The sequence below is a fragment of the Ralstonia sp. 1138 genome (assembly GCF_040544795.1).
GTDB classification, from domain to species: domain Bacteria; phylum Pseudomonadota; class Gammaproteobacteria; order Burkholderiales; family Burkholderiaceae; genus Ralstonia; species Ralstonia flatus.
Window position 1 is genome coordinate 282,456 of the sequence record NZ_JBEPKQ010000005.1, and the last position, 55,793, is coordinate 338,248.

The 55,793-nt window shown below is 63.2% G+C and carries 54 protein-coding genes and 2 tRNA genes (1 of these 56 only partly in view); 16 read left to right on the forward strand and 40 right to left on the reverse strand.

The genetic code is table 11. The annotated features are described in order from the left end of the window. The first annotated feature begins 300 nt into the window (after positions 1-300). Both ABIC76_RS21900 and ABIC76_RS21905 read left to right on the forward strand, forming a co-directional pair. Positions 301-882 carry a phasin family protein gene (locus ABIC76_RS21900; protein WP_024975535.1) on the forward strand — a complete coding sequence of 194 codons (582 nt, stop codon included), beginning with the start codon at positions 301-303 and terminating at the stop codon, positions 880-882. A 342-nt stretch (positions 883-1,224) separates the two neighbouring features. After that, positions 1,225-1,785 carry a hypothetical protein gene (locus ABIC76_RS21905; protein WP_354535287.1) on the forward strand — a complete coding sequence of 187 codons (561 nt, stop codon included), beginning with the start codon at positions 1,225-1,227 and terminating at the stop codon, positions 1,783-1,785. A gap of 114 nt (positions 1,786-1,899) precedes the next feature. Here ABIC76_RS21905 and lpdA read toward each other — a convergent pair whose 3' ends face one another. The 4 genes from lpdA to aceE form a co-directional block, all read right to left on the reverse strand. Then, on the reverse strand, positions 1,900-3,681 hold the full coding sequence (lpdA, locus tag ABIC76_RS21910) for a dihydrolipoyl dehydrogenase (protein WP_027681273.1): 1,782 nt from the start codon (positions 3,679-3,681) through the stop codon (positions 1,900-1,902). A 58-nt stretch (positions 3,682-3,739) separates the two neighbouring features. Beyond that, positions 3,740-4,312 (reverse strand): Ntn hydrolase family protein, encoded by a 573-nt coding sequence (locus ABIC76_RS21915; protein ID WP_004635945.1) that lies wholly within the window; start codon positions 4,310-4,312, stop codon positions 3,740-3,742. Positions 4,313-4,417: 105 nt separating this feature from the next. Continuing rightward, on the reverse strand, positions 4,418-6,091 hold the full coding sequence (aceF, locus tag ABIC76_RS21920; RefSeq protein WP_354535221.1) for a dihydrolipoyllysine-residue acetyltransferase: 1,674 nt from the start codon (positions 6,089-6,091) through the stop codon (positions 4,418-4,420). Between the two features lie 153 nt (positions 6,092-6,244). Continuing rightward, entirely contained in the window at positions 6,245-8,935 is a 2,691-nt protein-coding gene (gene aceE / locus ABIC76_RS21925; RefSeq protein ID WP_102067347.1) for a pyruvate dehydrogenase (acetyl-transferring), homodimeric type, read from the reverse strand. Positions 8,936-9,247: 312 nt separating this feature from the next. Here aceE and ABIC76_RS21930 point away from each other — a divergent pair, with 312 nt between their 5' ends. The 6 genes from ABIC76_RS21930 to hpaR all read left to right on the forward strand — a co-directional run bounded on the left by ABIC76_RS21930 (position 9,248) and on the right by hpaR (position 17,111). Continuing rightward, a complete protein-coding gene (locus ABIC76_RS21930; protein ID WP_374220550.1) occupies positions 9,248-11,824 on the forward strand; it encodes a PAS domain-containing sensor histidine kinase in 2,577 nt (858 codons plus the stop codon). A 40-nt stretch (positions 11,825-11,864) separates the two neighbouring features. Beyond that, entirely contained in the window at positions 11,865-12,500 is a 636-nt protein-coding gene (locus tag ABIC76_RS21935; RefSeq protein ID WP_024975528.1) for a response regulator transcription factor, read from the forward strand. 95 nt (positions 12,501-12,595) lie between these two features. Beyond that, on the forward strand, positions 12,596-13,465 hold the full coding sequence (gene folD / locus ABIC76_RS21940) for a bifunctional methylenetetrahydrofolate dehydrogenase/methenyltetrahydrofolate cyclohydrolase FolD (RefSeq protein WP_009240794.1): 870 nt from the start codon (positions 12,596-12,598) through the stop codon (positions 13,463-13,465). Positions 13,466-13,559: 94 nt separating this feature from the next. Then, positions 13,560-15,674, forward strand: a complete 2,115-nt coding sequence (locus ABIC76_RS21945) for a M3 family metallopeptidase (protein ID WP_354535222.1) — start codon at positions 13,560-13,562, stop codon at positions 15,672-15,674. A gap of 151 nt (positions 15,675-15,825) precedes the next feature. Further along, positions 15,826-16,635 (forward strand): exodeoxyribonuclease III, encoded by an 810-nt coding sequence (xth, locus tag ABIC76_RS21950; protein WP_027681266.1) that lies wholly within the window; start codon positions 15,826-15,828, stop codon positions 16,633-16,635. Between the two features lie 11 nt (positions 16,636-16,646). After that, positions 16,647-17,111, forward strand: a complete 465-nt coding sequence (gene hpaR, locus ABIC76_RS21955; RefSeq protein ID WP_027681265.1) for a homoprotocatechuate degradation operon regulator HpaR — start codon at positions 16,647-16,649, stop codon at positions 17,109-17,111. A gap of 6 nt (positions 17,112-17,117) precedes the next feature. Here hpaR and hpaI read toward each other — a convergent pair whose 3' ends face one another. The 12 genes from hpaI to ABIC76_RS22015 all read right to left on the reverse strand — a co-directional run bounded on the left by hpaI (position 17,118) and on the right by ABIC76_RS22015 (position 27,572). After that, the gene (gene hpaI, locus ABIC76_RS21960; RefSeq protein WP_354535223.1) at positions 17,118-17,924 is read right to left on the reverse strand and encodes a 4-hydroxy-2-oxoheptanedioate aldolase; all 807 of its coding nucleotides are present in this window, start codon (positions 17,922-17,924) and stop codon (positions 17,118-17,120) included. Between the two features lie 45 nt (positions 17,925-17,969). Beyond that, positions 17,970-18,773 (reverse strand): 2-oxo-hept-4-ene-1,7-dioate hydratase, encoded by an 804-nt coding sequence (hpaH, locus tag ABIC76_RS21965; RefSeq protein WP_354535224.1) that lies wholly within the window; start codon positions 18,771-18,773, stop codon positions 17,970-17,972. 3 nt (positions 18,774-18,776) lie between these two features. Then, entirely contained in the window at positions 18,777-19,166 is a 390-nt protein-coding gene (locus ABIC76_RS21970; protein WP_343547535.1) for a 5-carboxymethyl-2-hydroxymuconate Delta-isomerase, read from the reverse strand. A 10-nt stretch (positions 19,167-19,176) separates the two neighbouring features. After that, the gene (gene hpaD / locus ABIC76_RS21975; RefSeq protein ID WP_354535225.1) at positions 19,177-20,046 is read right to left on the reverse strand and encodes a 3,4-dihydroxyphenylacetate 2,3-dioxygenase; all 870 of its coding nucleotides are present in this window, start codon (positions 20,044-20,046) and stop codon (positions 19,177-19,179) included. Between the two features lie 42 nt (positions 20,047-20,088). Continuing rightward, on the reverse strand, positions 20,089-21,570 hold the full coding sequence (gene hpaE, locus ABIC76_RS21980) for a 5-carboxymethyl-2-hydroxymuconate semialdehyde dehydrogenase (protein ID WP_354535226.1): 1,482 nt from the start codon (positions 21,568-21,570) through the stop codon (positions 20,089-20,091). Continuing rightward, complete coding sequence (locus tag ABIC76_RS21985; protein ID WP_354535227.1) at positions 21,567-22,337, reverse strand: fumarylacetoacetate hydrolase family protein; 771 nt, start codon at positions 22,335-22,337, stop codon at positions 21,567-21,569. Before ABIC76_RS21985 ends, hpaE begins: the two co-directional genes overlap by 4 nt. Continuing rightward, positions 22,334-23,086 carry a fumarylacetoacetate hydrolase family protein gene (locus ABIC76_RS21990; protein WP_354535228.1) on the reverse strand — a complete coding sequence of 251 codons (753 nt, stop codon included), beginning with the start codon at positions 23,084-23,086 and terminating at the stop codon, positions 22,334-22,336. The genes ABIC76_RS21985 and ABIC76_RS21990 overlap by 4 nt, the downstream gene beginning before the upstream one ends. Before the next feature lie 190 nt (positions 23,087-23,276). Further along, positions 23,277-23,567, reverse strand: a complete 291-nt coding sequence (locus ABIC76_RS21995; protein ID WP_027681257.1) for a DUF1488 family protein — start codon at positions 23,565-23,567, stop codon at positions 23,277-23,279. Between the two features lie 528 nt (positions 23,568-24,095). Then, the gene (gene bcaP, locus ABIC76_RS22000) at positions 24,096-25,526 is read right to left on the reverse strand and encodes a branched-chain amino acid transporter BcaP (protein ID WP_354535229.1); all 1,431 of its coding nucleotides are present in this window, start codon (positions 25,524-25,526) and stop codon (positions 24,096-24,098) included. A gap of 186 nt (positions 25,527-25,712) precedes the next feature. Then, a complete protein-coding gene (dinB, locus tag ABIC76_RS22005) occupies positions 25,713-26,783 on the reverse strand; it encodes a DNA polymerase IV (RefSeq protein WP_102067356.1) in 1,071 nt (356 codons plus the stop codon). Between the two features lie 170 nt (positions 26,784-26,953). Beyond that, positions 26,954-27,331 carry a hypothetical protein gene (locus ABIC76_RS22010; RefSeq protein WP_354535230.1) on the reverse strand — a complete coding sequence of 126 codons (378 nt, stop codon included), beginning with the start codon at positions 27,329-27,331 and terminating at the stop codon, positions 26,954-26,956. A gap of 103 nt (positions 27,332-27,434) precedes the next feature. Further along, positions 27,435-27,572, reverse strand: a complete 138-nt coding sequence (locus ABIC76_RS22015; RefSeq protein WP_354535231.1) for a hypothetical protein — start codon at positions 27,570-27,572, stop codon at positions 27,435-27,437. 73 nt (positions 27,573-27,645) lie between these two features. On the opposite strand from ABIC76_RS22015, the gene ABIC76_RS22020 reads away from it, so the two are divergent. Then, positions 27,646-28,584: an aldose epimerase family protein gene (locus ABIC76_RS22020; RefSeq protein ID WP_354535232.1), complete on the forward strand. Its 939-nt coding sequence runs from the start codon at positions 27,646-27,648 to the stop codon at positions 28,582-28,584. A 9-nt stretch (positions 28,585-28,593) separates the two neighbouring features. On the opposite strand, the gene ABIC76_RS22025 is transcribed toward ABIC76_RS22020, so the two are convergent. After that, positions 28,594-28,929 carry a carboxymuconolactone decarboxylase family protein gene (locus tag ABIC76_RS22025; RefSeq protein WP_027681252.1) on the reverse strand — a complete coding sequence of 112 codons (336 nt, stop codon included), beginning with the start codon at positions 28,927-28,929 and terminating at the stop codon, positions 28,594-28,596. A 115-nt stretch (positions 28,930-29,044) separates the two neighbouring features. Here ABIC76_RS22025 and ABIC76_RS22030 point away from each other — a divergent pair, with 115 nt between their 5' ends. Then, positions 29,045-29,959, forward strand: a complete 915-nt coding sequence (locus tag ABIC76_RS22030) for a cupin domain-containing protein (protein ID WP_354535233.1) — start codon at positions 29,045-29,047, stop codon at positions 29,957-29,959. Between the two features lie 13 nt (positions 29,960-29,972). On the opposite strand, the gene ABIC76_RS22035 is transcribed toward ABIC76_RS22030, so the two are convergent. Together ABIC76_RS22035 and ABIC76_RS22040 are read right to left on the reverse strand one after the other, a co-directional pair. Continuing rightward, a complete protein-coding gene (locus tag ABIC76_RS22035; protein ID WP_354535234.1) occupies positions 29,973-30,428 on the reverse strand; it encodes a MerR family transcriptional regulator in 456 nt (151 codons plus the stop codon). Further along, positions 30,421-30,846, reverse strand: a complete 426-nt coding sequence (locus ABIC76_RS22040) for a nuclear transport factor 2 family protein (protein ID WP_354535235.1) — start codon at positions 30,844-30,846, stop codon at positions 30,421-30,423. Before ABIC76_RS22040 ends, ABIC76_RS22035 begins: the two co-directional genes overlap by 8 nt. Positions 30,847-31,013: 167 nt before the next feature. On the opposite strand from ABIC76_RS22040, the gene ABIC76_RS22045 reads away from it, so the two are divergent. Next, positions 31,014-31,090, forward strand: a tRNA-Pro gene (locus tag ABIC76_RS22045). Positions 31,091-31,169: 79 nt separating this feature from the next. Here the strand turns inward: ABIC76_RS22045 and ABIC76_RS22050 are convergent. The 15 genes from ABIC76_RS22050 to ABIC76_RS22120 form a co-directional block, all read right to left on the reverse strand. Continuing rightward, entirely contained in the window at positions 31,170-31,601 is a 432-nt protein-coding gene (locus ABIC76_RS22050; RefSeq protein WP_354535236.1) for a MerR family transcriptional regulator, read from the reverse strand. A gap of 71 nt (positions 31,602-31,672) precedes the next feature. Beyond that, complete coding sequence (locus ABIC76_RS22055) at positions 31,673-32,089, reverse strand: integration host factor subunit alpha (RefSeq protein WP_102067362.1); 417 nt, start codon at positions 32,087-32,089, stop codon at positions 31,673-31,675. Between the two features lie 78 nt (positions 32,090-32,167). Further along, entirely contained in the window at positions 32,168-34,597 is a 2,430-nt protein-coding gene (gene pheT / locus ABIC76_RS22060; RefSeq protein WP_354535237.1) for a phenylalanine--tRNA ligase subunit beta, read from the reverse strand. A gap of 63 nt (positions 34,598-34,660) precedes the next feature. Continuing rightward, a complete protein-coding gene (gene pheS / locus ABIC76_RS22065) occupies positions 34,661-35,695 on the reverse strand; it encodes a phenylalanine--tRNA ligase subunit alpha (protein ID WP_027681227.1) in 1,035 nt (344 codons plus the stop codon). A 141-nt stretch (positions 35,696-35,836) separates the two neighbouring features. Then, complete coding sequence (gene rplT, locus ABIC76_RS22070) at positions 35,837-36,193, reverse strand: 50S ribosomal protein L20 (protein ID WP_012762124.1); 357 nt, start codon at positions 36,191-36,193, stop codon at positions 35,837-35,839. 28 nt (positions 36,194-36,221) lie between these two features. Beyond that, entirely contained in the window at positions 36,222-36,419 is a 198-nt protein-coding gene (gene rpmI, locus ABIC76_RS22075; protein ID WP_004636003.1) for a 50S ribosomal protein L35, read from the reverse strand. 167 nt (positions 36,420-36,586) lie between these two features. Then, positions 36,587-37,108 (reverse strand): translation initiation factor IF-3, encoded by a 522-nt coding sequence (gene infC / locus ABIC76_RS22080; RefSeq protein WP_180815287.1) that lies wholly within the window; start codon positions 37,106-37,108, stop codon positions 36,587-36,589. A 42-nt stretch (positions 37,109-37,150) separates the two neighbouring features. Beyond that, positions 37,151-39,058 (reverse strand): threonine--tRNA ligase, encoded by a 1,908-nt coding sequence (thrS, locus tag ABIC76_RS22085; RefSeq protein WP_354535238.1) that lies wholly within the window; start codon positions 39,056-39,058, stop codon positions 37,151-37,153. A 382-nt stretch (positions 39,059-39,440) separates the two neighbouring features. Beyond that, a tRNA-Val gene (locus ABIC76_RS22090) sits at positions 39,441-39,517 on the reverse strand. Positions 39,518-39,539: 22 nt separating this feature from the next. Continuing rightward, positions 39,540-41,765, reverse strand: a complete 2,226-nt coding sequence (locus ABIC76_RS22095; RefSeq protein WP_102067365.1) for a RelA/SpoT family protein — start codon at positions 41,763-41,765, stop codon at positions 39,540-39,542. Positions 41,766-41,804: 39 nt separating this feature from the next. Next, positions 41,805-42,173 (reverse strand): RidA family protein, encoded by a 369-nt coding sequence (locus ABIC76_RS22100; protein ID WP_004636012.1) that lies wholly within the window; start codon positions 42,171-42,173, stop codon positions 41,805-41,807. Positions 42,174-42,203: 30 nt separating this feature from the next. Further along, positions 42,204-43,073, reverse strand: a complete 870-nt coding sequence (gene phaZc / locus ABIC76_RS22105) for a 3-hydroxybutyrate-oligomer hydrolase PhaZc (protein WP_354535239.1) — start codon at positions 43,071-43,073, stop codon at positions 42,204-42,206. Positions 43,074-43,218: 145 nt separating this feature from the next. Then, positions 43,219-43,998: a 3-hydroxybutyrate dehydrogenase gene (locus tag ABIC76_RS22110; RefSeq protein ID WP_102067368.1), complete on the reverse strand. Its 780-nt coding sequence runs from the start codon at positions 43,996-43,998 to the stop codon at positions 43,219-43,221. A gap of 22 nt (positions 43,999-44,020) precedes the next feature. Then, positions 44,021-44,656: a CoA transferase subunit B gene (locus tag ABIC76_RS22115; protein ID WP_027681221.1), complete on the reverse strand. Its 636-nt coding sequence runs from the start codon at positions 44,654-44,656 to the stop codon at positions 44,021-44,023. A 10-nt stretch (positions 44,657-44,666) separates the two neighbouring features. Beyond that, positions 44,667-45,368: a CoA transferase subunit A gene (locus ABIC76_RS22120; RefSeq protein ID WP_009240847.1), complete on the reverse strand. Its 702-nt coding sequence runs from the start codon at positions 45,366-45,368 to the stop codon at positions 44,667-44,669. A gap of 153 nt (positions 45,369-45,521) precedes the next feature. Between ABIC76_RS22120 and ABIC76_RS22125 the strand changes: the two genes are divergently transcribed. Further along, positions 45,522-46,067, forward strand: coding sequence for a LuxR C-terminal-related transcriptional regulator (locus ABIC76_RS22125; protein ID WP_004636022.1), 546 nt, complete (start codon positions 45,522-45,524; stop codon positions 46,065-46,067). 13 nt (positions 46,068-46,080) lie between these two features. Here ABIC76_RS22125 and ABIC76_RS22130 read toward each other — a convergent pair whose 3' ends face one another. Continuing rightward, the gene (locus ABIC76_RS22130; protein WP_027681220.1) at positions 46,081-46,866 is read right to left on the reverse strand and encodes an SDR family oxidoreductase; all 786 of its coding nucleotides are present in this window, start codon (positions 46,864-46,866) and stop codon (positions 46,081-46,083) included. 223 nt (positions 46,867-47,089) lie between these two features. Here ABIC76_RS22130 and ABIC76_RS22135 point away from each other — a divergent pair, with 223 nt between their 5' ends. After that, positions 47,090-48,775, forward strand: a complete 1,686-nt coding sequence (locus ABIC76_RS22135) for an electron transfer flavoprotein-ubiquinone oxidoreductase (RefSeq protein ID WP_102067370.1) — start codon at positions 47,090-47,092, stop codon at positions 48,773-48,775. Positions 48,776-48,843: 68 nt separating this feature from the next. Here ABIC76_RS22135 and aroC read toward each other — a convergent pair whose 3' ends face one another. The 4 genes from aroC to ABIC76_RS22155 form a co-directional block, all read right to left on the reverse strand. Then, entirely contained in the window at positions 48,844-49,944 is a 1,101-nt protein-coding gene (gene aroC / locus ABIC76_RS22140; RefSeq protein WP_027681218.1) for a chorismate synthase, read from the reverse strand. 85 nt (positions 49,945-50,029) lie between these two features. Further along, entirely contained in the window at positions 50,030-50,443 is a 414-nt protein-coding gene (locus ABIC76_RS22145; protein WP_354535240.1) for an FKBP-type peptidyl-prolyl cis-trans isomerase, read from the reverse strand. A 94-nt stretch (positions 50,444-50,537) separates the two neighbouring features. Beyond that, the gene (locus tag ABIC76_RS22150) at positions 50,538-52,445 is read right to left on the reverse strand and encodes an MFS transporter (RefSeq protein WP_102067371.1); all 1,908 of its coding nucleotides are present in this window, start codon (positions 52,443-52,445) and stop codon (positions 50,538-50,540) included. A gap of 82 nt (positions 52,446-52,527) precedes the next feature. Then, the gene (locus ABIC76_RS22155; protein WP_009240853.1) at positions 52,528-52,983 is read right to left on the reverse strand and encodes a CBS domain-containing protein; all 456 of its coding nucleotides are present in this window, start codon (positions 52,981-52,983) and stop codon (positions 52,528-52,530) included. A 240-nt stretch (positions 52,984-53,223) separates the two neighbouring features. Between ABIC76_RS22155 and ABIC76_RS22160 the strand changes: the two genes are divergently transcribed. From ABIC76_RS22160 to ABIC76_RS22170, 3 genes are read left to right on the forward strand one after another with little or no spacing between them, the layout of a single operon-like run. Next, complete coding sequence (locus tag ABIC76_RS22160; RefSeq protein WP_354535241.1) at positions 53,224-54,555, forward strand: O-acetylhomoserine aminocarboxypropyltransferase; 1,332 nt, start codon at positions 53,224-53,226, stop codon at positions 54,553-54,555. Further along, positions 54,555-55,379, forward strand: a complete 825-nt coding sequence (locus tag ABIC76_RS22165) for an alpha/beta fold hydrolase (RefSeq protein WP_354535242.1) — start codon at positions 54,555-54,557, stop codon at positions 55,377-55,379. Before ABIC76_RS22160 ends, ABIC76_RS22165 begins: the two co-directional genes overlap by 1 nt. Positions 55,380-55,400: 21 nt before the next feature. Continuing rightward, complete coding sequence (locus ABIC76_RS22170) at positions 55,401-55,718, forward strand: Mpo1-like protein (protein ID WP_354535243.1); 318 nt, start codon at positions 55,401-55,403, stop codon at positions 55,716-55,718. A gap of 16 nt (positions 55,719-55,734) precedes the next feature. On the opposite strand, the gene ABIC76_RS22175 is transcribed toward ABIC76_RS22170, so the two are convergent. Further along, positions 55,735-55,793, reverse strand: partial view of a YihY family inner membrane protein gene (locus ABIC76_RS22175; protein ID WP_354535244.1) — the final stretch only. It continues 1,267 nt past the right edge of the window; only the last 59 of its 1,326 coding nucleotides appear in the window; its start codon lies off the right edge, out of view; it ends in the stop codon at positions 55,735-55,737.

Below are 55,793 nucleotides of genomic sequence, written 5' to 3' on the forward strand. Positions count from 1 at the left end.
CAACAGCACCGCACGTGCACCATGAGCGCGCATTTTTCTGCCACAAAAAATCACGCCAAACGGTTGGTCGCGCAATTCCTGTGCACGAAAAATCAACGAATTCTGATTTTTGTGCGATGCACAAAGAACGCTTGACACTGATTTGCCATTCAACAACAATGAAATTGTTGCGATGCACCATCCCGAATTCATCGCGATGTCGCCTGGAAGGCCCGACGCTGACCGTCATGCTTTGTACATCTGGGCGATCTAAATTTTTATTTTGATTCCCCGACCCACCTTTGTATTTGGAGAGACAACATGCTGACTCAGGAACAGATCGCTGCGGCGCACAAGGCCAACCTGGAAACCTTCTTCGGCCTGACCAACAAGGCTTTTGAAGGCGTCGAAAAGCTGGTCGAACTGAACCTGCAAGTCGTCAAGGCCACTCTGGCCGAGAACGTCGAACACGCCAAGAAGGCACTGACCGCCAAGGACGCCCAAGAGCTGCTGTCGGTGCAAACCGCCGCTGTCCAGCCGCTGGCTGAAAAGGTTCTGGCTTACAGCCGCCACCTGTACGAAATCGCTTCGGACACGCAAACCGAATTCAGCAAGGCTGCTGAAGTGCAAATCGCTGAAAACAGCCGCAAGCTGCAAGCGCTGGTCGACAACGTGTCGAAGAACGCTCCGGCCGGTTCGGAATCGGCGGTTGCCCTGGTGAAGTCGGCTCTGTCGGCTGCCAACAATGCCTACGACTCGGTGCAGAAGGCCACCAAGCAAGCTGTGGAACTGGCTGAAAGCAACTTCCACGCTGCGGCCAACGCTGCCAGCAAGGCAACCGCTCAGGCTTCGGCTCAAGCGCGCGCTGCCACCGGCAAGAAGTCGGCAACGACCGCTGCCTAAGCGCTAAGCCGCTTTAGTCGTTCTGGTTGTTGAAGCGGGCCTCCTTCGGGAGGCCCGTTTTGTTTTGGCGGCCGAACCCATCCTCCAAACACGTCGTTTGCGCGCATTTGCGCGGAACCGAAACGCACGCGCGGCGGTCCATTCCACCGTGTTCGTTAGATTGTCTCCTCGGTCCCGCTACCGAAACCTGTCCTCAGTGGTGATCAGTGGGTACCTTTAGCCCGGCTCCGGCCGGGTTTTTTGTGTGCGCTGGAAACGTCTCGCCCCCTTCAAATTGCGAACTTTTGCAGGCAGCAGACGCTCCATTCTGTATTGCGGTCCCCCGCCCCCTCTTCACTCCCAATGTCTCGCGAATCCCTGGTCAAGCGCAGTCTGATCGTCACGGCGGCGCTCATCCTGTTGCTGGAAGAATGGATCTGGAACGTCATGCAGCGGGCCACTGCCCGCCTGGCAGCGCATCCGTGGGTCCAGGCCGCGGAGCGGAAGTTGGCGCAGCTCGAGCCGATCGAAGCCCTCTGCGCGTTTGCTTTGCCGATGTTGGCGTTGCTGCCGTTCAAGCTGGCCGCCGTCTATGTGCTGGCGCGAGGCCATGTCATTGCAGGGACGTTTGTTTTGATTGCAGCGAAAATTGTCAGCACGGGGCTGGGCGTGCGTATCTATTCCGCCGTCCGACCGCAGTTGCATACGATCGCCTGGTATGCCCGCTGGGAATCTGCGTTCCTGGCTTGGAAGCGACGCATGGTGGCTGCCCTGCAGGCAACTCCGGCTTGGCAAGCCCTTCAGGTACGAATTGCCGTCTGGCGCGCCCGCCGGCATGGCTTGATGCAGCAAATGTGGCGCCGTCTCACTGCGGCGCTACGCCTGCTCCGCCGACACCGACGCCCGGCCGGGCCTCGGCATTGACCTGCCTCGGCACTCAGCGCCGCCACAAAGGAAAAGGGCCGCCCAATCGAGCGGCCCTTCTTCTTGCCGGCCGGACTTCGGAGTTGCCTCCAAATTCTGGCGGTTAATTGCGATTCAGCGCTTGCGAGCCGGCGGCACATCCGTGCAAACGCCTTCGTAGATTTCCGCAGCCATCCCTACCGACTCACCCAGCGTGGGGTGCGGGTGAATGGTCTTGCCAATATCTACGGCGTCCGCGCCCATCTCGATGGCCAGGCAAACCTCGCCGATGAGGTCACCCGCATGCGTGCCAACGATGCCACCACCGATGATGCGGTGGGTTTCCTCGTCGAAGATCAGCTTGGTGAAACCCTCGTCGCGGCCGTTAGCAATGGCCCGGCCCGACGCCGCCCAAGGGAACACGCCCTTGCCGTACTTGATGCCCTGCGCCTTGCACTGCTCTTCCGTCAGCCCCGCCCAAGCCACTTCCGGATCGGTATAGGCCACCGACGGAATCTGCTTGGCATCGAAATACGCCTTCTCGCCGTGTGCGGCTTCGGCTGCCACGTGGCCCTCATGCACGGCCTTGTGTGCCAGCATCGGCTGCCCGACGATGTCGCCGATCGCGAAGATGTGTGGCACATTCGTGCGCTGCTGCTTGTCCACGTCGATGAAGCCACGGTCGGTCACGGCCACGCCGGCCTTTTCCGCGCCGATGCGCTTGCCGTTCGGCGCGCGGCCCACGGCGACCAGCACCATGTCATAGCGTTGCGGCTCGGCCGGTGCGGCTTCGCCCTCGAACTTGACGTAGATGCCGTCCGGCTTGGCTTCGACGCCAACCGTCTTTGTCTTGAGCATGACCTTGTCGAAGCGGCTCTTGTTCATCTTGTCCCACACCTTGACAAGGTCGCGGTCAGCGCCCTGCATCAGGCCGTCGAGCATTTCCACCACGTCGATGCGGGCGCCAAGCGTGCTGTAGACCGTCGCCATTTCCAGGCCGATGATGCCGCCGCCGATGACCAGCATCTTGGCCGGCACTTCGCGCAGCTCCAGCGCGCCGGTCGAATCGACGATGCGCGGATCTTCCGGAATGAACGGCAGCTTCACGGCCTCGCTGCCTGCAGCGATGATCGCCTTGGCAAAGCGGATGACCTTCTTCTCGCCCGTCGTTGCCTTGCCGTCGCCGTCCGTCAGTTGCACTTCGAGGTGGTTCGGGTCCAGGAACGCACCGACGCCGCGCACAACCTGCACCTTGCGTGCCTTGGCCATGCCGGCCAGCCCGCCGGTCAGCTTGCCGATGACGGATTCCTTGTGCTTGCGCAGCTGGTTGATATCAACCGTGGGCTCGCTGTAGACAATGCCATGTGCGGCCATCGCCTTCACTTCATCCATGACGGCCGCCGTGTGCAGCAGCGCCTTCGACGGGATACAACCCACGTTCAGGCAGACGCCGCCCAGCGTGGAGAAACGCTCGACCAGCACAGTGTTCATACCGAGATCGGCGCTGCGGAAGGCGGCCGAATAGCCGCCGGGGCCCGAGCCGAGGACGAGCATTTCGCATTCGATGTCGGCGCCGCCGGCATGCTTGGCCGCTTGCGGAGCGGGGGCCGATGCGGCCGGTGCTGCAGCGGGCGTGGCGGCCGGAGCCGGTGCCTGAGCAGGCGCCGGAGCTGCCGCCGCACCGGCTTCCGCCGTGGCGATCACCGTGCCTTGGCTGACCTTGTCGCCCACCTTGATCTTGACTTCGACAATCTTGCCGGCCACATCCGACGGCACGTCCATGGTGGCCTTGTCGGTTTCCAGCGTGATCAGCGCCTGATCGACGGTGACGGCATCGCCCGCCTTCACCATCACTTCAATGACGTCCACGTCCTTGTAGTCGCCGATGTCCGGCACCTTGATTTCCACCACGCTCATTCCTGACTCCTTGTTCTTGTCGTCGGCACCCGGCATCGCCCGGGCCCGCTGACGCTTTTCAATCCTGCAGACGGACTGTGTGCACTTCGATCGGACCGCCGGAACTCTTGTCGAACTCCACGCCTGCCGACACGCCCACCTGCGCCACATCCGCCGCCGACTTGCCCGGCATATCGAATACCGCCGACATGGCACCGAGAGCGAAGTTGCGCCCCGAGCCAATGCCCCAGAAACGGTCGAACGAAAACACTTCGCGGTACGAATAGACGCCGTAGATACCGGTTGCGTTGGCGATCAGGCAGGTGATCTGCGACGACTCGTAGGGGTCGTCGTCGTCTTCCTTGGTGTTGACGAAATACTCGTCCTTGAGCTTTTCATGCACCTTGAGGAAGGTCCGGAAGACGTCGTCGCGCGTACCGAGGCGGCACTCATCGGCCAGCCCGGCCAGCAGACTGCGCATGACCGGAAAGTGGGCCGTTGTGCCCGCCAGGGCGATCAGCGAATCGCCCACCTGGAAGATCTTCTGGTTCTGCTCGTAACCGCGCGCCAGGCGCGTATCACCGAATGTCACCAGCGAATCGGCCGCAATCGCTACTTCGCCGTCTTTCTTGACCACCACGCACGTCGTCATGTCGTCCTCGCCATCAGTCCACTGACCAGTCCGCCGACCGCTGCAAACCCAACCGGGCCGGCACGCACAGGCCCGAAGCCAGATGCGTGCCGCGCCCGCGTGGGCTTACAGGCTGACGCGGCGGAAGTCCGCCAGCACGCTGGCCAGATACGCGTTGAAGCGCGCAGCCTCCGCGCCGTCGATCACGCGGTGATCGTACGACAGCGACAGCGGCAGCGTCAGGCGCGGCACGAACTGCTTGCCGTCCCAAACAGGCTTTTGATAGCCGCGCGACAGGCCCAGGATGGCCACTTCCGGCGCATTGATGATCGGCGTGAAATGCGTGCCGCCAATGCCGCCCAGCGACGAGATCGAGAAGCAGCCGCCCTGCATCTGGTCCGGCTTGAGCTTGCCTTCGCGGGCTGCCTTCGACAGGTCGGCCATTTCCTTCGCGATGTCGATCAGGCCCTTCTTGTCCGCATCGCGGATCACCGGCACCACCAGCCCATTCGGCGTATCGGCCGCAAAGCCGATGTGGAAGTACTGCTTGAAGACCAGGTTATCGCCGTCCAGGCTCGCGTTGAACGTCGGGAATTTCTTGAGCGCGCCCACGACCGCCTTGATCACGAACGCCAGCATGGTGAACTTCACGCCGGCCTTTTCGTGGTCCTTGTTCATCTGCACGCGGAAGGCTTCCAGCTCGGTGATGTCCGCTTCGTCGTTGTTGGTGACGTGCGGGATCATGACCCAGTTGCGGTGCAGGTTCGCACCGGAAATCTTCTTGATGCGCGACAGCGGCTTCGGATCGACCGGGCCGAACTTGGTGAAGTCGACCTTCGGCCATGGCAGCAGATTCAGTTCGCCGCCGCCAGCCGGTGCGCCAGCCGCAGCCTTGCCCGGCGCAGCAGCTTGGCCGCTCATCACACCCTTAACGTAGCGCTGCACGTCTTCCTGCGTGATGCGGTTCTTCGGGCCCGTGCCGCCAACGAGGTTCACGTTGACGCCCAGCTCACGCGCGTATTTGCGCACGGACGGGCTGGCGTGGGCAGCCTTGCCCACCGTACCCACGGTGTCGGCAGTGTACGTAGCAGGCGCTGCGGCCGGAGCCGCCGCGGGGGCGGCCGCAGGGGCCGGGCTCGGTGCAGCGGCCGCCGGTGCAGGTACCGGGGCTTGCGCAGGTGCCGGCGCAGCGGCGGCACCGCCCGCACCCTCCAGCACGACGATCAGCGTGCCTTGCGACACGGCATCGCCCACCTTCACGCGGATGTCCTTGACGGTACCGGCGGCCGGCGACGGCACATCCATCGTGGCCTTGTCCGACTCGAGCGTGATCAGCGACTGCTCGGCTTCCACCTTGTCGCCCACCTTCACGCTGATCTCGATGACCGGCACATCGGTGTAGTCGCCGATGTCCGGCACCTTCACTTCGATCGTGCCGCCACCCGCGGCAGCCGGCGCCGGGGCCGGCGCTTGCGCGGCCGGTGCGGGTGCCGGTGCAGCAGCGGTCGGAGCCGGTGCGGGCGCAGCTTGAGGTGCCGGGGCCGGTGCGGCGGCAGCGCCCTGCTCTTCGAGCAGCAGCACCAGCGAGCCTTCCGACACGGTGTCACCCACCTTGATCTTCACTTCCTTGACGATGCCGCTCTTGGGCGAGGGCACGTCCATGGTCGCCTTGTCCGATTCCAGCGTAACCAGCGAATCCTCGGCGTTGACGGTATCGCCCGCCTTGACCAGCACTTCGATCACCGGGACGTCTTTGTAGTCGCCGATGTCCGGCACCTTGATTTCTACGACTTGACTCATTCTTCTGTCTCCAGAGGGTCTGGCGGCGAGAGCATCCGGCGGCGGACACGCGTTGCCCCGCAGGCTACCGCATCGTGCAGGCAAATGCACGTTGCGGGAAGTCTGTCGGGGCGGTGCCCGGCCGGGACGCAACCCACGCGCCCGGCGGCTCCGTTATACGGTCATCGGGTTGGGCTTGTTCGGATCGAGGTTGTACTTCTTCAGTGCCTCGGCCACCTTTTCGCGCGGCAGCACGCCTTCGTCGGCGAGTGCCTTGAGCGACGCGACCGTCACCCAGTAGCGATCCACCTCGAAGAAGTGGCGCAGCTTCTCGCGGGTATCCGAACGGCCGAAGCCGTCGGTGCCCAGCACCACGTAGCGACGCGGCACGAAGGCGCGGATCTGCTCGGCGAACGTACGAACGTAGTCAGTCGATGCAATGACCGGGCCGCGTGCGTTCTTGAGCAGCTTCTCGACGTGCGACTCGCGTTGCGGCTCGGTCGGGTTGAGCAGGTTCCAGCGCGCGATGGCGTTGCCTTCGCGGGCCAGCTCGGTAAAGCTCGGGCAGCCCCACAGGTCCGACTCCACGCCCCAGTCCTTCTTCAGCAGATCAGCCGCGGCGATCACTTCACGGAAGATCGTGCCCGAGCCCAGCAGTTGCACGCGCGGCGCGTTGCTGTTTTCGACGCCCTTCTTGAACTGGTACATCCCCTTGATGATGTCAGCCTCGACACCCGCCGGCATTTCGGGGTGCTCGTAGTTCTCGTTCATCACCGTCAGGTAGTAATAGACGTCTTCCTGCTCGACATACATGCGGCGCAGGCCGTCTTGCATCACCACCGCCAGTTCGTACTGGAAGGTCGGGTCATACGAGATGCAGTTCGGGATGGCGGCGTGGTACACGTGCGAGTGGCCGTCTTCGTGCTGCAGGCCTTCGCCGTTCAGCGTGGTGCGGCCAGCGGTGCCGCCCAGCAGGAAGCCGCGCGAGCGCATGTCGCCGGCGGCCCAGCAGAGGTCGCCGATACGCTGGATGCCGAACATCGAGTAGTAGATGTAGAACGGGATCATCGCCACGCCATGCGTCGAATACGACGTCGCGGCGGCGATCCAGTCGCACATGGCGCCGGCTTCGTTGATGCCTTCCTGCAGCACCTGACCCGTCTGCGATTCCTTGTAGAACATCAGCTGGTCGTGATCCTGCGGCACGTACTTCTGGCCTTCCTGGTTCCAGATACCGACCTGGCGGAACAGACCTTCCATGCCGAACGTACGCGACTCATCGGGCACGATGGGCACAACGTGCTTACCGATGTTCTTGTCTTTCAGCAGGATGTTCAGAATGCGCACGAAGGCCATCGTCGTGGACACTTCGCGGCCTTCACCGGTGGCCTTGAGCAACGCGTCGAACGCAGACAGCGCCGGAACTTGCAGCGCGTCGGCCTTCTGGCGACGGGCCGGCAGGTAGCCGCCGAGGTCCATGCGCGCCTTGCGCATGTATTCGAGTTCCTTCGAACCCTCTTCGAACTTGACGTACGGAACGTGCTCGAGCTGGTCGTCGGCGACTGGAATGTTGAAACGATCACGCAGCTTGCGGATGGCATCCACCGGCATCTTCTTCTGCTGGTGCGCGATGTTCATCGCCTCGCCGGCTTCGCCCATGCCATAGCCCTTGATGGTCTTGGCGAGAATGACGGTCGGCTGGCCCTTGTGGTTGGTCGCCGACTGGAATGCCGCGTAGATCTTGTGCGGATCATGGCCGCCGCGGTTCAGCGCCCAGATGTCGTCGTCGGACCAGTCGGCCACCATGGCCTTGAGTTCCGGCGTGTTGAAGAAGTGCTCGCGCACATAGGCGCCGCTCTTCGACTTGAAGGTCTGGTACTCGCCGTCGACGCATTCCATCATGCGGCTCATCAGCAGGCCCTTGGTGTCGCGGGCAAGCAGCTGATCCCAACGGCTGCCCCAGATGACCTTGATGACGTTCCAGCCGGCGCCGCGGAATTCCGATTCCAGCTCCTGGATGATCTTGCCGTTGCCCCGCACCGGGCCGTCCAGACGCTGCAGGTTGCAGTTGATCACGAAGACGAGGTTGTCCAGCTTTTCACGGCCGGCCATGCCGATCGCGCCCAGCGATTCCGGCTCGTCGGTTTCACCGTCGCCCAGGAACGCCCAGACCTTGCGGTTTTCCCAGTTCTGGATCAGGCCGCGGCTGGCCAGGTACTTGGTGAAGCGCGCCTGGTAGATCGCCATGATCGGGCCCAGGCCCATCGACACGGTCGGGAACTGCCAGAAATCCGGCATCAGCCACGGGTGCGGATACGACGAGATGCCCTTGCCGTCGACTTCCTGGCGGAAGTTGTCGAGTTGCTCTTCGGTCAGGCGGCCCAGCAGGAAGGCACGCGAATACACGCCCGGCGCCGAGTGGCCCTGCACGAAGACCATGTCGCCGCCGTGCTTGTCCGACGGGGCGTGCCAGAAGTGGTTGTAGCCGACGTCATACAGCGTGGCCGCCGAAGCGAACGACGAGATATGCCCGCCGACGTTCGTGTCCTTGTTCGCGCGCAGCACCATCGCCATGGCGTTCCAGCGCGTATACGAACGGATGCGGTGCTCGATTTCCTGGTTGCCAGGAATGCGGTCTTGGTTTTCGACCGGGATCGTATTGATGTAGGGGGTTTCTGCGTGCAGCGGAGACGTCACGCCGTTGATGCGTGCGTACTCGATCTGCTTATCAAGGAGGAATGCCGCGCGCTGCGGGCCTTCCGCGCCGATGACGCCTTGCAGCGCCTCCAGCCATTCCTTGGTTTCCTGGGGATCAGCGTCGCTGGCGCTCGTGGCACCCAGGACTTGTTCTGGTACGGCCGACATGGCGGTCTCCTTGGTAGCAGTAACGGTAGTTGCGTCTCTTGTGGGGCGTCTTTCGCACGCACGTTTGCACGCGCGCAAGGACCACCCCGACTTTTGCGCTGATTCTATGGGCACCCGCAAATGCAGCACAAGCGGAATTTTCAAATTGCGATATGGTTTTTTATAATGTGGAATATTGCGGCGATGCAAAACAAATCACTTTTGACATTGCACTGCAGCATTTATTGAGCGCTCAGAACACCTCACCAAGCGGTTTCCCCAAGCGACCCGCAAGTTGATTGCCGTTACACTTAGTTTTGCGCAGTTGCACAGATGTCCACTCCCTTACCTCCGCAGAATTCCGGCGTTCGTCCGCCCATCATGCTTGCCCCCTCCCACGCTTCGCAGGACCCGGCCGCCAAGTCTGAGCCGTCAACGCCTGCCGCGCCTGCGCCCATTTCCGTGAACGCGCCGGAATTGCCCTCCGACGAAGCCGTGCGCCCGAACGTGCCGCGCCGCCTGTGGCTGACGCGCCTGGGCCGCCTGTGGACGACCAACTGGTTCATGTTCATCCCGCTGGTGGCGATCGTCCTGTTTGCCGGCGCGATGATTTTCATCCTGTATCAGTTGCACGCCACCGAGGTGCAGCAGCAGCGCGACGCCCTCTACCGCGATGCCGCCTGGGCCGAGCAGAAGGTGCGCCTGTCCCTGCAAAGCAACCAGGATCAAGTGGCCGCCCTGGCGCGCGACATTGGTGCCGCGCAGCTCGACCCGAGCGCCTATCGCGATGCCGCCCGCCAGCTTCTGCGTGAGAACCCGGAACTCGTCTTCATCAATTGGCTGGATGCCACGCGCCGCCCGCGCTGGGCGTTCCCATCCAATTCCGAATTCACCGCACGCGTGCGCGAAACGCGCGACCATCCGCTCGAACCCGAAATCCAATCTGCCTACGACGCTGCCCGGGAGACGCAGCGCGCCGTCTACTCCCGCCCCATCCAGAACGAGCGCGGCGAGAGCTTCATGCTGATGGAAGTCCCGATCGTGCGCGACAACGAATTCCTCGGCACGGTGGGCGCCATGTATTCGGTCACGGGCATCCTCACGCAGCTGCTGCCGGGCGAGCTGACCGACCGTTATCGCTTCTCGCTGGTCGATAAGAACAACGTGGTCCGCGCGAGCACCTCGTTGCGACCGGTGCCCAAGGCCGCCGCGTCGTATGAAGTGCTGCTGGATCCGCCAGGCCACTCGCTGTCGTTGCGTGCCGAGGCATATCCGGCCCCGTCCAACCTGCCCAACAACATGCTGATGTGGCTGGTGGCGGGCCTGTCTTGCTTCGTGATCTGGAGCCTCTGGAGCGTGTGGCGCCACACCAGCCGCCGTTCGGAAGCCCAACGCGCGCTCCTGGCAGAGACCTCGTTCCGCCGCGCCATGGAAAACTCCATGGTGATCGGCATGCGTTCGCTCGACCTCAACGGCCGCATCACCTACGTGAACCCGGCCTTCTGCCGCATGATCGGCTGGACGGAGGCCGAATTGGTCGGCCGCATGCCGCCGTTCCCGTATTGGCCGCCCAACGAGATCGGCGAGATGCAGAAGCACATCGAGCTGACCCTGCGCGGCAAGGCGCCCGCCAACGGCATGGAGTTGCGCATGATGCGCCGTGACGGCACGAGTTTCTATGCGCGGATGTACGTCTCGCCGCTGATCGACGCACGCGGCCGGCACACGGGGTGGATGAGTTCCATCACGGACATCACCGAGCCCAAGCGCGCCCGCGAAGACCTGGCCGCCGCGCACGACCGCTTCACCACGGTGCTCGAGAGCCTGGACGCGGCCGTGTCGGTGCTCTCGACCGACAAGGCCGAACTGTTGTTCGCCAACCGCTACTACCGCCAGCTTTTTGGCTGGGAGGCGTTTGGCCATCTGCAGCTCTCCGGCAACGACGTCAACACCGAAGACGTGTCCAGCGATGCGCTCGACCTGGTCGACGCCTACGCCGGCCTGCCGGCCTCCGAACTGACGCCGCACGCGGCGGACGCACGGGAAATCTACGTGCCGTCGATGCAGAAATGGTTTGAAGTGCGGCGCCGCTACATCCAGTGGGTCGACGGCCACCTCGCGCAGATGCAGATCGCCACCGACATCACCGTGCGCAAGGCCGCTGAAGAGATGACGCGCCAGCACGAAGAGCGCCTGCAGTTCACCAGCCGCCTGACGACGATGGGTGAGATGGCGTCGTCGCTGGCGCACGAACTGAACCAGCCGCTGGCGGCCATCAACAACTACTGCATGGGTGCAGTCGGCCGCCTGAAGTCCGGGCGGAGCACGCCGGAAGAGCTGATCCCGGTGCTGGAAAAGACCTCCGCCCAGGCCGTGCGTGCCGGCACCATCATCCAGCGCATTCGCGGTTTCGTGAAACGCAGCCAGCCGCAGCGGCGCGAATCCGACCTGCGCGACATCGTCGCCGACGCCGTCGGCCTTGCCGAGTTGGAGGCCACGCGGCGCGGCATTACCATCCTGACGCGCCTGCCGGGCGACCTGCCGCATCTGTATGTCGATCCGGTGCTGATCGAGCAGGTGCTCGTCAATCTGCTCAAGAACGCCGCCGAAGCCATGGCCGCCCACCCGCGCCTGCGCGCCGCCAGCGTCCTGCGCCTGCACGCCAACCTGATCAACGACCCGGAAAATTCCGTGCTGATCGAGGTGATCGACCAGGGCCCGGGCGTAGACGACAGCACCAAGGAGCGGCTGTTCGAGCCGTTCTTCAGTACCAAATCCGACGGCATGGGCATGGGGCTGAATATCTGCCGCTCCATCATAGAATCCCACCTCGGCAGACTCTGGGTAGAAAACAACGCCGATGGCATCGGCTGTACGTTTAAAATCATCCTGCCGCTGAATCCGCTGTAAATCGTTTTTAAAACATAGAACGTAGACCGAGGACTCCTCCATGAGCACAACGCCCGCCGCAGTTGCGCCGCGCAACGAAACCGTGTTCGTCGTCGATGACGATGAAGCCATGCGTGACTCGTTGACGTGGCTGCTCGAAGGCAACGGCTACACCGTTCGCACGTACCGCAGCGCCGAAGAATTCCTGGTCGACGACAAGCGTGGCGAAGGCGTCGGCTGCCTGATCCTCGATGTGCGCATGCAAGGCATGAGCGGCCCCGAGCTGCAAGACCGCCTGCTGGCCGAAAACAGCCGCATGCCGATCGTTTTCGTCACGGGCCACGGCGACGTGCCGATGGCGGTCTCGACCATGAAGAAAGGCGCGGTCGACTTCATCGAAAAGCCCTTCGACGAATCCGAACTGCGCGAGCTGGTTGAACGCATGCTCAGCAAGGCCCGCAGCGAAGACTCGGTCGCCCGCGAGCAAAAGGCCGCCAAGGACCTGCTCGGCCGCCTGACCACGCGCGAGCAGCAAGTCCTGGAGCGCATCGTGGCCGGCCGCCTGAACAAGCAGATCGCCGACGATCTGGGCATTTCCATCAAGACGGTGGAAGCGCACCGCGCCAACATCATGGAAAAGCTCAACGTGAACACCGTGGCAGACCTGCTGCGCCTGGCCCTGTCGCGCAACGCCTGATTCGGCTGCAGGAAAACCCAAGCGATCATCCGGGCGGCCGGAAGGGAGGCGGCGATTTATAATCGCGGTTTGCCCTCTCCCTCCTCCGCCCAGCCATGACCGCCCAACTCATTGACGGCAACGCGCTTGCCAAACAACTCCGCGCCGAGGCCGCACAACGCGCCGCCGCCCTGACCGCGCGCGGCCACCAGCCCGGCCTCGCCGTCATCCTCGTCGGCGAAGACCCGGCCAGCCAGGTCTACGTGCGCAACAAGATCAAGGCGTGCGAAGACAACGGCTTCCTGTCCAGCTTCGACCGCTACCCCGCTGACCTGTCCGAAGCCGACCTGCTCGGCCGCATCGACGCGCTGAACCGCGACCCGCGCATCCACGGCATCCTGGTCCAGTTGCCGCTACCCAAGCACATCGACAGCCACAAGGTGCTCGAAGCCATCGCGCCGGAAAAGGACGTCGACGGTTTCCACGTGGCCAACGCCGGCGCCTTGATGACCGGCGCCCCGCTGTTCCGCCCGTGCACGCCGTATGGCTGCATGAAGATGCTGGAATCGATCAACTACCCCGTGCGCGGCGCCAATGCGGTGGTGGTCGGCGCTTCGAACATCGTCGGCAAGCCCATGGCGATGCTGCTGCTGCAAGCCGGCGCCACCATCACCATCTGCAACAGCAAGACGCGCGATCTGGCCGCGCACACGCGAGAGGCCGACATCATCGTTGCCGCCGTGGGCCGCCGCAACATCATCACCGCCGACATGGTCAAGCCGGGCGCAGTCGTCATCGACGTGGGCATGAACCGCGACGATGCCGGCAAGCTGTGCGGCGACGTCGACTTTGCCGGCGTCAAGGAAGTTGCCGGCTATATCACGCCGGTGCCGGGTGGCGTCGGCCCGATGACGATCACCATGCTGCTGATCAACACCCTGGAAGCCGCCGAGCGCGCTGCTGAAGGAGCCGCCCTGGCGGCGTAAGCTTCACCCTGATCCAGTTGGAAACGGAAAAAGCGTCCCCACCTGTTGGATCGGACGCTTTTTTTGTCCCCCGAATTTCTCTACCGAGCCCGCCATGACCGACATTTCGCCCAAGGTTGCCACCCCGGCCAACAATCCGCTGCTCGATTTTTCTGGTCTGCCGCGCTTTGCGGACATCCGCCCCGAACACATCACGCCGGCCGTCGACGTGCTGCTCGAGCACGCCGCATCGGCGGTGGCGCAGGTCAAAGACCCGGCCACGCCCGTCAGCTGGAACACCGTCGTCACCGCACTCGAAGACGCCACCGAACCGCTGGGCCGCGCCTGGGGCATCGTCAGCCACCTGAGCGCCGTCGCCGACACGCCGGAGCTGCGCGAAGCGCATGCCGCCAATCTGCCGCGCGTGACCGAATTCTGGTCGGGCCTGGGTCAGGATCTGGAACTGTTCGAAAAGTACAAGGCGATTGCCGACAGCGCCGAATACGCCACGCTGTCGCCCGCGCGCAAGAAGCTGCTTGAGAACGAACTGCGCGGGTTCCGCCTGGGCGGCGCAGAGCTGCCCGAAGACCAGAAGCCGCGCTTTGCGGCGATTCAGGAACAGCAGGCACAGTTGACCAAGGCCTTCAGCGACCACGTTTTGGACGCGACCAACGCCTACGCGCTGGTCATCGACGACGAAGCGCGCCTGGCCGGCCTGCCCGAAGACGCCAAGCAGGCCGCCCAGGAAGCTGCGCGCCGCGATAACCCCGAGGCGACCGGCTGGAAGTTCTCGCTGCACTTCCCGTCGTATTTCCCGGTGCTGCAATACGCGGACGACCGCGCGCTGCGCCGCACGCTGTACGAAGCCAACGTCACGCGTGCGTCCGAACTGGGCGCGCAATACGGCGGCGGCAAGGCCGAGTGGGACAACACCGCCAACATGGCCGAACAGCTGGCGCTGCGCGCCGAAGAAGCGCACATGCTCGGCTATCGCAATTTCGGCGAAGTGTCGCTCGTGCCGAAAATGGCCGACTCGCCCGAAGATGTACTGCGCTTCCTGGGCGAGCTGGCCGACCGCGCCCGTCCGTTCGCCGAGAAGGATTGGGAGGAACTGCAGGCGTTCGCCAAGACCACACTCGGCATCGACAAGCTCGAACCATGGGACATGGCCTACGCCTCGGAAAAACTGCGCGAAGCGCGCTACGCGTTCTCCGAGCAGGAGGTGAAGCAGTACTTTCCGGAACCGGCCGTGCTGGACGGCCTGTTCAACGTCGTGCAGACGCTGTTCTCGGTGAAGATCCTGCCGGAGGCGGCTGAGGTTTGGCACCCGGACGTCCGTTTCTTCCGCGTCGAATCGGCACAGGGCGAGCTGCTCGCGCAGTTCTACATCGACCTGTACGCGCGCGAAGGCAAGCGCGGCGGCGCGTGGATGGACGACGCGCGCGGCCGCAAGCTGCTGGGCGATGCGGGCGTGCAAACCCCCGTGGCTTACCTCACGTGCAACTTCTCTGGCCCGGTCGGCAACAAGCCCGCGCTGTTCACGCACGACGAGGTCATCACCCTCTTCCACGAGTTCGGCCATGGCCTGCACCACATGCTCACGCAGGTGGATGAACTCGGCGTATCGGGCATCAACGGCGTGGAATGGGATGCGGTGGAGCTGCCGTCGCAGTTCATGGAAAATTTCTGCTGGGAATGGGAAGTGCTCTCGCGCATGACTCGCCATGTGAATTCCGGTGAACCGCTGCCGCGCAAGCTGTACGACAGCATGCTGGCCGCGAAGAACTTCCAGAACGGCATGGCGACGCTGCGCCAGATCGTGTTCTCGGCGTTCGACATGCACCTGCACACGGACTTTGACCCGAAGGGCGCGACCTCGGTGCTAGAGCTGTCGCGCCAGATCAACAATCGCTTCCACGTGGTGCCGCAGGCCGAGCTGTCGCGCTGGCCGAACACGTTCAGCCACATCTTTGCCGGTGGCTATGCGGCGGGCTACTACAGCTACAAGTGGGCCGAAGTGCTGTCGGCAGACGCCTATGCCGCGTTCGAGGAAGCCAGCAAGTTGGGTGGCTCGGTGCTGGATGCGGAAACCGGCGCGCGCTATCGCCGTGAGGTGCTGGCAGTCGGTGGCAGCCGCCCCGCCATCGAATCGTTCACAGCATTCCGCGGCCGCGCGCCGAGCATCGATGCACTGCTGCGCCATGGCGGCATGGTGGCGGAAACCGCTTGACGGTCTGCTTGGCCAGGCGTGACAACGCCGCTTCGTGCCTCCGTGCCGAAGCGGCGTTTTCATTCGAGCCCCAAGCGCTTGATGGCACAATATCGCACCCCTGGACGGCGCCAAAGTGCGCGCCGTCGCCATTTGCAAGGACCGAGCCCTCATGCGTGTCGCAACCTGGAACGTCAACTCTTTGAAGGTCCGCCTACCGCACGTGCTGCAATGGCTGGCCCAGCGCGAAGCCGACGCCACGCCCATCGACCTGCTCTGCCTGCAGGAACTCAAGCTGCCCGATGACCGCTATCCGCTCGCCGAGCTGGACGCCGCGGGCTACAGCTCGTTGTTCACCGGTCAGAAGACGTACAACGGCGTCGCCATCCTCGCGCGCAAGGCGTCGGTGCCGGAAGGCCGCGATGTGGTGAAGAACATCCCGGGTTTTGACGACGAGCAGCAGCGCATCGTGGCCGCCACGTACGACGTGGACGGTGGCCCGGTCCGCGTGATCTCCGCCTATATTCCGAACGGGCAGGCGCTCGATTCCGACAAGTTCGTCTACAAGCTGCGCTGGCTGGAGGCGCTGCAGGCCTGGCTGACAAGCGAGTTGGCAGCAAACCCGCGCCTGATGCTGCTGGGCGATTTCAACATCGCTCCCGAAGACCGCGATGTGCACGATCCGAAAAAGTGGGAGGGTCAGAACCTGGTGTCGCCGGAAGAGCGGGCGGCGTTTCGGGCGATGCAAGGCGCCGGGCTCGTTGATGCCTTCCGCATGTTCGAGCAGGAAGACAAGCTGTTCTCGTGGTGGGACTACCGCATGTTCGGCTTCAAGCGCAACGCGGGCCTGCGAATCGACCACATCATGCTGTCGCCCGAACTCGCCAAGCTGTGCGAGTCGTGCCATATCGACCGGGTACCGCGCACGTGGGACCAGCCGTCGGACCACACGCCTGTGGTCGCCGCCTTGCGCAGCGCATAAGGAGCGCCTGCATGGCTTCCGCCTTCAAGCACCGCAATCTGCCGCATCTCCTGCTGCGCGCGCGCGAGACGTTCATGGCGCGCTTCCGGCCGATTCTGCGCGAGCGCGGCATCACCGAGCAGCAATGGCGCGTGCTGCGTACGCTCAACGATACCGGCGACATGGAGCCCAACCAGCTCGCCGACGCCTGCCTGATCCTGAGCCCCAGCCTCACGCGCATGCTGGCAGCGATGGAGCAATCCGAGATGATCGTGCGCACGAAGTCGCCGGTGGATCAGCGCCGCCAGGTAATCTCCCTCACGCCCAAAAGCCGCCAGTTCCTGGCCGACGTAGAGCCGCAGGTCGATGCGGAATACGCACGCATCGAAGCCCAGCTCGGCCGCGCGCGGCTGGACGCGCTCTACGCTGCGATCGATGAGTCGATCCAGCTCATGGAAACGCACACCCCGATGGGCCGTTTCGTCGGCGACGAGTAACGCCCGTCAATACACACTGCCGGCTGACTGGGGATGAGCGGCGTTCTCTCCCTTGAACGCCTTGGCCAGTTGCTCTGCGCTGCGCGCCAGCAGCGTGACATCCGTTCCGACTGCAACGAACGTCGCACCCAGCGACAGGTAGTGTTTCGCCTGCGCCTGATCGGCAGACAGAATGCCCGCCGCCTTGCCTGATGCAACGATGCGTTGAATGGCGCCGTCGATCGCGTTGCGGACTTCCGGATGCCCCGGCGCCCCAAGGTGCCCCATCGACGCCGCCAGGTCACCAGGACCAATGAAGACGCCGTCTACGCCTTGCACGGCGAGAATCGCATCGAGATGCTCAAGCGATTCCGCGGTTTCGACTTGGACAAGCGTGCACATCTGCGCATCGGCCTGGTGAAGGTAATCATCCACACGGTTCCAGCGCGATGCACGAGCCAGCGCACTGCCAACGCCACGGATACCGCTCGGGGGATAGCGCATCGCCTCAACGGCAGCACGCGCCTCGTCGGCGTTCTGGACCATCGGCACCAGCAGTGTCTGCGCCCCGATATCCAGCAGGCGCTTGATCTCGACCGGATCGTTCCAGGCGGGCCGCACGATGGGATGCGATGCATAGGGTGCAACGGCCTGCAATTGCGCGAGCGTCGATTGCAGTTGATTCGGCGCGTGCTCGTTATCGATCAGCAGCCAGTCGAAGCCGGCGCCGGCAACAATCTCCGCCGGGTACGGATGCGTCATTGCGAGCCACAGGCCAATCTGCGGCCGGCGCTCGGCCAGCGCGCGCTTGAAGTTGTTCACCGGAAGCTGCATGGCGAGGACATCCTTTGAGCGTTAGACGGTTAGACGGGGAGACGGTTAAACGAAATGGCACGCGATGCTGCCAAGCGGACCGTAGTCGCAATGGAATGTATCACCGGGACGGGCTGGCACTGGCCGCGTGAACGATCCGCCAAGGATCACCTGCCCCGGTTCCAGCGCAACGCCGTGCGGTGCCAGCTTGTTGGCCAGCCAGACGACACCGTTGGCCGGGTGGTTCAGCACGCCGGCGGCCACGCCCGTCTCTTCGATGACGGCGTTGCGTGAAAAGATCGCGCTTACCCAGCGCAGGTCCACATCGCGCATGCGGATGGGACGGCCGCCCATCACGACGCCGGCGTTCGCGGCGTTGTCCGCAATCGTGTCGAACACCTTGCGCGGACGCCCGCTGTCCGGGTCGATCGATTGCGAACGCGCGTCGATGATCTCCAGCGCGGGGATCACGTGGTCCACCGCGTCGTACACATCGAACAGCGTCACGTCCGGTCCCTCCAGCCGCTTGCCCAGCACGAAGGCGAGTTCGACTTCCACACGCGGCACGATGAAGCGGCCGGCAGGAATCTCGCTCCCCTCAGCAAAGAACATGTCGTCGAGCAATGCTCCGTAGTCCGGCTCGTCAATTTGCGAAGACTGCTGCATCGCACGCGACGTCAAGCCGATCTTGTGCCCCTTCAGGCGCCGCCCCGCCGCCAGCTTCATCGCAACCCACTCACGCTGGATGGCATAGGCGTCTTCGATGGTGATGTCGGGGTAGTCAAGCGAAACCTGGCGGATCTGCCTGCGGTCAATCTCGGCTTGGTGCAGCCGGCGCGCGATGGTCTGGATGGTCGTGGTGTCGAGCATGCGTCAAGCCTTGCGAAAACGCGCGTGGATGTTGTTGTGTTTGTAGCTGCCGCCCTCGTCAAACTCGGTCAGCTCCATCGACAGCGCCAGATAGCGGCGCGCGAAGGCGTCGGCAAAATGCGCCTTGACTGCCTCGAACAGCGCATCGCCGGCAGCTTTCTTGACCTCCGGTGTACGACCCGCAGCGATCTTGAGCGTGACATGGACGAAGGCGTCGTCTTCTTTGCCGTCGGCCACGCGGTAGTCGGTCAGCTTCATGGCGCGCGATCGGATCCCGCCGGTCGGAAACACGCCGTTCTGCGCCATCAGCGTCTCGTTCATCGCCTGCAGCAATTCCGGAATGCGGGCGTCGTCGCCCAGGTTGTCGGTGTATTCGACGATGACATGCGGCATGTCGCTCTCCTCAGGCTTCAACTTGTTCACGTTCGGGCAACGGGAAGACCGCGTTGATCTGGCCCGTGCCGGAGCTGGCGAAATATTCGGTGATGACCTCGACGCCCCTGTCATAGGCGTCCCAGCCAAGCAGGCCGAGCAGCATCGCCGTGTCGTGCATGCCGCCCTCGCCTTCGCACAGCGATGCGTACTCGGGCAGCATCGCGCAGAACGTCTTCCAGTCGCCGTGCTTCCATAGCTCGACCACGCGCAGGTCGACCTGCCTGAAAAACTCGCGGCTGATCTGGTGGATGGATTCTTCGGGGCTGCCGTTGTCGTTGAAACGGTGCGAGAGCGATCCGCTGGCGAGGAACGCGACGGTGCTGTCGCTCGCCTCGATGGCTTCGAGCAGGGCAGCACCGAAGCGGCGGCTTTCATTCAATGTGTGCCACGCGCACCAACCGGCAATCGACACGACCTTGAAGTGCTGGTCGCTGTTCATGTACCGCATCGGCACGAGCGTGCCATATTCGAGTTCGAGGCTATCGATTTCGTGCGCACGCGTGAACACGCCGCGCTTCGTTGCCGTCTCAGCAATCAATCTGCCCAGCGCGGGATTGCCGGGGTAGGCATACCGCATGTCCTTGATGAAATGCGGCAGCTCGTTGCTCGTATAGACGCCTTCGAAGCGCGCGTTGCAATTGACGTGGTAACCGGCGTTGACGAGCCAGTGCACGTCGGACACGACGATGGTGTCCACGCCCAGATCGCGGCAACGCTGTCCGATGATGCGGTGGCCCTCAATGGCCGCCGCCCGGCAGCCATGGTGCTTGCCCGGCAGCTCCGACAGGTACATCGACGGCACGTGGGTGATCTTCGCGGCCAAGGCCAGCTTGCCCATGGTGTCTCCTTCCGCCCTTGTTGTGGTGTGTCCGGCCGCGCGTCAAACGCCCCAGCGCGGAATATGGTGGCTGCCCATCGAAATGCAGACGTTCTTGATTTCGGCAAACACCTCCAGACTGTACTCGCCGCCCTCACGCCCCGTGCCGGACGCTTTGACGCCGCCAAAAGGCTGGCGCAGGTCGCGCACATTCTGGCTGTTGACGAACACCATGCCGGCTTCGATGCCGCGCGCCACGCGGTGCACCTTGCCCACATCCTGCGTCCAGATGTACGAGGCCAGACCGTATTCCACGTCATTGGCGAGTTTCAGGCCATCGACCTCATCCTTGAACGGGATCAGGCAAGCCACGGGGCCAAAGATTTCTTCCTGCGCCACCCGCATGCGGTTGTCGACGTTGGCCAGCACCGTGGGCGCCACGAAGTTGCCGTTCTGCAGGTGGCCGGGCAGGCCAGTGGGCTTCTCCGCACCGCCGGCCAGAATCTTCGCGCCTTCCTGTTCGCCCAGGCGGATGTAGCCCGTGACCTTCTCCCAATGCGCGCGCGTGATCATCGAGCCGACATGGGTTGTCTCATCTGCCGGATCGCCCACCACAAGCCGCTTGGCACGTTGGGCAAACTTGCGTACGAACTCGTCGTAGACGCTCTCTTGCACGAAGATGCGCGAGCCGGCCGTGCAGCGCTCGCCGTTGATCGAAAAGATGGTGAAGAGCGACGCATCCAGCGCGCGATCCAGGTCTGCATCGTCGAAGACCAGCACGGGCGATTTACCGCCCAGCTCCATCGAGAATTTCTTCAGGCCGGCGCGCTCCATGATGCGCTTGCCGGTCGTCGTACCGCCTGTGAAGGACACCACCCGCACATCCGGATGACGCACCAGCGCATCGCCGGCCGTCGCGCCATAGCCTTGCACCACGTTCAGCACGCCGGGCGGAATGCCGGCTTCCAGTGCAAGCCGGCCAAGCTGGTCCGCTGTCAGCGGCGACAGCTCCGACATCTTCAGCACCGCCGTATTGCCCAGCGCCAGGCACGGCGCCACCTTCCACGTGGCCGTCATGAACGGCACATTCCAGGGCGAGATCAACGCGCAAACGCCCACCGGCTGATACAGCGTGTAGTTCAGCATCTGGTCATCGACGGGATACGTGCGGCCGTTGACTTGCGTGCACACCTCGGCAAAGAAATGGAAGTTCTCGGAAGCGCGCGGAATGAGCTGCTTGCTCGTCTGCGCGATCGGCAGCCCGGTGTCCATCGTCTCCAGCGCGGCTAGGTGCGGCACGTTCTGTTCGATCAGCTCGCCCAGTCGGCGCATCAGCTTGGCGCGCTGCTTGGCCGGCGTGTTGGCCCAGGCCGGAAATGCCGCCTTGGCCGCCGCGACCGCCGCGTTGATCTCTGCCTCACCGCCCGATGCCACCTCGGCAATGGCTTCGCCCGTGGCTGGATTGGTCGTGACGAAACGCTCGACGCTGTCGACCTGGCGACCGTTGATCCAATGCTTGACAGGGTCCATGTTGACGCGGCTCATGCGGGCTCCTTGTTCGGTTCTTCGGCAACGATGGTGCTCACCAGCCTGCCGATGCCTTCAATTTCGGTGATGACTTCGTCGCCGGGTTGCGTGTCGGCCAAACCCTCGGGCGTACCGGTCAGGATCATGTCGCCGGGGCTAAGCGTCATGAAACTGGAGAACCAGGCGATCAACGCCGGAATGTCGAAGATCATGTCTCGCGTGCTGCCTTCTTGCGTGACGCGGCCGTTGATGGTGGTACGCAACGCGAGGTTCATCGGATCGGGCACATCGTCGCGGTCAACGAGCCATGGCCCGATGGGCGTACACGTATCGCGGCTTTTCACACGCAGGTTCGGGCGGTAGTAGTTCTCGAGGTAATCGCGGATGGCGTAATCGTTGGCCACCGTATAGCCCGCCACATATTCGTAGGCATGTTCGCGAGGCACATTGCGTGCGGTCTCGCCAATCACCACGACCAGCTCGCATTCGTAGTGCATGAACGCCACCCCATCCGGGCGCACGGTCCGGGCGCGATGGCCGATCAGCGTATTCGGCCCCTTCAGAAACGCGAGCGGCTCCTCGGGCGCCTTGAAGGCCAGCTCCTTGGCGTGGTCGGCGTAGTTCAAGCCCAGTGCGAAGACCGTGCGCGGCTGGATCGGCGGCAACCAGACGACTTCGCTTTCATGCAGGACGCGGCCGTCGGCCAATCGCACGTGGGTGTCATCGCCCGGCATGGCCGTGACCTGATGGATGGCGCCGTCATAGGCAATACGCGCGTGCTTCATCGCGAGGCCTCCTGCGCGTGGCGAACCAGGGCTGTGGTCAGCGTGCCGATGTGGGCGATGTCGATATCGATGCAATCCCCGGCGCGCGCCAGCGGCGGATTCTCCGGCATGCCAACGAGCAGCACGTCGCCCACTTCCAGCGTCATGAAGGCCGTCACGTCGGCAAGCAGTTGCCCGATTGGCCGCACCAGCGTCGACGTGTTTGCGCGCTGCTTGATCTCTCCGTTGATGCGCACGGCGATATCCAGTGCATCGGCATCGGGTACATCGTCACGGTCAACCATCCATGGCCCCATCGGGCAGAAACCATCGCGGCACTTGTGGCGAATCGCCGGTCGGTAGTAGCTCGCATGCGGCACGGTCAGGTCGTTGACGATGGTGTAGCCGGCGATGAAATCTGCAGCGCGCTGCGCAGGCACGCGCGTGGCAGTCCGCCCGATCACCACGCCCAGGCAAGCCCCCGCCCAGACGCCATCGACATCGGCCGGCAGCACAACGTCATGACCATGGCCGATACGCGTGTTGGCGGGCTTGAGATACAGAATGGGCGCCTTGGGCGGCGCCTGGTAAGGCGGCGCAGATAGCGCGTCGCCGAGCGCATCGAGTTCTCCGCGGTAGTTCAGCAAGGTCCCGACGACCGTACCTTTGACCGGCGGCAGCCAGCGCCAGGAATCTGCGGGTTCCGTGGCACAAGCAAACACGGTTTCCCGTATCCGGCCGTCCGGCAATGTCACTCTGGCTCGCCGCATTGCGCCTCCTCCTTCCCCATATAATTAACATGTTAATAATCGAGTCGGATTGCAGCCATGTCAAGTCGGGAAAGTGCGGCGCCATGAAAAAAACCGGTCACACGGACCGGCTTTTTTCAGACGGCGGACGCGCTGTCCGCCATGCAGAGTCATCGGGCAAGCCGATGTCTACGCGGGCAATCGATCAGACTCAAGCCACGGCAATGTGCGCGCGCTTGACCACGACCGGTTGCGGCAAATCCTCCAATCCATGAGATCGCTGGACGCCGTCGGCAATCAGCACGCGCGCGGCATCCTGGATCCGCTCCTGGCCAGCCTCGAAGGCTGCCTGCAGCGACAACACCTGGTCACCTTCCAGGCCTTCCCAAAGCGCCTCACGCGTTGCCACGCAAGTCACCTTTTCACCGTCGACGAGTGCGTCGAACAGCAGGCCTTCGTTGTTGATGTCGTACGCCTCTTTCTTTTCGAACTTGATTTCCATCGTCAAAGCCCTCCGATTGCAATGGACAACAACGCACACGCTGTTGCGTGGAAACCGTGCGGGGGGGCCGGCAAGGTTTCGTCAGACATGGGTCTGGCTGCGCAAATCATTTTAACCACAGCTTGCGATGCACGTGCGAGCGCGATTTCGAGCTTTGCAGCCCTCGAGCGCGGGCTTGAAGCTGCCATCCCAGGCGGCATCAGGCCTTGTGGGGCCCACGGTCACAGCTATGCTTTTTTGTCAGGGTCGCGCACGTGCCCGTTGAGCAAAGCGAAAGCCACATGCAAGGCGCATGCCGGATACAGAGCCAGGACGCGTTTGCTAATGCAACCACATGATTGGCGACACGTTGATGTCAGTGCGGGAAGCGCTGAAAACAGTGCCAAAAAAGTGCGCTCTTTGAACGCAACACACCGGCGTTGTAATAGTTGCGCACCGGCTGAGGCGAATTCTCCTCAACCGGCGGCCCTGACGACAGTGGCACCCGCGTGGCAGCCATGTCGTCAGGGAATGGACGCGCCGTCCCGATCAGTGCACCGTCTCGGAAACCGGCGCTGCGCCGGGCGCCGACGCGTGCAGCAGCGAACGGCGGCGCGCATAGCCGAAGTACACCAGCAAGCCAATTACGACCCACACCAGGAAGGCGATCCAGGTGACGGCCTGCAGATGGCTCATCAGGAACAGGCACAGGCCGATCGCCAGTAGAGGCACGACCGGCACGCCGGGGCAGCGGAAGCCGCGATGCAAGTCCGGGCGCGTACGGCGCAGCACCAGCACAGCCACGGCGATCAACGAGAAGGCCGCGAGCGTGCCGATGTTGATCAGCTCAGCCAGCACATTCAGCGGAACAAGCGCGGCAATCAGCGCAAAGACGATCCCCACCACCCAGGTATTCAGGAACGGCGTCGAATAGCGCGGATGAATGTGCGACAGGCGCTTGGGGAGCAGGCCGTCGCGCGACATGGCAAAGATGATGCGGGTCTGGCCGTACGCCATCACGAGAATCACGGTCGTCATGCCGATGATGGCGCCCAGGTCGACAAAGCCCGCCACCCAGCTTTCACCGGCCACTTGCAACGCCAGCGACACGGGGTGATCCACGCCCGCAAACTTCGCGAACGGGACGATGCCCGTCATGATGGCGGCCACCAGCACATAGAGAATCGTGCAGACCGCCAGCGAACCGATGATGCCGATCGGCAAATCGCGTTTGGGATTGCGCACCTCTTCCGCCGCAGACGTCACCGCATCGAAGCCGATGAACGCGAAGAACACGATAGCCGCGGCGCCAAACACGCCTTCCATGCCGAACGGCATGAACGGCTGCCAGTTGGCCGGCTGCACATGGCGCACACCCACGGCGATGAACAGCAGCACGACCGTCACCTTGATCGCCACCATGATGTTGTTGGCGCGCGCCGATTCGCGAATGCCGAACGACAGGAGCGTCGTGATCAGCAGCATGATCACCAGCGCCGGCAGATTGAACAGCGTCTGCACGCCCGGAATCGCGCCCGGTGCGGCAGTGAGCGCCACCGGCAGATGCAGGCCGAAGCCCGACAGCAAGGATTGGAAATAGCCGGACCAGCCCACAGAAACGGCGGAGGTGGCCAAGCCATATTCGAGCATCAGGTCCCAGCCGATGATCCAGGCGACCAGCTCGCCCATCGTGGCGTAGGCGTACGTATAGATGGAGCCCGACACGGGAATGGTCGAGGCGAATTCGGCGTAGCACAGCGCGGCAAACCCGCAGGCGAGCGCCGCGACGATGAAGGACAGCGTGAGCGCCGGCCCGGCCGTCAGCGCGCCGGTGCCGGTCAGCACAAAGATGCCGGTTCCGATGATGGCGCCGACACCCAGGAAGGTCAGGTCGAGGGGTCCGAGGACTTTCTTCAGGCCGGTGTCGCTGTGGCCCGTGCGGATCATGTGATCCACGTTTTTGGTACGAAACAAACTCATTACTGCGTCTCCTGTCTGCGTGCGGCCGAATGTGACGGCATGCACTGTCGCGCACGTGTGATGCGCGGCGGCGGATTATGCAAAAAAGCGGGCATTTTACCCGCAGGCGACTTCCGCCCTTCTATCGCCGGGTGCAGACAGGAAAATAGGACAATTCTCAACCGATTGACGGCTGGGGCAGCGACCTCACTCGGCGGCAGGGTCTTCGGCAAACAGCGGCTGCTGGCGCGCATGCGCGTCGGACTCATACAACCGCACGCCCACGCCGAGCAACCGCACGGGAATGCCGCGACGCTCAAACCCCTGCGCGAGCAACTTGGAGAACACCGGCAAGGACACTTGCGGCGCGATGCATTCCACCGTCGTGCCGCGAAAATCGGCAAACCGCAGCTTGACGTAGGTTTTGTGGATCATGTTGCCTGCGCGGGCACGCTCGACGCGCGCGGCGAGCTGCTCCACAAGCACAGTCAACTCACGCTGGCAGTCTTCGAGTGTGCGCAGATCGGTGGCGTAGGTTTCTTCCACGCTGACCGACTTGCGAATCTGCGAGGGCTGCACCTGCCGGTGATCGATGCCCCGGCAAAGGTCGTGCAGCCGGAAACCGAACACGCCGAAATGCTGCTGCAAGCGGTCGGTGCCCCAGGCGCGCAAGTCGCCGCAGGTTTCCGCCCCGAGGCGACGCAGCTTGGCGGCCGTCACCTTGCCCACGCCGAACAGGCGGTCGACGGGCAGTTCGGCAACAAACGCGTCGATCTGCTCCGGCCGCACGACGAACAGGCCATCGGGCTTGTTCCAGTCGCTGGCGATCTTGGCGATGAACTTGTTGGGCGCGACGCCCGCGGACACGGTAATGCCGATCTCTTCGCGCACGCGGCGGCGGATGTCTTCAGCGATGCGGGTGCCGCTGCCCGCGAGCATCGGGCTGTCGGTCACGTCCAGATACGCCTCGTCCAGCGAGAGCGGTTCCACCAGCGGCGTGTAGCTGTGATAGATGGCGAAGATCTGACGCGCAACCTGGCGGTACTTCTCCATGGACGGCGGCACGATCAACAAATCGGGACAACGCTTGACGGCCTGCGCCATGGGCATCGCCGAATGGATGCCGAACTTGCGTGCTTCGTAATTGCAAGTCGCGACCACGCCGCGCCGCTCCGGCCGCCCACCGACGGCCAGCGGCTTGCCGACGAGGCGCGGATCGTCGCGCATTTCGATGGCGGCGTAAAAACAATCGCAGTCGCAGTGGATGATCTTTCGCACGGCACAAGGCCAGAACCGGCTGCGGGAGGCAGCAGCGGCGTCGGGCTTGCTCGTTCAGGAGGAACGCAAGCGTATCAGCTTCCGCGGGTCGCGCACGCAACGCGGCGCAACAATGCATTTCGCCGATATTGCAACGCAACATCGGCGAATGAAGGGATCGGAAAAGCGGCTTAGCGGCCGATATCGTGCGCCACGGCGCCGAGTTCGTCATTCAGGGCGCGCTGCTCGTCGCCGGACAAGCCACCGCGATGCTGGCTGGCCATGTCGTTGGCTTCCTGGCGGATGCGGCGCAGGCGGTCGCGCAGGCCATCCGCGCGATACGGATCGATGTAGCCCTGGGATTGGCGAACGTCGATACGGTGGAATTCTTCCGCGAGGCGACCCTGCACTTGGTCGAAGCGCGCGCGCGGATCCACCGGTGCAGGTGCCGCGACCGGAACCGGCTCGTGCACCACCACCGTACGCGTGGGCTGCGGCGGCGCCACGACACAACCGGCCATGGAGGCCGCCAGTATTGCGCACAGGGTCAGACGCGGAAGAATCGACATGTTTGGGCTCGTATCGTCGTTGTAGAAACGCGCAGTTGCGCGAGAACTGGCGCTTATCTTACGAACCGCTTCCCACAAAGCTGTGACGATTGGTAACAGCAAATTACGTCCGCAACATCTCCGGTGGCTCGACGGGCGGCGGCGGCTCATCGGGCGATGGCAGATCCGGCGGAATGCCCGGTGGCGAGGGCTCGTCGGGCGGGGGAATGGTATGTGCGGGCAGCACGCAATTGACGGACATGGTTTCCCTCCGGGCAAAACGCATTGACAATCTAGTACGCGATTCCCATGCCAACAAGCCACCTCGCCCGCCTATGCACGACCTGCCCACCGCCCGCTTTCAGGACCGCACGCTCATCCGCATCGGTGAGTCGCATGCCAATGGCTCCATGCTGCTGCTGGCACCCGATGCCGGCGGGCGGCTCGTGCGCTGGCGCCATCGCGGCGAAGACATTCTCTTTTGGCCGGAGCCGGCCGATTGGTCAAACCCAGCCAAGGTCCGTGGCGGCAATCCGCTGCTGTTTCCCTTCATCGGCCGGCACTTCGTAGCAGGCGAGGTCGGCCGCTGGCGCGACGCGCGCGGGCAACTTCACGCCCTGCCGCAACACGGCTTCGCACGCGACTTGCCCTTCGAGGTGGAAGACGCAAGCGACGCGCACATCGTCCTGCTGCTGCGCGACAGCCTCGAGACGCGTCAGGGCTATCCGTTCGCCTTTGAGTTTCGCGTGACGTACCGGCTGATTGACGATGGGCTCGAGGCGACCTTCTCGGTCAAGCATCTGAACGAAGGCGACGCGCATGCCACGATGCCTTTCTACGCCGGCCATCATTTCTACCTGGCGCTGCCGCATGCACTGCGCGGCGCGACCGAGCTGTTGATGCCGCCGGCACGGCTGTCACGCCAACTGCCCGATGGCAGTCTCGACCGCCCCGAGCCCGGGCGCAGGAATTACCAGCTCGACGACCCGGCGCTGCAAGACCGCTATCACCTGCTCGATGACGCTGGCGCTGCAACGCTGGTCATTCCGCCGCACCCGGAAGCACCGCTTGGCCGCCGCATTCGTTTCGAAGTCGACGGCGCGCCGGTGCCCTGGTACGCCATCACCACGTGGACGGAAAACGCCACGTCCGACTTCTACTGCGTCGAACCGTGGATGGGGCTCCCGAATGCAATCCATCACGGCGAGGGCCTGCACCTGCTCGCGCCGGGCGAGGCGCGGCAGGCCACCTGCCGTCTGCGGATCGCCCGGTAGCCGACGCGCTCAGGCCTTTTCGTAGGCCTGCACCGCATCCATCACGCGCGCCGAATACACCAAGGCTGCCCCGGCATTGAGCGAGATCGCCACGCTCAGCGCGTCGGCAATCTCCTCGTGCGTTGCGCCATGCTTGATGGCCTCGGCGGTGTGCACGGTGATACAGCCATCGCAGCGCGTGGTCACCGCCACGGCCAGCGCAATCAGCTCACGCGTCTTCGCGTCAAGGCTACCCGTCGAGGCAGCCGACAGCGTCTTGTAGCCCTTGACGGTATCCGGCGTGATCTGACCGATCTCGCCAATGCGACCCAGCAATTCCTTCCGATACTCGACCCAGTTCAGCATGATGTGCTCCGGTGGTGTGGCGCTGACCCGGTGTCGGCGCCGTTGGAAAGAGTATTGTCTTGATGCGTGATCCGTTGAATACTAGATCAACGCAATTTCTGTCGAAACCGTCTCAATGGACGCGCTCAGCCAATTCATTCAACTCATCCGGCCGCAGGCCAGCCTGGATTTGCGCTGCCTGTTCCAGGGGCGTTTCTCGATCCCGCATGATCCGGAGCCGAATGGGCAGGCGCTGTTCCACCTCGTGCTGTCGGGCTGTTGCCGGCTCGACACCGGCGGCCGCACGCTCACGCTGCGCGAAGGCGATTTCATCCTGTTCCCACGCGGTGAAGCCCACACGATTCACGACTCAAGCGCTGCGGAGGCGCGGATTCCCAAGCCGCGCACATCGCACGACGGCATGCTGCCGCTCCGCCAAACCGGCCGGGGCGTGCCAGACGTCGATCTGCTTTGCGGCCGCTTCGTTCACGAGCGTGGCTCGACCACGCTGCTGGTGCGCACACTGCCCGACCCGCTGCATGTGTCATTGAGTGATAGTGCGTCGTTTCCGGCGCTGCAAGCACTCATTGGGCTGATGCGCGACGAAGCCGAAACGCGGGCACCGGGCGCGCTGGCGATCGTCACCGCGCTGAGCCAAGCGCTGCTGACGATGGCGCTGCGCGCCTACGGTCAGCGAGAAAACGCGAGCCCCGGCACGCTGACGCTGCTGTCGGACGCGCGCCTGGGGCCGTCCGTACAAGCCATGCTCAGCGCGCCCGAACGCGCATGGACCATCGACGCCCTCGCCGACCTCGCGGCCATGTCACGCGCCACCTACGCGCGGCATTTCAAGGCACGTGCCGGCATGACGGTATGGGATTTCCTCACGCGCGTGCGCATGACGCTCGCCTGCGACGCGTTGGTTCATACACGGCTCAGCGCAGGCGAAATTGGCGCGCGTGTCGGCTATCAATCCGAAGCGGCGTTCGGCAAGGCGTTCAAGCAGCACCTGGGGATGACGCCTGCGCGGTATCGGCGGGCGACGGATTGATCCTCCGCCATCGCTAGCGCTCCGGCGTGCGGCGCGTGCGCGTTTTCGCGGCGCTTTGCGGCAGGCTGGGCTCACGCGCCGGGCGCGTTCCTGTGGCGACCCATTCGCCGTAGAAATCGATCTTGCCGTCGATCAGCGCAAGCGAGCGCGTCCACTCGGCAATCGTCTGCATGACCTGAGCGCGATGGGCAACCAGCAGAGCATGCCGCGCTTTCAAGGTGCCGCGGCCCTCGCACACCAGCGCCGTATATTCGCGCATCTGCGCAACGGACATCCCCGTATTGCGCAGGCGTTCCATCAACTCCAGCCAGTTGACGTGCTGCTCGGTATAGACACGTCGCCCTGTCGCATCGCGCGCAACGCCGGGAATCAGCCCCTGCGCCTCGTACCATCGAATCGTATGAATGCTGCGGCCCGTGCGTTCAGCGAGGGCGCCAATCAGCAAACGGGCCGGATCGCGCTCAGCCATGGGCGTGGTTAGAAAGGTCTGCGGGATCGCCGAGGGCACGGTTGACGAGATCGGTGTCGAAGTATTCGATCAGTTCACGCATCTTGCCCTCGCGCATCTGGATGACGAAGCAGTACTGATTGTTATAGGCGACGCCGTCGCGCGTTGTGTTGCAACCTTGCGCCTCCACGACGACGGTATCGCCTTCCGCAGTAAAGCGGCTGGCAACGGTCGTGATGCGCCCGAGCTTCGCGCGCAGCGGACCGAACAGCTCGTTCAACACCGTCTGCTTGCCTTCATAGCGCCGAGACCACAGCGTCGTACCCGTGCACACCCAGCAGAAATCATCCGCCATGAGATCAACGAAAGGCTTGGCGTTGCTCACAGCGAGTTCGGCAAAGACGGTCTGCAAGATGTGCTTGTTATCAAGTGCGTTCATTGTGAGTCTCCTGGCGTGAACGCTCCTGATTACAGGTGCTAGAGCGCACTCTAGCGCAAGGGATTTCTTTGTCGTCACCATCGGCAACACGACCACATGACGCAGTGCTCGAACTGCGAGCGAACTACTAGTCATCAACGCTACGCCTCTGTTATACTTTCAGGCTTCGGGGCGTAGCGCAGCCTGGTAGCGTACCTGCATGGGGTGCAGGTGGTCGGAGGTTCAAATCCTCTCGCCCCGACCAAAACAAAAGCCCGCGTAACAAATCACGTTACGCGGGCTTTTTCGTTTCCATCGGCGCGCTTCCTGTGCGCGATATCAGCTTACGGCTTATCGGTACGCAGCACTTCCAACACAGCCGACAAGGCATGCCGCAAGCCCTGAACATCCATCAAGCCGCTCCCAATGGCGGTCATCGGCGCCGCAGCCCCCATTTCGGGCTCATCAGCTTCAACAGGGGACGCAGCACTTGCGCCATGCCGCAACTCATCCAACCGATTCCGTGCGCCATTGATCGTGAAACCCTGCTCGTACAGCAGCTCGCGAATACGCCGGATCAGCAGCACTTCATGATGCTGGTAGTAGCGCCGATTGCCGCGTCGCTTGACCGGCTTGAGCTGCGTGAACTCCTGCTCCCAATAGCGCAGCACGTGCGGCTTGACGGCGCACAGGTCGCTCACCTCACCAATGGTGAAGTAGCGTTTGGCTGGAATCGGGGGCAGGTTGACCCGCTCCGTGTGTTTATCGGCGGCCATACAGGACTGGACTACAGGGCTGGCGAAAGAGACGGATTGAACGGACGGCTGAACGAAATCACGCAGCAGAATTACGCGACGTCGACCGGCAGCGGCTCGACACGCTCTTCAACGAGCGCCTTGAGCTTCTGGCTGGCGTGGAACGTAACGACGCGGCGCGCAGTGATGGGAATGATTTCTCCCGTCTTCGGATTGCGGCCCGGCCGCTGCGGCTTGTCGCGCAACTGGAAGTTACCGAAGCCCGACAGCTTGACGCTGTCGCCCTGCTCGAGCGCCTCGCGAATCACGTCGAAAAACGCCTCGACCATATCCTTCGACTCACGCTTGTTCAGGCCGACCTGCTCGAACAGCATCTCGGCAAGCTCGGCCTTGGTAAGCGTCGGCACGTCCTGAGCGCGCGCGTCACGTGCGTCGCCCAACGCTGCAGAAGAAGAACCGAGCGAGTCGCCCAAGGATGCCGCCAACGCTGGCGCGTGTTGATCGTTCATAGGATTCGCTTAGCGTATTCGATCCGAATGCGGAGGTTCGTTCGAGCTGTCTCTAGCGCAGTGCGGACGTCTGAGACGTCAAGCGCGCAGGCGCGCGCCGAATGCATCGCCGGCCGCTCGAATCAGTTGCTGTGTGGCGGCCTCGACAATGTCGTCCTGAAGGGTGCTGTCAGTATCTTGCAACGTAATTCTGAAGGCAAGGCTTTTCTCCTGCGCCCCAATGGCAGCCGTGGCGGCCTTCGGACGGAATTCGTCGAAGAGCACAACACCCTGCAGATAGCGTTGCCAAGGTGTGCCAACAGCCGTCTTTTCAAAGGTATCGACCAAGTCCTGGACCGCCACGTCTTGGCGCACGACGAGCGCAATGTCGCGCGTCACTGCAGGGACGCGGGGGACTTCGCGATACTTCGGCAACCCGACGGCCGTGATCGCGTCGAGTTCCAACTCCCACACCACCGGCGCAGTCGGCAGATCGTATTTCTGCAGCCAACGCGGATGCAGCTCGCCGATCCAGCCGATGGCACGGCCATTCAGCACTACGCGCGCGGAGCGTCCCGGATGCAGCGCCGGATGCTCAGCGCGTTCGAAACGCGCCTGCAGCGGCCACAGCAGCGATTCGACATCGCCCTTCACATCGAAGAAATCGACCGGACGTGTCTGCACGCCCCACTGCTCTTCCTTCGACGGGCCATACGCAATGCCGCCGGCCATCATCGGCTGGGCGTAGCCTGCAATCGACAGGCCACCGTCGGCGACACTCGCATCGCGGTGGAACACACGCCCCACCTCGAACATGCGCACGCGCGAAGCCTTGCGGTTCAGGTTGTAGCGCACCTTGTCGAGCAAACCGCCGATGAGCGTGCTGCGCATCACCGAGTACTGGCTGGCAATCGGATTCAGCAGCGGAATCGGGTTGGTATTGCCGGCAAAATCGGCTTCCCATTCGGTTTCGACAAAAGCGAAGTTGACGACCTCGTGGTAGTCGCGCGCGGCAACGGCATGACGCACGTCGTGCATCGTGCGGCGCGCCTCGTCGGTCGGACGCATCGCGCTCTCGGCCACAGGCGGCTTCGCGGGAATCTGCTCGAAACCATAGATGCGGGCGACTTCTTCGATCAGGTCTTCCTCGATTTCGAGGTCGAAGCGGTACGACGGCGGCTCGACGATGAACACATCGCCGTCCACGTTGAACGTCAGGCCGAGCCGCTCGAACACGTCCGCCACGACATCGTGCGACAGGGGAATACCAAGCACACGCGCCGCACGCGCAACGCGCATGCGCACGGGCTCGCGTTTCGGCAAGTTGACGATCTGATCGTCGATCGGGCCAGCCTGGCCGCCGCAGATTTCGAGGATCAGCGCACTGATGCGCTCGATGTGTTCAACGGTCGTCGCATAGTCCACGCCGCGCTCGAAGCGATGGCCGGCATCGGTCGAGAAGTTGTAGCGGCGGGCACGGCCCTGAATGGCTTCCGGCCACCAGAATGCGGCTTCGACGTAGATGTTCTGCGTATCGAGCGTGACGGCCGTCTTGTCACCGCCCATGATGCCGGCAAGGCTTTCGATGGCCTGCTCGTCCGAGATCACGCCGACCTTTTCGTCGACGGTGATGGTGTCGCCATTGAGTAGCTTCAGTTGTTCGCCAGCCTTGCCCCAGCGCACCGTCAGGCCGCCGTGAATCTTGTCTAGGTCGAACACGTGCGACGGACGGCCCAGCTCCAGCATCACGTAATTCGAAATATCGACCAGCGCCGACACGCTGCGCATGCCCGCGCGCTCGATGCGCGACACCATCCAGGCCGGCGTCTTCGCGTGTGCATTCACACCGCGGATGATGCGGCCCGAAAAACGACCGCACAGGTCCGGCGCCTCCACCTTGACCGGCAGCTTGTCGGCCAGCGTCACCGCCACGGGCGCCATCGACGGCACCGTGATGGGCGCGCCCGTCAGCGCGGACACCTCACGCGCCACGCCATGGATCGACAGGCAGTCGGCCTTGTTGGGCGTGAGCTTGATGACGAAGATCTGGTCGTCCAGATCGAGCACCTTGCGGATGTTCTCGCCCACCGGCGTGTCTTCCGGCAGGATCAGCAGACCGCCGTGGTCTTCCGACAGCTTCAGCTCGCGCGCCGAACACAGCATGCCGTAGCTGTCCACGCCACGCAGCTTGCCGATCTTGATCTTGAACGGCTTGCCGTCTTCGCCCGGCGGCAGTTCGGCGCCGACCAGCGCGCACGGCACCTTGATGCCTACCGACACGTTCGGCGCACCGCAGACGATCTGCAGCAATTCGCCCGTGCCCGCATCGACCTTGCACACGTTGAGGCGATCGGCGTCCGGGTGTTTGTTCACCTCGATCACATGGCCAACGACGATCTGCGAGAACGGCGGCGCAACGGGGTCGACCTCTTCCACCTCGAGTCCAGCCATCGTCAGGCGATGGGAAAGCTCATCCGTGGTGATCGACGGATTGACGAAACTGCGAAGCCAGGATTCCGGAAATTGCATGGCGCGACAGGAAAGGAAATTCGATTAACGGGGCGATGAAGTACCAGTGCGAGCGCTCGGCGCTTACGCGAACTGGCGCAGGAAACGCACATCGCCCTCGAAGAACAGGCGCAGATCGTTGATGCCATAGCGCAGCATCGTCAGGCGCTCCAGGCCGGAGCCGAACGCGAAGCCGATGTAGCGTTCGGGGTCCAGGCCCATGTTGCGCACCACGGTCGGGTGCACCTGGCCGGAGCCGGAAATCTCCAGCCATTTACCGTTGCCGAATGCCATGTCGATCTCGGCCGACGGCTCGGTGAACGGGAAATACGACGGGCGGAAACGCACCTGGATGTCGTCGCGCTCGAAGAAGTTGCGCAGAAAATCGGTATAGACGCCCTTCAGGTCGGCAAAGCTGATGTTGTCTGCAATCCAGAGGCCTTCGACCTGATGGAACATCGGCGAGTGCGTGGCATCGCTGTCAACGCGGTACGTGCGCCCCGGGGCGATGACCTTGATCGGCGGAATGCGGTCGAGATGCTTGTACTTCTCGACGTGCATGCGGGCGTAGCGCACCTGCATCGGGCTGGTGTGCGTGCGCAGCAGCAGGAGCTTATCCTCGCTGTCGCGACCGTCGATGTAGAACGTGTCCTGCATCGAGCGCGCCGGGTGGTTGTCCGGGTTGTTCAGCGCCGTGAAGTTCATCCAGTCGGATTCGATTTCAGGGCCGTCGGCCACATCGAAACCGATCGAGCCGAAGATCTTGGCGACGCGCTCCCAGGTGTTCATCACCGGGTGCAAGCTACCTTCGGCCACGTCGCGGCCCGGCAGCGTTACGTCGATCGCTTCAGCTGCCAGGCGGGCGTTCATCAGCGCGTCAGCCAGCGCCTGGCGGCGGGCGTTCAGCGCCTCCTCAACACGGCTCTTCGCTTGGTTGATGCGCGCGCCTTCGGACTTGCGTGTCTCCGGATCGAGCTTGCCCAAGCCTTTGAGCAAGTCGGTCAGCACGCCGGACTTACCGAGAAAGCGCGCCTTCTCGTTTTCCAGCGAGGCGTTGTCCTCCACGGAGGCAAACGCGTTTTGGGCATCGACGACGACTTGATCCAGATCCAGTGACATGGGAAGGCGAGCGAGAAAATTCGGGTGATTCGGGTCCGCGAAATGCGCGGAATAAAAAACGGGGCTCGGTGAGAGCCCCGTCAGGGTGATCAGCCGGCAAAGTCACTGGGCAATTCCAGCAGCCTGCCCGGCCAATCCAATTCAGGCGACGTTGGCTTTCACCTGGTTCACGATGGCAGCAAAAGCCACCTTGTCGTGAATGGCCATGTCCGACAGCACCTTGCGGTCCAGCTCGATGGACGCCTTCTTCAGGCCGTTCATGAACTTGCTGTAGGTCAGACCATGCTCGCGTGCGCCAGCGTTGATACGCGCAATCCAGAGCGCACGGAACACGCGCTTCTTGTTGCGACGATCGCGGTAGGCGTACTGGCCAGCACGCATGACCGCCTGCTTGGCGATGCGATAGACGTTATTGCGGCGGCCGCGGTAACCCTTGGCTGCGCTGATAACCTTCTTATGACGGGCCCGCGCTGTGACCCCACGTTTTACTCGAGGCATGAAATGCTCCTTTCGTAGTTAGTTAGGGTTAGGCGTACGGCATCATTGCGCGAACGGACTTCAGGTTCGTCTCATGGACGCCCTCGGTACCGCGCAGGTGACGCTTGTTCTTGGTGGTCTTCTTGGTCAGGATGTGACGCTTGAAGGCTTGGCCACGTTTGATCGTGCCACCAGGACGGGCAGTAAAGCGCTTGGAAGCGCTTTTCTTCGTCTTCATCTTCGGCATGGAACAACTCCGTTTTTGACATGAAGCCAGGTGGACGGCTGGCGCCGACACTTGCAAGACCCGGGCTCACTTGTTGTATCGCGACAGGCTTTGACACCTGCCGCGTCTTCCGACGTTTCCGTCTGGAACCTGCTCAGCGCAGCCGGAATCGCCCGGCCGCCGCTGCATTACTTTTTCTTCTTGGGCGCCAACATCATCACTGCCTGGCGGCCTTCCATCTTCGGCATCTGCTCAACCTGACCGAATTCCTCCAGGTCAGCCTTGATACGCTCCAGCACGCGCATACCCAGCTCCTGGTGCGCCATTTCGCGGCCCCGGAAACGCAAGGTAACCTTCACCCGGTCACCATCCTCTAGGAAGCGCGTAGCGTTTCGCAGCTTGACGCCGTAGTCGTTGTCGTCGGTAGCCGGGCGGAATTTGACTTCCTTCACCTGGATGACCTTCTGCTTCAACTTGGCCTCGTGAGCCTTCTTCTGCTCCTGATACTTGAACTTGCCATAGTCCATCAGGCGGCAGACGGGCGGCTGCGCAGTCGGCGCGATCTCGACCAGGTCGACGTCTTTTTCTTCTGCCAGACGCAATGCGTCGAACAGCTTGACGATGCCGAGCGCTTCTCCCTCAACCCCGGTCAGCCGGATTTCCGGTGCGCTGATCTCGCGGTTGATGCGGTGAGATTTCTCAGTAGCGATGTTGATGTCCTCGAAGAATCAAAAAAACAGGCCGTGCCCAGCTCATGACTTGTTGGCGAGATCGTTCTGCAGTCGCTCAACGAACGCCGACAGCGGCATGGAGCCTAGATCGACGTTGCCACGGGCACGCACGGCCACCTGATTTTCATCCCGTTCCTTGTCACCAACCACGATCTGGTATGGGACCTTCTGGACGGAATGCTCGCGGATTTTATACCCAATCTTCTCATTCCGCAAATCGACGACCGCCCTAAATCCTTGTTTTTGCAGGGATTGCACAACGGATTGTGCGTATTCGGCGTGCGAATCGGTGATGCTGAGCACCGCAACCTGCACCGGGGAAAGCCACGTCGGCAGCGCTCCGGCATATTGCTCGATCAAGATACCGATAAAGCGCTCGAGACTGCCAACGATGGCTCGGTGCAGCATGATGGGGCGATGGCGCGCGCCGTCTTCGCCGACAAATTCAGCATCCAGGCGCTCCGGCAGGTTCGGGTCGACTTGGATCGTGCCGCATTGCCACTGGCGACCAAGTGCATCTTTAAGCACATACTCGATCTTGGGACCGTAGAACGCCCCCTCACCCGGCAGGTACTCAAACTCGCAACCCGATGCACGCAAGCCCTCGGCCAACGCAGCCTCGGCGCGGTCCCAGCTTTCTTCCGTGCCGATGCGCTTGTCCGGACGCGTCGACAGCTTGTAGAGAATCTCGGTAAAGCCGAAATCCTTGTAGACCTTCTGCAGCAACGTCGTAAACGCCGTCACCTCGGCCTGGATCATGTCTTCCGTGCAGAAGATGTGGCCGTCGTCCTGCGTGAAGCCGCGCACGCGCATGATGCCGTGCAGGCCACCCGAAGGCTCGTTGCGGTGGCACGCGCCGAATTCGCCGAAGCGAAGCGGCAGGTCGCGGTAGCTCTTGATGCCCTGCTTGTAAATGAGGATGTGGCCGGGGCAGTTCATCGGCTTCAGCGCGTATTCGCGCTTTTCCGACTCCGTGATGAACATGTTCTCGCGGTACTTGTCCCAGTGGCCGGTCTTCTCCCACAGCGTCTTGTCGAGAATCTGCGGCCCCTTCACTTCCTGGTAGCCGTTCTCGCGATAGACGCGGCGCATGTACTGCTCGATCTCTTGCCACAACGTCCAGCCCTTGGGGTGCCAGAACACCGTGCCGGGCGAGTACTCGTCGATGTGGAACAGGTCGAGCTCGCGGCCGAGCTTGCGGTGGTCACGCTTTTCGGCCTCTTCCAGCATGTGCAGGTAGGCTTCCTGGTCTTCCTTCTTGGCCCAGGCCGTGCCGTAGATGCGCTGGAGCATCTCGTTGTTGTGGTCGCCGCGCCAATACGCGCCCGCCACCTTCATCAGCTTGAAGACTTTCAGCTTGCCCGTCGACGGCACGTGCGGGCCGCGGCACAGGTCAACGAAGTTGCCCTCGCGGTACAGGCCGATCTCTTGATCCTGCGGGATGGAGGCGATGATCTCCGCCTTGTATTTCTCGCCCATGCCCTCGAATAGCTTGACGGCATCATCGCGATTCCAGACTTCACGCGTGACCTTCTCGTCCTTCTTGGCGAGTTCGCCCATCTTCTTTTCGATGGCAACGAGGTCTTCGGGCGTGAAGGGGCGCTTGTAGGCGAAGTCGTAGTAGAAACCGTTCTCGATGACCGGGCCGATGGTGACCTGCGCGTCCGGATACAGCTCCTTGACGGCGTAAGCCAGCAAGTGGGCCGTAGAGTGACGGATCACGTCGACGCCGTCGGCGTCCTTGTCGGTGATGATGGCGAGCTTGGCATCGCGGTCGATCGTGTAGCTCGTGTCGACCATCTTACCGTCCACACGGCCCGCCAGGGCCGCCTTGGCGAGGCCTGCACCGATGCTTTGCGCCACTTCTGCGACCGTCACCGGGCCGGGAAACTCACGCCGGGAACCATCCGGCAACGTGATTGCGATCATGCTTGCTCCTGTGGAGTCACCGTTGCGCATTTCAGGTTTCAGAGATGCACAGCGGTCGTTATTCTGTCGTGCGCCGCGCCAAGTCAGCGCAGCAGGTTGTCGAATCGAATGCTTCGAAGCGCTTTCAGCTTGATCGCCACGCGTGACACGAAATTGCGGACGAAAAAAAACGCGGCCAAGGCCGCGTTTTCATTTGCGCCATCTACCGCTTGGGCAGACCGCAAAGGGCGAAAAACGCACCTTGACTACTGTCGCTCCGAAGCGGTTGTAGTTCGCGGTGCCTGAATCATATTTCGCCCTGTGTTCAGTTGTACGGGACAAACCCGGGAATTACGAGGATGACGGCTTGGACACCCTACCCGACGCGTCCTGCTAAATGCGTTGGTAGGCTCGATTGGACTCGAACCAACGACCCCCACCATGTCAAGGTGGTGCTCTAACCAGCTGAGCTACGAGCCTGCCGAAGAACAAGACTATACCGTCACTTCCTTCGGGCTGTCAATACCCCTTGCACTTCTTCGATCAAAGTCAGCGCGCGTTGCAGTTGCGTCGCCTCTGACACCTCCGCAGTGAACTGCATTTTCGCGACACCTTTGCTCGACAGCGTGCGCACGCCGGTCACGTTGATCTTCTCGCGCGAGAGGATTTCCGAGATATCGCGCAACAGGCCCTGCCGGTCCAGCGCTTCGACCTGGATGTCGATCGGATAGACCGAATCGCTGCGTTGACCCCACTCCGTCTGGATCACACGGCCCGGCGCCCGGGCGGCCAGTTGCTGGAACGTCGCGCAACTCTGACGGTGGATCGAGACACCACGGCCACGCGTGACAAAGCCGACGATGGGGTCCGGCGGTGCAGGCTTGCAGCAACGCGACATCTGCGTGAGGAGCGAGTCGACGCCCACCACCAACACACCACTCTTGGCGCCACGGGCCACGCTGGTGGCGCGGCTTTTCTTGGTGATGGCGGCTTCGTCGTCGACGGGTGCCGGCGGCGGCGCCCCATCCGAGCGCAGGACCGCCTCGATACGGCGCAGGCTCAGCTCGTCCTTGGCGACGACAGCGTAGAGATCGTCCGGCGTCTTGTAGCCGAGCTTGGCGGCCAGCTCTTCCAGGTTGACGGCGGTCTTCCCTTCGCGCTGCAGCGTCTTGTCGATGAGCGCGCGGCCCTGGGCGAGCGTCTCTTCCAGCTCCATCGCGTTGAACCACGCCCGCACTTTCGTGCGAGCACGCGGGCTGACCAGATAGTGCAGCTCGGTGTTGAGCCAATCGCGCGACGGGCCGCCCTGCTTGACCGTAACGATCTCGACCGTCTGGCCGTTCTTGAGCGGCGTGTTCAGCGGCACCATGGTGCCATCGACGCGTGCGCCGCGGCAGCGGTGACCGAGATCACTGTGCAGGTAATAAGCGAAGTCGACCGGCGTCGCGCCTTGCGGCAACGCGATCACGCGTGCCTGCGGCGTCAGCACGTAGATGTGGTCATCCAGCTCGGTGTGCTTGAGCTGCTCCCACGGGGAATCCTCGTGCGCGACGGTGTGCTCGGCGTCATCTTTCCAGGCGAGCAATTGGCGCAGCCAGGCGATCTTCTCGTCGTAGCGCTCGCTGGCGGAGAACTGCCCGGCGTAGCCCTTGCTGCCGGCCTCTTTGTAGCGCCAGTGCGCCGCCACGCCGTACTCGGCAAAATGGTGCATCTCGCGCGTGCGGATCTGCACTTCGAGCGCGCGGCCGTCGTCGCCGATCACCACCGTGTGCAGCGACATGTAGCCATTGGCCTTCGGACGCGAGATGTAGTCGTCGAATTCCTTCGGGATCGGCTGCCACATGTGGTGCACGAAACCGAGCACCGTGTAGCAATCCTTGATGTCGTCGACGATGACGCGGAAGGCGCGCACGTCGTACAGATCGGCAAAGTCGAGTTCCTTGCCGCGCATCTTCTTCCAGATGCTGTAGATGTGCTTGGGCCGCCCGCTGACCTCCGCCTGAATGCCGGCATCGTGCAAGGTCTTTTGGAGTTGCTCGATGGCCTGGCCGATGAACTTTTCGCGCTCGATGCGCTTTTCGTCCAGCAGGCGGGCGATGCGCTTGTAGGTATCGGGATCCTCAAAGCGGAAGCCGAGGTCTTCAAGCTCCCACTTCAGCTGCCAGATGCCCAGGCGGTTTGCGAGCGGCGCGTAGATATCCAGCGTCTCGCGCGCCATGCCTTCCGGCGCCGAGCGCTTCGTCTGCGCCAGCCAGCGCAGCGACTGCAACCGCGACGCCAGCCGGATCAACACCACGCGAATGTCCTGCGCGAACGCGAGCAACATCTTGCGCAACGCCTCGACTTGCGCGCGGCGTGCTTCGGCTTCGTTCTTGCGCGTGATGCTGGCATCGGTCGGGCTGACGAGGCCGGCAATGGCGCCAATGCGCAGCAGTTGCCGCACATCGTGCACGAGCTTGACGACCTCCGCCCCGAACGCGGGCTCGAGCGCCTTTTCGTTGTCCATTGCCAGGGTCGGCAACAGAAACAGCGCGGCCGCCTGCAACGACGGCGTATCGACACGCAGCCCTTCAAGGATGGCGATCGTGCCGCGCGCGTGCGACTCCAGCGGCTCGCCGGTCAGCGTGACGCTGTCTGCGGCATTCGCCACGAGGTATTCGATCGCCCGAGCGACCTGCTCTGCCGTCGATCCGGACCCCTCGGCCGGCCGTTCGGTCTTGTTCTCCATGATGCGTCCTGCTTGCGTCTGGCCTGTTGCGTGACGGGCTCAGCTTTTCTGCGCGGCCGTCACGACGATTTCGATGCGGTACTTCGGATTGGCCAGCGCGGCTTCAACGGTAGCGCGCGGCGGCGAGTTCTTGGAATCGGCGGCGACCCACTGGTCCCACACCTTGTTCATCTCGCCAATCTCGCTGATGTCTTTGAGGAAGATCTGGCACATCAGAATGCGCGTCTTGTCGCTGTCGTTGGCGGCCAGCACGCGATCGATGATGGCGAGCACCTCCGCCGTCTGCTCGGCAATGCCGGCGTCCAGCGTGGTCTCGGGCACCTGGCCCGCCACGTACACGACACCGTTGTAGACGGCCGCGTCGGAATAACGATGTTCGACGTTGTAACGCTTCAGTTCAGTGCTCATCTTGCAAATCGAATGGGGTCGGACAAACGGTCATTGACCGAGGAAGAACTTGCGGGCGATCGCCACCTGATCCGGCTGGATGAAGGTCGGCGCGTGGCCCACATCGGGAATTTCCACCGTGTTCACATGTTGGCCGCGCTGCATCATGGCTTCGACGGTCTCGCGCGTGAGCAAATCGGAATGCGCGCCGCGCACCACCAGCACCTCGCCGGGAATCGCCTCGAACAGCTTCCAGAGCATCGCCTCGCCGGCCGCCACCATTTCGGGCGTGGTGTTCTTGAACGGCTCGGCCAGGCGCGGATCGTAATGCAGGATCCACTCGCCGCCCTGCGGTTTCAGGATCGCGGTATTCAGCTCGCGCCATTGCTCCGGCGTGTGGGCGCCGAAAGAAGCGCTGATCGTCTTGAGGTAGGCCAGCCCTTCATCGAACGTCTTGAAGCGGACATTCAACCCGAGGTAGGCGCCGATGCGCGTCAACGACGATTCCGTCACGCGCGGACCCACATCGTTGAGCAGCAGCTTGCGGATCGGCGAGTTCGGCAAACCCGCCAAGCCAATGCCGATCAGCCCGCCCATCGATGTGCCGAACCAGTCAACGGACTCGGCGTTCAGGCGCGCCAGCAACGTGACCATGTCGGACGCGTATTGCGGCAGCACATAGCCCTTCGGGTCGGCCAGCCAGTCCGAGCGCCCGCGGCCCACCACATCTGGGCAGATGACGCGATAGTCGTTGCACAGCGCCTGCGCCAGCACGTCGAAATCACGCCCCGTGCGCGAGAGGCCATGCACGCAGACCAGCACGCGCGGATTCTGCGAGTCGCCCCACTCGTGATACGCCATCCGGTGCAAGCCGGACGGACTCAGGCACTGCACGAAGGCAAGGCGCGGTGAAACGGGCATGAACAACTCCTACACGTGAATGACGGAGACAGCGAAGCCTGATTGTACGCGGCCCCGCAGGCATGCGGCGGCGCAGCAGACATCCGCGGCGGTCCAAAACAAAAAAGCCTCGCCGGAGCGAGGCTTTTCCGAAAGGCGACTCAGCTTACTGCGCGACCCAGCCGCCATCCATGTTCCACGCCACGCCACGCACCTGTTCAGCCGCATCGCTGCACAGGAACACCGCCAGCGCCCCCAGCTGGTCGGGCGTGACGAACTCGCCCGAGGGTTGCTTTTCCATCAGCAGATCCTTCTTGGCTTCGAGCGCGGACAGGCCGTCCTTCTCGGCACGCGCATCGATCTGCTTCTGCACCAGCGGCGTCAGCACCCAACCCGGGCAGATCGCGTTGGACGTGATGCCCGTCTGCGCCGTCTCGAGCGCCACCGATTTGGTGAACCCGACGATGCCGTGCTTGGCTGCCACGTACGCCGACTTCTGCGCCGACGCCACCAGCCCATGCGCCGAAGCGACGTTGATGATGCGGCCCCAGTTCTTGCGCTTCATGCCCGGCACGGCAAGCCGCGTCGTGTGGAAAGCCGAGGTGAGGTTGATGGCGATGATGGCGTCCCAGCGCTCGGTCGGGAAATCCTCCACGTTGGCCACGTACTGGATGCCGGCGTTATTGACGAGGATGTCCACGCCGCCGAATTCTGCGTCGGCATAGGCGAACATCGCTTCGATCTCGGCCGGCTTGCTCATGTCGGCGCCGTGGTATCCGATGCGGATGGCATTCTTGCCCGCGGCCGCGATCTGCGCCTTGGGCGCCTCCACGTCGCCAAAGCCGTTCATGATGATGTTGGCGCCCTGCGCGGCTAGCGAGCAGGCGATACCCAGACCGATCCCGCTGGTCGAGCCCGTGACGAGTGCGGTTTTTCCTTGCAGCATGCGTGTCTCCGAATATCGCCGATTACAGCAGGTTGACGCCAGTCTTGGCCTGGACCTCTTCGCGCGAAACGCCCGGCGCGGTTTCGATCAGCTTCAGGCCCTGCTCGGTCACGTCGATCACGCCGAGGTCCGTAATGATGCGATCGACCACGCCCACGCCCGTCAGCGGCAAGGTGCACTTGGGCAGGATCTTCAGGTCTTCGGTGCCGTCCTTCTTCTTGGCAGTGTGCTCCATCAGCACGATCACGCGCTTGACGCCGGCCACGAGGTCCATCGCGCCGCCCATGCCCTTGACCATCTTGCCGGGGATCATCCAGTTGGCAAGGTCGCCCGTCTCGCTCACCTGCATCGCACCGAGAATCGACAGGTTGATCTTGCCGCCGCGAATCATCGCAAAGCTCTGGTCGCTGCCGAAGATGGCGCTGCCGGGCAGCGTCGTCACGGTCTGCTTGCCTGCGTTGATCAGGTCGGCGTCCACTTCCTCTTCCGTGGGGAACGGGCCGATGCCGAGCATACCGTTTTCGCTTTGCAGCCAGACTTCCTTGTCGCCGGTGTGGTTGGCGACCAGGGTCGGGATGCCGATGCCAAGGTTGACGTAGAAACCGTCTTGCAGTTCCTGGGCAGCGCGCGCCGCCATTTGGTCTTGTGTCCAGGCCATGTCGGTCTCCTTAGTTGGCTGCTCGGATAGTGCGCTTTTCAATGCGCTTCTCGGGCGTGGCATTCAGCACGATGCGGTGCACATAGATGCCGGGCAAATGGATGTCGTCCGGTGCAAGCTCGCCCACCTCGACGATCTCTTCGACCTCGACGATGCAGATCTTGCCAGCGGTTGCCGCAGCCGGGTTGAAGTTGCGCGCGGTCAGGTTGAAACGGAGGTTGCCCGACTTGTCGGCCACCTGCGCCTTCACCAGCGCCACATCGGGCACCAGCGAGCGCTCCATGACGTACGTCTCGCCGTCAAACTCGCGCAGCTCCTTACCTTCGGCCACCAGCGTGCCGACGCCGGTCTTGGTGAAGAATGCCGGGATGCCGGCGCCGCCAGCACGCAGCTTTTCGGCCAGCGTGCCTTGCGGCGTGAATTCCAACTCGAGTTCACCGGCCAGATACTGGCGCTCGAACTCCTTGTTTTCGCCCACGTAGGACGAAATCATCTTTTTGATTTGGCGCGTTTCCAGCAGCAGGCCCAGGCCGAAACCGTCGACGCCCGCGTTGTTGGAAATGCAAGTGAGATTCTTGACGCCCGAATCGCGCAGCGCGGCAATCAGCGCTTCCGGAATGCCGCACAGGCCGAAGCCGCCCACGGCGATGGTCTGGCCGTCCTTGACGACACCCGCGAGCGCCTCGCTGGCGCTGGCGAAGATTTTGTTCATGCGTGCTCCTTCCTTGGTGGTCCAACAAATCCGGCAGGGTTTTGACCGATCACACAGTTGGGGTTTGTGCGATGCAGCGCCGGAAAATAGTAACGATACAATCTGGCGAGAATACGCAAGCGTCGCGCGACGCAGCAATACGTACGAATACATATGCCCGCCCTCGACTATCAGACTGCGTTCCAGCTTGCCCCTGTCGGCATGGTGATGTCCCGCGAGCGGGTGATGCTCGACGTCAACGACGAAGCCGCCCGCATCTTCGGCCATGCGCGCACGACCATGATCGGGCAATCGTTTGAGCTGCTCTATCCGACGCACGACGAATACGAGCGCACCGGCGCGCGCATCATCCCCGTCATGAACGCGCGCGGCAGCTATTCCGACGAACGCATCATGAAGCGCGCCAATGGCGAACTGTTCTGGTGCCACGTCACGGGCCGTGCACTGGACCGCGCAAAGCCGCTGGGCGAAGGAATCTGGACGTTCGAAGACCTATCCGCGCATCGCCCGGTCACGGCAGCGCTCACACCGCGCGAACGCGACATCGCCGCTCAATTGGTCGAGGGCAAGACGAGCAAGCAGATCGGCAAACAGCTGGAAATCAGTCCGCGCACGGTTGAAATCTATCGCGCGCGGCTGATGAAGAAGTACGCCGCCAACACCTCACTCGAACTTGTGCAGCGGCTGATGGGGCATTAAGGCTGCTGAAGCGTTACACCATGCCGTCGTCGGCGTTGATGACCGCGCCATTGATGAAATCGGACTGATCCGACGCCAGCAGCAGAATCAGCCCATCCAGGTCTTCCGGCTTGCCCACGCGCTTGCGCGGCAGCATCTGCACCAGCTTCTGGCCGGGCTCGGTTTCCCAATGGTGATGGTTGATCTCGGTATCGATATACCCCGGGCAGATCGCGTTCGTATTGATGCCGTAACGGCCCCACTCCAGCGCCATGGCCTTGGTCATGTGCACCACGGCCGCCTTGCTCATGCAATACACGCCAATCTGCGACAGCACCTTGAGCCCCGCCACCGACGCGATGTTGACGATGCGCGATTGCGGCAGCGGCGAGCCGTTCTTCTCCGCGCCCTTGGCCCGGGCAATCATGCGCTTGGCCGTTTCCTGCGCCACGAAGAAGGCGCCACGCGTGTTGGTATCGAACACGAAATCGAAATCATCGGGCGTGACATCGACCATGCGCTGCGTGGTCGAAACCCCCGAGTTGTTGACGAGGATGTCGATGGTGCCAGCTTCCGTTTCAGCGTGTGCGACGGCGGCGCGAATGCTGTCCGGATCCGTCACGTCCAGGCGGACGACGTGGGCGCTGCCGCCTTTGGATTCGATGTCGGCGCGCAGCTCCTTCAGGCGCTCCACACGGCGCGAGGCCAGGACAACCTTCGCGCCCGCGGCGGCCAGTGTGTGGGCGAAACGCGCGCCCAGACCACTCGATGCGCCGGTGATCAGCGCGACTTTGCCTTCCAGATTGATCGACAGACCCATGATGCTTGTTCCCCGTGTGTTGGTTTGGCAGGCGCCCGGCTGCTCGGAAGCAACATCGGCATGTGATTTGAGCGCAGCTTAGCAAAAAATCGAACGATCGTTCAGAAATTTTCCTTGCTGCATCCGGGCGTGTCCCGGACAATGCGGAAAATTCTAATGCAGCAATCCGTCATACCAATAAGCAAACGCCCCTAACTGTCCCCAAAGCAGCGAAGAGACACTTATGAACCAGCAGCAGCTCCTCGAACAATACGGCCCGCGAGAGTCCATGGAGTATGACGTCGTGATCGTCGGCGGTGGCCCCGCCGGCCTGGCGACAGCGATTCGCATCAAGCAACTGGCTGCCGAGACGGGCAAGGACGTGTCCGTCGTCGTGCTGGAAAAAGGTTCCGAGCCCGGTGCCCACATTTTGTCGGGCGCGGTGATGGACCCGCGCGCGATCACCGAACTGCTCCCCAACTGGAAGGCCGACGGCGCCCCGCTCAACCAGCCGGTCACTGGCGACGACGTGCTATTCCTGAGCGAAACCGACGCCAAGCGCACGCCTGACTGGCTTGTGCCGCGCAATTTCCACAACGACGGCTGCTACGTCATCTCGCTGTCGAACGTGGTGAAGTGGATGGCCACGCAGGCCGAAGCGCTGGGCGTGGAAATTTTCCCGGGCTTTGCCGCAGCCGAAGTGCTGTATGACGACAAGGGCGCCGTGCGTGGTGTGGCCACCGGCAACATGGGCATCGGCAAGGACGGCGAGCCCACCGAGAACTTCCAGCTCGGCATGGAACTGCTCGGCAAGTACACCATCTTCGCGGAAGGCGCGCGCGGCCATCTGGGCCGCCAGTTGCTGGAGAAATTCAAGCTCAACGCCGGCAAAGACCCGCAGACCTTCGCCATCGGCATCAAGGAACTCTGGGAAATCGATCCGGCCAAGGCCAAGCCCGGCCTGGTGGTCCACACCGCAGGCTGGCCGATGGAAGACGACACCTTCGGCGGCGGCTTCCTGTATCACCTCGAAGATAACAAAGTCACGCTGGGCTTCGTGATTGGGCTGGACTACAAAAACCCGTGGATGAGCCCGTTCGAAGAGATGCAGCGCTGGAAGGCCCACCCTGCCATCCGCGCACACATCGAAGGCGGCAAGCGCATCGGCTATGGCGCGCGCGCCATCAACAACGGTACGCCGCAAGCACTGCCGAAAACGGTGTTCCCGGGTGGTGCACTGGTCGGCTGCGATGCTGGCTACCTGAACGCGGCGCGTATCAAGGGCAGCCACGCGGCCATCAAGAGCGGCATGATGTGCGGTGAGGCCGTGTTCGAAGCCGTGACGGCCGGCCGTTCTGCTGACGAGCTGTCCGCCTACCCCGCCGCCTTCGAACAGAGCTGGCTGAAGGAAGAGCTGGACCAGTCGCGCAACTTCAAGCTGTGGTTCAAGAAGAGCCCGACCCTGGGCAAGATCATGACCGGCATCGAACAGTGGCTGCTGCCCAAGATTGGCGTGAGCAACCCGCCCTGGACGCTGCACGGCACGAAGTCGGATAACCAGTCGCTCAAGCCGGCATCGGAATGCCCGAAGATCGAGTATCCGAAGCCGGACGGCAAGATCACGTTCGATCGCCTCTCGTCGGTGTTCATTTCGAACACGAACCACGAAGAGAACCAGCCGGCGCACCTGACGCTGAAAGATCCGACCGTTCCGACGCGCATCAACCTCACGCAATTTGCCGGCCCCGAGCAGCGCTATTGCCCGGCAGGCGTGTATGAATTCGTCAAGAACGACGAAGGCACTGAGCGCCTGCAGATCAACGCGCAGAACTGCGTGCACTGCAAGACCTGCGACATCAAGGACCCGACGCAGAACATCGTGTGGGTCACGCCGGAAGGCGGTGGCGGACCGAACTACGTCGGCATGTAAGCAGCGGGCGACCGCCCAACAAAAAAGACGGCTTGAAGCCGTCTTTTTTGTTGCCTGAGTGAATCGATTCAGGGAGCTTTTGCCGAAATCGCCGGCGTCTCGACCGACACATCGCCGCATTGCGCACGATGGCGCAGCGCGTGGTCAATCAACACGAGCGCTAGCAGCGCCTCGGCGATCGGCGTGGCACGGATGCCAACGCACGGATCATGGCGGCCGAACGTTTCGACCACCGCCGGATCACCCGCCTTGTCGATCGAGCGACGAGGCGTACGGATGCTCGACGTCGGCTTGATCGCCAGTGACACGGAGATGTCCTGCCCCGTCGAAATCCCACCCAGGATGCCGCCGGCGTTGTTGCCGACAAAGCCCTCAGGCGTCAGCTCATCACCATGCTCGGAGCCGCGCTGGCTGACTGCGTGGAAGCCTGCGCCGATCTCAACGCCTTTGACTGCATTCAGGCCCATCATGGCGTGGGCGATATCGGCATCCAGGCGGTCGAAGAGCGGCTCGCCCCAGCCGACGGGAACGCCGGTGGCCACCACCTCGATGCGCGCGCCGACGGAATCGCCGTCCTTGCGCAGTGCATCCATATAGGTTTCCAGCTCGGGAACGATCTCGGCATTCGGCGCGAAGAACGGGTTGTTCGGCACCTCGCTCCAGTCAACGAACGGAATCTGGATATCGCCCAGTTGCGACATGAAGCCGTGGATTTCAACGCCGAACTTCTCACGCAGCCACTTCTTGGCGACGGCGCCTGCAGCCACCGTCGGTGCCGTCAAGCGTGCGGAAGAACGGCCGCCGCCGCGCGGATCGCGGATGCCGTATTTGTGCCAGTAGGTGTAATCGGCGTGGCCGGGACGGAAGGTCTCGGCGATGTTGCTGTAATCCTTGCTGCGCTGGTCGGTATTGCGGATCAGCAGGCAGATCGGGGTGCCCGTCGTCTTGCCTTCGTACACGCCGGAGAGAATCTCGACGAGGTCTTCTTCCTTACGCTGCGTAACGTGGCGCGAGGTGCCGGGCTTGCGGCGGTCCAGATCGGGCTGGATGTCTTCTGCCGACAGCGTCATGCCGGGCGGGCAGCCGTCGATGACAGCGCCAATGGCCGGGCCATGCGACTCGCCGAAGGTGGTGACGGAAAACAGCAGGCCCAGGGTATTGCCAGACATGATCGTGCTCGGGAAAGCGCCGCGACGGCGGCGGCGCGAAACATCAGGAAAACGCTATTGTAAGGCCGATCTATCGGCCCCTTGGTCAGCCGCCGATACCCAGCAGCTCGACCTCGAAGTTCAGCGTCGAATTGGGCGGAATGGTGCCCGGAACGCCGCGTTCGCCGTAAGCGGTGGCCGCCGGGCAGGTCAGCTTGGCCTTGCCGCCCACTTGAATCTTCTGCACGCCTTCGGTCCAGCACGGAATCACGCGATTCAGCGGGAACGAGATCGGCTGGCCGCGCTTGTAGGAGCTGTCGAATTCTTTGCCGTCGGTCAGCGTGCCGCGGTAGTGCACCTTGACCGTGTCGCTGGCCTTGGGCGACGGGCCGGTGCCCTTGGTCAGCGTCTGGACGATCACACCGGAGGGCAGCGTCTCGGAAGCCGGCGATGCGGCTTGCGCGCTAACGGCAGCCAGGGCAAGCAACGAAGCACACAGCAGCGGGGAAACGTGTTTCATGGCAGGTCACGGGAGAGTTGGAGGTCAGAAAAATACATGAAGGCCGATTGCGGGCCGACCGGCAGTGTATCGAAGTCCGGAGGCCCGCCACGCGCTAGAGCCGCTCGCCGCGCAGCGCCAGCACGGCGGCCTGCATCGTTTCCGGCGACACGGCATGTGCCGGCACAGGCGTGCCGATGCACAGCTCCAGCTTGTTGAGGAAACCGCGACGGAACGGGCGCGACATCGCCGCCCCGCCCTTGCGCGAGAAAAAGCTGCCCCAGAGGCCACGTAGCGCCATCGGCACCACCGGTACGGGCGTGCGTTCGATGATGCGACGCATGCCGTCCTTGAACGGGTTCATCTCGCCCGTGGCAGTGATCTTGCCTTCGGGGAAGATGCAGACGACCTCGCCTTCCGCCAGCGCCGCGGCAATCGTGTCGTAGGCGCGCTTGAGCATCTCCGGGTCTTCATGCATCGGCGCAATCGGAATCGCCTTGACCGTGCGGAAGAACCACGACAGCAACGGCACCTTGAAGATGCGGTGGTCCATCACAAAACGCACGGGGCGGCGCACGAACGCCCCCACCACCACGGCATCGACGAAGCTCACGTGGTTGCAGACCAGCAGGCATGGGCCTTCATCGGGAATCTGCTCCGAGCCCTCCACCTTCACGCGGTAAACGGTATGGATCAGCAGCCACATCACGAATCGGATCAGGAATTCCGGCACCAGCGTGTAGATGTAGATCGCCACCACGGCGTTGAGGATGCCGGTGACCAGAAACAGCTGCGGGATCGTGAACCCGGCACGCGTGAGCACCATCGCCAGCACGGCAGAAGCAATCATGAACAGCGCGTTCAGGATGTTGTTGGCAGCAATGATGCGCGCGCGGTGCGTCGGCTCGCAGCGGCTCTGGATCAACGCGTACAACGGCACGCTGTAGAAGCCGCCGAACATCGCCAGCAGGAACAGATCGGCCAGCACGCGCCAGTGGCGGTGGTTCTGCAGAAAGCCTGAGATACCGGTCAGCACGTCATGCGCGACCAATGCCTCGGCATGCGAAGCGAAGTACAGATCCACGGCAAACACCGTCATGCCGATCGAGCCAAAGGGCACCAGGCCGATCTCCACCGTGCGGCCCGACAGCTTTTCGCAAAGCACCGAGCCCAAGCCGATGCCGACCGAAAAGACGGCCAGCAGCAGCGTCACGACATTCTGATCGCCGCCGAGCACGTTGCGCGCGAAGGCAAAGAACGACGTCAGGAACGTCGCCCCCACAAACCACAGCCATGAGATGCCCAGCAGGCTCAGGAAGACCGCCCGCTGGTTGCTCGCCAGCTTCAGGTTCCGCCAGGTCTCGGAAATGGGGTTCCAGTTGATGCGCAGGTCCGGCTGCGACGCCGGCGACACCGGCACACCGCGCGCCGTCAGCCACCCGGCCACGGCAATGACAATGCACGCAATACCGGTGAACAGCGGGCCGATCAGCTCGCCGTTGCGGGTGTAATTGGCCAGTTCGCCGCCGCCAATGGTGCCGATCAGGATGGCGACGAAGGTGCCCATTTCCACCAGCCCGTTACCGCCGACCAGCTCCGCCGATTGCAGGTGCTGCGGCAGATAGGCGTACTTCACGGGCCCGAACAGCGTCGAGTGCACGCCCATCAAGAACGTGCACAGGTACAGCAGTTCAACATGGCGCAGCGCGAAACCCGCACAGCCGATCGCCATGATGGCGATTTCCAACGTCTTCACCAGACGAATCAGCCGCGCCTTGTCCATGCGGTCGGCAATCTGCCCGCTGGTGGCAGACAGCAGCACAAACGGCGCGATGAAGATCGCAGAAATCAGGAATGCCGCCGACGCCGGGTCCGCATTGCCGAACAGCGCAGCGTGGTAGGTGACCAACGAGGAAAACGCCACCTTGAAAACGTTGTCGTTCATCGCGCCCAGGAACTGGGTCCAGAAGAACGGTGCAAAGCGACGCTGCTTCAGCAGCGAAAACTGGCTCGATTGGCTCATCGGCAGGCGGTTCTGGGTTCAACAAAAAACCCGCTCGCAGCGGCGGGCGGGTTTCAGGAATGCGGTAGAGAGGTCGCGAAGGTCAGTCTTCGTTGGCCTTTTCTTCGGGCCAGTCGCGAATGTACGCCTTGAGCATCTTGTTTTCGAAACTTTGGTCTTCGAGCACTGCCTTGGCCACGTCGTAGAAGGAAATCACGCCCATCAGCGTGCGGCTGTCGAGCACTGGCAGATAGCGCACATGGTGCTCCAGCATGATGCGGCGCACTTCGTTGACTTCGGTTTCGGGCGTGCAGGTGACGGGATGATCGTCCATCACCTTGCGGATGGTCGTGCCGTCGCCCACGGAACCGTGGTTTTTGGCGACGACCTTGATGATTTCCCGGAAGGTCAGCATGCCGACCAGTTCGCCGTACTCCATGACAACGAGCGAGCCGATGTCTTTTTCCGCCATCGTCTGCACGGCCACCTGGAGCTTCGTTTCAGGCGCCACGGTGTAGAGCGTGTTGCCCTTCACGTGGAGGATGTCGCTGACTTTCATATTGCGTCTCCCAGAGTTCGGGGTGCCGGTCTGCCGGGGGAGCGACCGCGCGCGGGTTGTGGTTATGGTTGTGCTTCGATCCTAGCCCAAACCGGATCGCTTCGACAAGCATGCAGCGCAGAAAAAACCCGTCAAAAACCGCGCCCGCTCGGCGTTTGCCCGGAATGCGCTGCAGCAGGGAGCAGTGCTAGCATCCCCCGTCCAAACTTGTTCCCGCGCCCTGTCCGGGTGCCTGAATCCATGTCCAAAGCCCGCTTCGACACGCTGGCCCTGCATGCCGGTGCCGCGCCCGACCCGGCCACCGGCGCGCGCGCCACGCCCATTCACCTGAGCACGTCCTTTGTGTTCCGCGACAGCGAACATGCGGCGTCATTGTTCAATATGGAACGCGCGGGCCACGTCTACTCGCGCATCTCCAACCCGACCGTCGCCGTGTTCGAAGAGCGCATGGCCGCGCTGGAAAACGGCGTAGGCGCCATCGCCACCGCTTCGGGGCAGGCGGCGCTGCATCTGGCCATCGTCACGCTGATGGGTGCCGGCTCGCACATCGTCGCCTCTTCGGCGCTGTATGGCGGCTCGCACAACCTGCTGCACTACACGCTGCGCCGCTTCGGTATCGAGACGACCTTCGTCAAGCCCGGCGACATCGATGGCTGGCGCGCCGCCATCCGCCCGAACACCCGGCTGCTGTTTGGCGAGACGCTCGGCAACCCGGGGCTGGATGTGCTGGACATTCCGACCATCGCATCGATTGCGCATGACGCAAGCGTGCCGCTGCTGGTCGATTCGACCTTCACCACGCCTTGGCTGCTGCAGCCGTTCGCGCACGGCGCAGATCTCGTCTATCACTCGGCCACCAAGTTCCTGGGCGGGCACGGCACGACCATCGGCGGCGCGCTGGTCGACGGCGGCACGTTCGACTACGTGGCCGCCGGCAGGCACCCCGAGCTGACCGAGCCGTACGCGGGTTTCCACGACATGGTGTTTGCCGAGGAAAGCACCGTCGCGCCCTTCCTGCTGCGCGCACGCCGTGAAGGCCTGCGCGACTTTGGTGCCTGCATGAACCCGATGGCCGCGTGGCAACTGCTGCAAGGCATCGAGACCCTGCCGCTGCGCATGGCGCGGCATGTGGACAACGCCCGCCGCATCGTCGCCTTCCTGGCAAGCCACCCGATGGTGGCGTCGGTCGCCTATCCGGAGCTGGAATCGCACCCCGATCACGCGTTGGCCAAGCGCCTGCTGCCACGGGGCTGCGGTGCGGTGTTCAGCTTTGATTTACGCGGCGATCGGCGTGCCGGCCAGCAGTTCATCGAATCGCTCGGCCTGTTCTCCCACCTTGCCAACGTAGGCGATGCACGCTCGCTGGTCATCCACCCCGCATCGACGACGCACTTCCGTATGGACGCCGACGCGCTGGCTGCAGCCGGCATCAGCGAAGGCACGATCCGCCTTTCCATCGGCCTGGAAGACGCCGACGACCTGATCGACGATCTCAAACGCGGCCTGAAAGCCGCCGAGCGCGCGATGTCCGCCGCGCCCGGCAAAGCCGCCAACGCAACGGGAGCCCGCTGATGGAATGGACCGTACAGGGCGAGCGCGCCTATGCCTACACCGGCGGCAAGCCGTTCAACGCCGAATTGCCCTGCGTCGTATTTGTGCATGGCGCGCAGAACGATCATTCCGTCTGGGGCCTGCAGACGCGCTGGTTTGCGCACCACGGTTTCAGCGTGCTGGCGGTCGATTTGCCCGGGCACGGCCGCAGCGCCGGCGCCCCGCTGCAGACCGTGGAAGCCATGGCCGATTGGGTGATGGCCCTGGTGCACGAGGCTGGCGTCACGCGGCCGGTGATTGTGGTCGGGCACAGCATGGGTTCGCTGATTGCGCTGGAGTGCGCGTCCAGATATGCGAGTCGCGTGCGCCGCATCGCGCTGGTCGCGACGGCCTGGCCGATGAAGGTGTCGGATGCGCTGCTCGACGCCGCGCTCCACAACACACCGGGCGCCATCGACATGGTGAATGCGTGGTCGCATTCCAGTCTGGCGAACAAGCCGTCATCGCCGGGCCCGGGCTTCTGGATGCACGGTGGCAGCCAGCGGCTGATGGAGCGTGTCGCGCGCGGTACGGACGCGCCCGTCTTCCACACGGACTTTGCCGCCTGCAACGCCTATGCGCGCGGCGCCGAAGCCATGGCCGCCGTGAAGTGCCCATCACTCGTGATCGTCGGAGAAAAAGACCAGATGACCCCGGCGAAAGCCGGTCGTCAGGTTGCGGCAGGACTGGCCGGCAGCCGTGTCGTGGGCCTGCCGGGCGGGCACGCGATCATGGGAGAATGCCCCGACGGCACACTCGACGCGCTGATTGCGTTTGCGCGCGAACGAGACCCGGTCGCCGCATAAGTCGCCTCCCGGAGACGCATCATGGCCACCACCGAGACCCACCGCTTCGGCAGCTTCGCCGAGTTCTATCCGTACTACCTGAGCGAGCACCAGGACCGCGCCTGCCGGCGCCTGCACTTTGCCGGCTCGACGGTGGCGCTGGTATGCCTGTTCCTGCTGGTCTTCACGGGCAACCTGTGGTGGTTGTTGGGGGCCGCCGTGAGCGGTTACGCGTTCGCGTGGGTGGGGCACTTCGGGTTCGAGAAGAACCGCCCCGCCACCTTCCGCCACCCCTTCTACAGCCTGATGGGCGACTGGGTGATGTACCGCGACATCTGGACGGGCAAGATCCCGTTCTGAAATCCCGTTCGAAACGTCAGGCGCTGGCAGCGGCGGGCAGTGCCGAGGCCGGGGCGGTCGCCGTAGCCGCCTGCG

What these genes read in the sequence shown, in the direction of transcription:
- ABIC76_RS21900 (WP_024975535.1), top strand. Translation starts at nt 301, where the DNA reads ATGCTGACTCAGGAACAGATCGCTGCGGCGCACAAGGCCAACCTGGAA.
- ABIC76_RS21905 (WP_354535287.1), top strand. Translation starts at nt 1,225, where the DNA reads ATGTCTCGCGAATCCCTGGTCAAGCGCAGTCTGATCGTCACGGCGGCG.
- lpdA (WP_027681273.1), bottom strand. Translation starts at nt 3,681, where the DNA reads ATGAGCGTGGTGGAAATCAAGGTGCCGGACATCGGCGACTACAAGGAC.
- ABIC76_RS21915 (WP_004635945.1), bottom strand. Translation starts at nt 4,312, where the DNA reads ATGACGACGTGCGTGGTGGTCAAGAAAGACGGCGAAGTAGCGATTGCG.
- aceF (WP_354535221.1), bottom strand. Translation starts at nt 6,091, where the DNA reads ATGAGTCAAGTCGTAGAAATCAAGGTGCCGGACATCGGCGACTACAAA.
- aceE (WP_102067347.1), bottom strand. Translation starts at nt 8,935, where the DNA reads ATGTCGGCCGTACCAGAACAAGTCCTGGGTGCCACGAGCGCCAGCGAC.
- ABIC76_RS21930 (WP_374220550.1), top strand. Translation starts at nt 9,248, where the DNA reads ATGTCCACTCCCTTACCTCCGCAGAATTCCGGCGTTCGTCCGCCCATC.
- ABIC76_RS21935 (WP_024975528.1), top strand. Translation starts at nt 11,865, where the DNA reads ATGAGCACAACGCCCGCCGCAGTTGCGCCGCGCAACGAAACCGTGTTC.
- folD (WP_009240794.1), top strand. Translation starts at nt 12,596, where the DNA reads ATGACCGCCCAACTCATTGACGGCAACGCGCTTGCCAAACAACTCCGC.
- ABIC76_RS21945 (WP_354535222.1), top strand. Translation starts at nt 13,560, where the DNA reads ATGACCGACATTTCGCCCAAGGTTGCCACCCCGGCCAACAATCCGCTG.
- xth (WP_027681266.1), top strand. Translation starts at nt 15,826, where the DNA reads ATGCGTGTCGCAACCTGGAACGTCAACTCTTTGAAGGTCCGCCTACCG.
- hpaR (WP_027681265.1), top strand. Translation starts at nt 16,647, where the DNA reads ATGGCTTCCGCCTTCAAGCACCGCAATCTGCCGCATCTCCTGCTGCGC.
- hpaI (WP_354535223.1), bottom strand. Translation starts at nt 17,924, where the DNA reads ATGCAGCTTCCGGTGAACAACTTCAAGCGCGCGCTGGCCGAGCGCCGG.
- hpaH (WP_354535224.1), bottom strand. Translation starts at nt 18,773, where the DNA reads ATGCTCGACACCACGACCATCCAGACCATCGCGCGCCGGCTGCACCAA.
- ABIC76_RS21970 (WP_343547535.1), bottom strand. Translation starts at nt 19,166, where the DNA reads ATGCCGCATGTCATCGTCGAATACACCGACAACCTGGGCGACGACGCC.
- hpaD (WP_354535225.1), bottom strand. Translation starts at nt 20,046, where the DNA reads ATGGGCAAGCTGGCCTTGGCCGCGAAGATCACCCACGTGCCGTCGATG.
- hpaE (WP_354535226.1), bottom strand. Translation starts at nt 21,570, where the DNA reads ATGAGCCGCGTCAACATGGACCCTGTCAAGCATTGGATCAACGGTCGC.
- ABIC76_RS21985 (WP_354535227.1), bottom strand. Translation starts at nt 22,337, where the DNA reads ATGAAGCACGCGCGTATTGCCTATGACGGCGCCATCCATCAGGTCACG.
- ABIC76_RS21990 (WP_354535228.1), bottom strand. Translation starts at nt 23,086, where the DNA reads ATGCGGCGAGCCAGAGTGACATTGCCGGACGGCCGGATACGGGAAACC.
- ABIC76_RS21995 (WP_027681257.1), bottom strand. Translation starts at nt 23,567, where the DNA reads ATGGAAATCAAGTTCGAAAAGAAAGAGGCGTACGACATCAACAACGAA.
- bcaP (WP_354535229.1), bottom strand. Translation starts at nt 25,526, where the DNA reads ATGAGTTTGTTTCGTACCAAAAACGTGGATCACATGATCCGCACGGGC.
- ABIC76_RS22010 (WP_354535230.1), bottom strand. Translation starts at nt 27,331, where the DNA reads ATGTCGATTCTTCCGCGTCTGACCCTGTGCGCAATACTGGCGGCCTCC.
- ABIC76_RS22015 (WP_354535231.1), bottom strand. Translation starts at nt 27,572, where the DNA reads ATGTCCGTCAATTGCGTGCTGCCCGCACATACCATTCCCCCGCCCGAC.
- ABIC76_RS22020 (WP_354535232.1), top strand. Translation starts at nt 27,646, where the DNA reads ATGCACGACCTGCCCACCGCCCGCTTTCAGGACCGCACGCTCATCCGC.
- ABIC76_RS22025 (WP_027681252.1), bottom strand. Translation starts at nt 28,929, where the DNA reads ATGCTGAACTGGGTCGAGTATCGGAAGGAATTGCTGGGTCGCATTGGC.
- ABIC76_RS22030 (WP_354535233.1), top strand. Translation starts at nt 29,045, where the DNA reads ATGGACGCGCTCAGCCAATTCATTCAACTCATCCGGCCGCAGGCCAGC.
- ABIC76_RS22035 (WP_354535234.1), bottom strand. Translation starts at nt 30,428, where the DNA reads ATGGCTGAGCGCGATCCGGCCCGTTTGCTGATTGGCGCCCTCGCTGAA.
- ABIC76_RS22040 (WP_354535235.1), bottom strand. Translation starts at nt 30,846, where the DNA reads ATGAACGCACTTGATAACAAGCACATCTTGCAGACCGTCTTTGCCGAA.
- ABIC76_RS22050 (WP_354535236.1), bottom strand. Translation starts at nt 31,601, where the DNA reads ATGGCCGCCGATAAACACACGGAGCGGGTCAACCTGCCCCCGATTCCA.
- ABIC76_RS22055 (WP_102067362.1), bottom strand. Translation starts at nt 32,089, where the DNA reads ATGAACGATCAACACGCGCCAGCGTTGGCGGCATCCTTGGGCGACTCG.
- pheT (WP_354535237.1), bottom strand. Translation starts at nt 34,597, where the DNA reads ATGCAATTTCCGGAATCCTGGCTTCGCAGTTTCGTCAATCCGTCGATC.
- pheS (WP_027681227.1), bottom strand. Translation starts at nt 35,695, where the DNA reads ATGTCACTGGATCTGGATCAAGTCGTCGTCGATGCCCAAAACGCGTTT.
- rplT (WP_012762124.1), bottom strand. Translation starts at nt 36,193, where the DNA reads ATGCCTCGAGTAAAACGTGGGGTCACAGCGCGGGCCCGTCATAAGAAG.
- rpmI (WP_004636003.1), bottom strand. Translation starts at nt 36,419, where the DNA reads ATGCCGAAGATGAAGACGAAGAAAAGCGCTTCCAAGCGCTTTACTGCC.
- thrS (WP_354535238.1), bottom strand. Translation starts at nt 39,058, where the DNA reads ATGATCGCAATCACGTTGCCGGATGGTTCCCGGCGTGAGTTTCCCGGC.
- ABIC76_RS22095 (WP_102067365.1), bottom strand. Translation starts at nt 41,765, where the DNA reads ATGGAGAACAAGACCGAACGGCCGGCCGAGGGGTCCGGATCGACGGCA.
- ABIC76_RS22100 (WP_004636012.1), bottom strand. Translation starts at nt 42,173, where the DNA reads ATGAGCACTGAACTGAAGCGTTACAACGTCGAACATCGTTATTCCGAC.
- phaZc (WP_354535239.1), bottom strand. Translation starts at nt 43,073, where the DNA reads ATGCCCGTTTCACCGCGCCTTGCCTTCGTGCAGTGCCTGAGTCCGTCC.
- ABIC76_RS22110 (WP_102067368.1), bottom strand. Translation starts at nt 43,998, where the DNA reads ATGCTGCAAGGAAAAACCGCACTCGTCACGGGCTCGACCAGCGGGATC.
- ABIC76_RS22115 (WP_027681221.1), bottom strand. Translation starts at nt 44,656, where the DNA reads ATGGCCTGGACACAAGACCAAATGGCGGCGCGCGCTGCCCAGGAACTG.
- ABIC76_RS22120 (WP_009240847.1), bottom strand. Translation starts at nt 45,368, where the DNA reads ATGAACAAAATCTTCGCCAGCGCCAGCGAGGCGCTCGCGGGTGTCGTC.
- ABIC76_RS22125 (WP_004636022.1), top strand. Translation starts at nt 45,522, where the DNA reads ATGCCCGCCCTCGACTATCAGACTGCGTTCCAGCTTGCCCCTGTCGGC.
- ABIC76_RS22130 (WP_027681220.1), bottom strand. Translation starts at nt 46,866, where the DNA reads ATGGGTCTGTCGATCAATCTGGAAGGCAAAGTCGCGCTGATCACCGGC.
- ABIC76_RS22135 (WP_102067370.1), top strand. Translation starts at nt 47,090, where the DNA reads ATGAACCAGCAGCAGCTCCTCGAACAATACGGCCCGCGAGAGTCCATG.
- aroC (WP_027681218.1), bottom strand. Translation starts at nt 49,944, where the DNA reads ATGTCTGGCAATACCCTGGGCCTGCTGTTTTCCGTCACCACCTTCGGC.
- ABIC76_RS22145 (WP_354535240.1), bottom strand. Translation starts at nt 50,443, where the DNA reads ATGAAACACGTTTCCCCGCTGCTGTGTGCTTCGTTGCTTGCCCTGGCT.
- ABIC76_RS22150 (WP_102067371.1), bottom strand. Translation starts at nt 52,445, where the DNA reads ATGAGCCAATCGAGCCAGTTTTCGCTGCTGAAGCAGCGTCGCTTTGCA.
- ABIC76_RS22155 (WP_009240853.1), bottom strand. Translation starts at nt 52,983, where the DNA reads ATGAAAGTCAGCGACATCCTCCACGTGAAGGGCAACACGCTCTACACC.
- ABIC76_RS22160 (WP_354535241.1), top strand. Translation starts at nt 53,224, where the DNA reads ATGTCCAAAGCCCGCTTCGACACGCTGGCCCTGCATGCCGGTGCCGCG.
- ABIC76_RS22165 (WP_354535242.1), top strand. Translation starts at nt 54,555, where the DNA reads ATGGAATGGACCGTACAGGGCGAGCGCGCCTATGCCTACACCGGCGGC.
- ABIC76_RS22170 (WP_354535243.1), top strand. Translation starts at nt 55,401, where the DNA reads ATGGCCACCACCGAGACCCACCGCTTCGGCAGCTTCGCCGAGTTCTAT.